We start from the raw sequence: 57671 nt of genomic DNA on the forward strand, positions 1-57671 counted from the left end.
GGTTCTTTGCGAGCGGGAAGAGCGTTGAACGATCTTTCGAAATGCCTTCTGCCTTTATTGCAACTAAATATTATTATGACGCAAGATGGATTCAGCAAAATTGCGCAGAGAGCATCATGGCTTCGAATCAACGGCCGTCCGGGTGGGGAACGTTGGGACCTTCGCAGCTAGTGTCTGCTCAGCCAATCCCATATGTAGCTTGCAAGTAGCGATGTGACGATGCCGACGAGAAACCCACATATGCGCTCAAACCAGACCTTATGGCGGCTGGCCAGCGCGATCGCGTTGAGTTTTCTCTGAAGCTCTTTGGTGTCAACGCCTTTGAGTGCTTGCAAGTCTCCGAGCTGCGTTTGTAGTCGCTCGTATGCGCTAAACTTTTCTCGATAGTCCTTCTCAATCGTCATCAAACTCGACAGGCCTTGTTCGAGCGCGGTCTTTGCCCTTTCCAAACCCTTGAGTTGCCCACCGTAGTATACGGTGGCGTTTAGGATTTGCCCTTGCGCATAAAACACCAGTCCAATAACTCCCAAGAAGAAGGGTGGCCCCAGTGTGACAGAAAGGAAAACGACTAGACCCAGCCATGTGTCCAGCCTCCTATCGTCCCAAACCTTCATCAAGTCGTCAGGGACGTGCGCGTAAAGCAAAAGGAGCACCGATCCCGGTGCTAAGAGAAAAAACACAATGGCCGCGCAAAGGCACAACCACGAGCTAAGCGGCCTGGGTTTGCCCGCCTTCTTGTCGTCTTCCATGTTTCCCCCGCCCCGAGTCTGCCCGACAGTAATCTTAAGCTATAGCAAAACAGGGGGGCAGGCGTGACCCGGCTGTGGGGACTTTTGTGGGGACTCCCAGTCCACTGGCGTCCCCTCCTGTCCTGCTAACCCCGCAGAAATCCGTGGTTTTCACGCTCCCAGGGTGCTATAGATCGCCTTGCCAAGGTTGGGGTCGAGGGTTCGAATCCCTTCGCCCGCTCCAATACATCAACTGTCCAGTCCGGAGACATAGGTAACAGAACGTTCCTAAGACATGGGTGACACCCCTGGGCCGAAGGGGTTGTCTGTTGGTTGCAATGTTCTCTGTTCCAAGTCGATGTATCCGAGATCGTAATGCATGAAGGAGACGAGCCAGATTCCCTCGTCGACCTCCTTGATTCCGAGCCTCTGTCCTATGTCTCAGAACGGTCAAACCCTCTTACTGTATCCCAAGCTGCTTCCCCACCTGTGCTGCACGGGGAAGCAACAGGGAAGCACAAGACGGTGCAATTCGTCGAACGCGAGTCCGTAGCAACGCAGCTCCCGGCATATCGCGCTAGCTCCTCGATGATCAGGCAGAACGAGCCCTAGCCGAAGGGTATGCTTGCCCATCGGTTGTCCATCCGCTCAAGCACGGAAGGACAGGCTATTGCAGAGATCTCAGCAAGATTTTCTGACGACTGGAGACGATATCGCGATCCATATAGCATTGGCGGAGATGCCTGTTCCCCGTGGCTAATTTGATCTCCGTCCTGCCGTGGAGAATCCTATAGTTATCGACAATGTACGTCTCTCCAGCCCTGAGCTTGAATCGAACGGTTAGACGGTCGGACCACAGTAGTTCCGCGAACTCTCTCCGAGCCCTATAGTAGGCCGCCAACTCCGCGGGCCGCTTCGCGACTACTTGATCGGCGCGATTGTGAAATCGAACGCGCACAAGTCGCCCATTTACGTCATGTTCGATCAATGTCCCATGGTGTTCGAGAATTGCGTCATTGTCGGCATAGCGAAACGTTACCAGTGCCCGAGACAGGGTGTCGTATGCTGCTGGATCGTGAACGGCCAGCTTCGCCGCAGCATTGAAGCCATCAACGATAATGGACTCGCCACCCTCTGCACTGTTCTCAAGGCAATGAAGGAAAATGTATCCCGGGCCAGGCAACCGGTATGGGTTGTCAACATGCGGCTCAAGGGCCCTACCCGTCATGCTAAGGCAATAGCCATTCGCAATGCTCTTCACATCAGCAATTCGGCCCCAATTCGTCTCTCGTATCGGCCCGAAGAGCGCTGCAAATGCAGCGAGCTCATTTTCATGAGAGCCCATTCCGCGCACTAGCGCAAAGCCAAGAGTAGCCAGCGAGTCAAGGAGCTCAAGAAGGTGGAACGGTGAACTCTTGAGTTCGTCATACTGATGCCAGGGTAGAGCGTTCAAGCTCGCATCCCACAGCACCTTCTCGCCAACTAAGTCGTCGGGTAGCGGACAATCAACACAGTGTCGCAGATCATCGAAGTCATATCGGCAAGAGTGTCCGTCCGAAAAGTCGATTGAAACACCGTCGTTGCCGTCGAGTTTTGCTCTTGCGATGGATAAATTGAGTGGGAGAAAGGCGACCTCTTGAACGCGGTGACCGGTTGCGGGGTCCTTATTGGAAGCGTCAAAACTCCTTTCTCTCAACCACAGCGGATGGAAAACAAACGATTTTCCATCAGACCAGACGACTTCCAGACCATCATCACGGATCTTGATCATCGCTCGCCCCTCACCGTCGCAATGACTCTATTATTCCGGTCTCAGTAATGAAGTGCAGTCGACAAAATGCCAATTGTCGTCGATAATCTGACAAGCGACACAGCGTGACCGATGAAGCAGTCAACGCGGAACAGGAAATATCGGGAAAGCCAGTATGACCCCTTCAGGGGATCAGCGATCGCAAGCGGACTGATGTAGTTGGAGTGGCGCTAGATTATCGTGGCGGCACCAAACTCGATTGGCACACACACTCACGCGGTCAATTCATCTATGCAACGGCGGGAGCTATGTTTGTCCGCACACGCGACGAGTTCTTCGTTGTGCCGTCTCGCATGGCCGTATGGATGCCACCTGGTGTCGAACACTGGATCGGAATGCAGGGTGCTACGTCAATGCGCACCGTTTATTTCGCTCGAGAACGTTCTCCGCGCCCACCCAGCCAGTGCAACGTGGTAGCAGTTTCACCGTTGCTCCGTGAGCTCATCCTGGCATTTATCGATCGTCAGTCTGCAGCTGTTTTCGGCGAACTGCAGTTGCTCGCCGATCTACTGTGGCGAGAGATTGCTGGGGCAACCGCAGAACCACTACTGCTTCCTGTGCCCTCTGACAAAAGAGTGCGGCCTATCTTACGAATGGCAATGGCCGGATCGTTAGGTAGTAAGACCCTGCTCAAAGCGGTAGAGAGCGTGCCGGCGAGTGCTAGGACTGTCGAGCGGATTTTTGAGCGGGAGACGGGACTGACGCTGGGCAGATGGTGGAGGCAGGCCAAGCTTCTGAACTCTATTTCGGAGCTTGTACAAGGCAAGTCCATAACAGAGGTCGCCTTGAACGCAGGATATTCTACGGCGAGCGCTTACACCTACATGTTCAGGCGGACGCTGGGTACCGCACCAACGCGCTACCTGCTGCTGCGAGGAGAGGCTGCAGAACGTTAGCAGTAACGCCGCCGCTCGATATTGCCTGCGCATCCTCTCAGCTGCTTCGATAACCTCAGTAGAGAGGGCTTTCACGCCGAGCGGCGGTTCCAGCGAGTATTCGCGATCGATGGTTGCGGGGACCCGCAGCAGGCGATTTGCTGCTCCTGATTACGCCGGGTTCCCGGATCGCAGCGTAAAAGCAAGTTTAGAGTCCTATGTAATTGCCAAGATTGGGGTCGACGGGTTCGAATCCCTTGCCCGCTCCAGTATATCGATACCTACCATGTCCAAAACTTCTTCCCGCCGTGCTGCACTGCACGGGGAAGCGCAAGGGAGCGCAATTTGGCGAATTTGAACGCAAGAAATTTTGAAGATGGCATGTCCCATCCGCCATGAAGACCGCTCTCGAGGCTGAGAAGTGCCAGAAACGGTCGTGTGTTCTGGAGGCAGCGAAGGTCGCGCTCCGACCCACATTGCGGACATTCGGGAACTGCAGCAAGCTGGCACCATGAGCGCGCTATATGACACCATCGGGATCAACTACGTGGAACTTCGTAAGCCTGATCCCCGGATCGCGAAGACCATTGAGCAGGCTCTTGGGGCTGCCAAGGTGGTACTCAACGTCGGCGCCGGTACCGGCTCCTACGAACCAGCTGATCGACAGCTGATTGCTGTCGAGCCGTCGCCCGAAATGATACGCAAGCGTAGTCCCTCTGCGGCTAGGGCGATCCGAGCCTCTGCTGACGAACTCCCCTTCGAGGACGGCAGCTTTGAAGCCTCGATGGCGATCCTGACCGTGCACCACTGGCCTGACAAGGAGGCAGGCTTGCGCGAAATGCGCCGCGTCACTCGCGGCCCCATCGTGCTGCTGACTTTCGACCCGTCGCACCGGCCCTGGTTGACCGACTATCTTCCGCAGCTCGCGACGCTGGACGAGGCGCAGATGCCACAGATGTCCGACTACGAGCGGTGGTTGGGCAATGTGCGGATTTCGCCAATGTTGGTGCCGCACGATTGTACAGACGGTTTCCTGTATGCCTATTGGCGAAGGCCCTCAGCATATCTGGATGCACGCATCCGGTCAGGCAGCTCTTCCTTCTGGGCGATCAGGGATGCCGAGGCAGGTTTGAGCAAACTGGCACGAGACCTTGAGACAGGCGAATGGCAACGTCGCTATTCCGAGCTACTAGCTCTTGAGGAATATGACGCAGGCTATCGGCTGGTCATATCGCCTTGACTGTCAGCCGCGCCGAGCCGCGTCGATCGCGGCGACGTCGATCTTCTTCATATCCATCATCGCCTCAAACGCGCGTTTTGCTTCATCGCCGCCGGCAGCCATCGCCTCCATCAGCACGCGCGGCGTGATTTGCCACGAAACGCCCCATTTGTCCTTGCACCAACCGCACGCGCTTTCCTGGCCGCCATTGCCGACGATGGCGTTCCAGTAGCGATCGGTTTCTTGCTGATCGTCAGTGGAGATCTGGAACGAGAAGGCTTCGCTATGTTTGAAGGTGGGCCCGCCATTCAGGCCGAGACAGGGGATGCCGGCGACGGTGAATTCGACCATCAGCACGTCGCCCGCCTTGCCGGACGGGTAGTCGCCGGGAGCACGGTGGACAGCATTCACCGAGCTGTTGGGAAAAGTCTCGGCGTAGAAGCGGGCTGCAGCCTCGGCGTCCTTGTCGTACCATACGCAGATCGTGTTCTTGGCAATTGCCATTTCCTGTCCTCTTACTTTCGAAGCCAATTCCCACCTAGTTTCCCACGCACTCGGGGGCGCTTCACAGTCCGCATCAACGGTGCGCCACGAACATAGAATGCGTCGTGCCGTCTGACGTTCCGCAGCAACACCTGAAAGACTGTAGCGGTATCAGGGCTGCCACTTTACGACCAGATGCCGGCAGGTCAAGAACCGACCCGTCGTCCACGCGCAATCAAGCCCCGCTTCGCCGCCGCCACGACCCCTTGCGTCAGCGCATCGAGCAGCCGCGCGCCGACGCGGGCGTACTGCCAGTAGAGTGCGACATCCACGTGCTTGCCGGGCGAGAGGTCGACCAGGCGCTCGTCTGCCAGGATGTCCTTCACCAGGCACAAGGGGTTCATGCCCCAGCCCAGCCCGGCCAGCGTTGCATCGAGGAAGGCGCGCGTTGCCGGGATCCAGTGGCACGGGCCGTCGAGGCGCACGCCTTTGATTTCGAGCGCCCATTTGGCCTGCAGGTGATCGCGGCGGTCGAAGATCAGCACCGGCGCCTGGGCGAGCGATTTCTTATCCACGCCATGCGGGAACCAGGTGCGCGCGAATGCGGGGCTGGCGGTGGCGACATAGCGCAGGCTGCCGAGCGATAGCTTCCGACATCCCTGCACGGCCGAGGCATTGTCGGTGACTGCTGCCAGGACCTCTCCGCTGCGCAGGCGGTCGGTGGTGAACTCCTCGCGGTCGAGCACGAGATCGACGAGCGCGCCGGTCCGCGCCGTGAAGGCGGCGAGCGCCGGCACGAACCAGGTGCCGAGGCTGTCGCGATTGACGGCAATGCGCACGGTCGGCGGAGCTTTGGCGTCCGCTTCGCCGAACAGCGCCGGCAGATCCGCCACCATCTCGCCTTCCAGCAGGCGCACGCGTTCGACATGGGCGCAGATGCGGGCACCGGCCGCCGTCGCGGTGCAGGGCTGGCCGCGTACGATCAGGACAGAACCGAGACGCTCCTCGAGCGCCCGCACGCGCTGGGAGATCGCCGACGCGGTGACGCCGAGCGCGATGGCGGCGCGGTCGAAGCTGCCTTCCCGCACCACGGCCGCAACCGCCGCGAGGGAGCCGTAATCGAGCATGTTTAGCTCAGCTTAGTTGGCTTAAGACAATTAAGTTAGACTACGTCCGAATTCCGTCCAATAGAAGAACCCATCGCATTCGAAAAGGACGGAACAAATGGACTCCGTGGCTCAGCGTCGCGATGCACGGGGCGGCGCGCCGCTATTCCCCATCGGCGCGCTGATCGGCGCGATGGTTTCCATCCAATATGGTGCGACCTTGGCCAAGGGCTTGTTCGCGGAGTTCGGCGCCGAAGGCACCACGTTCCTGCGCCTGGTCGCGGGCGCACTCATCCTGGGTATCCTGCTGCGACCGTGGCGCGCACGGCCGTCGCGGCACATTCTCGTCCCGCTCTCTCTCTATGGCGTGACGCTCGCCGCCATGAACCTGCTGTTCTACATGGCGCTGGAGACGATCCCGCTCGGCATCGCGTCGGCGCTACAGTTTGTTGGGCCGCTGCTGCTCGCAACACTCACCTCGCGACGGAGGATCGACTTCGTTTGGATCGCCTTGGCGGCCCTCGGCATCGTGCTGATGGTTCCGCCTGTCCGCGTGGAGCAAGCGCTCGATCCCGAAGGCGTCATCCTGGCGCTCGCGGCAGGCGCATGCTGGGCGTTCTACATCGTCTACGGGCAGAAGGCCGGAAGGGAGTTGGGGACGCAGACTACTGCGATCGGCATGACGATCGCGGCGATACTTCTTTTGCCGATCGGTTTCGCCCGGCCGAGTGCGGCGCTGCTCGAGCCATCCGTCCTGGTCAGCGCGGTGCTCATCGGCATCTTCTCCAGCGCCCTGCCCTTCTCGCTGGAGATGATGGCGCTGACACGATTGCCGGCAAGGGCCTATGGAACGCTGACCAGCATGGAACCGGTGATCGGCGCGGTTCTAGGCCTCATGCTGCTGCACGAGGCGCTGACGTTGTGGCAGTGGGTCGGCATACTCGGCATCGTCGCTGCGGTCTGTGGGACCGCGATGACGACGCGAACGACATGATGCATCTCTACGCCTCGACGAAGCGCAAGCCGATCACCGCGACGATGATGAGGGCGATGCACGCGATCCGGAACCACGTCACCGGATCGCCGAACAGCACCATGCCGAGCACGGTGATGCCGACAGAGCCGATGCCGGTCCAGGCCGCATAGGCCGTGCCGGCAGGCAGGTCCTTCATCGCATGCGTCAGCAGGTAGACGCTGCCCAGCGCCGTGATGATGCCGAGGATGCTGGGCACCGGTTTGGTCCAGCCATCCGCATATTTCAGCGACAATCCCATCAGGATCTCGACCACGCTGGCGGCGAGCAGGATCAGCCAGGCCATTGCAAAGCACCTCGTGCACCTTACCTGAATTGACTGGAACGTATGTTTTGAGCTCAACTCCCACAATTACGCACCTGCGGGTAACCATGACGGCTTCGTTGAAATCGGATGAGGCGTTCGGCACGGCGCCGAGCGGCAACGTGTTCGACGCGAACTGCTCGGCGCGCCATGCGCTGGAGCTGATCTCGGGCAAGTGGGCGATGCTGATTCTGCCGGCTCTGCGCGAGGGATCGATGCGCAACGCCGAGCTTCTGCGCAAGATCGGCGGCATCTCGCAGAAGGTCTTGACAGAGACGTTGCGAGACCTGGAGCGCAATGGCCTCGTGATTCGCGAAGATCGCCGCACCATGCCGCTGCACGTGGACTACCGCTTGAGCGCGCTTGGCCGGTCGCTGAGCGATGCGCTGATCGTGCTCGACCGCTGGGCGGAGCGGAACTTCCCTGCGCTGGACGCGGCGCGCGAGCGCTATGATCAGGCACACCAGACAGTGAACGGCAGATGAGCGAGACCTTCGATCTGGACTCCTACTTTGCGCGCATCCGCTATGACGGGCCGCGTACGCCGAGCCTGGATACGTTGCGCGCGATCCAGCTGCTGCATCCGCAGGCGATCGCGTTTGAGAACCTCAATCCGCTGCTGGGCATGCCTGTTGCGCTCGACCTGGAGTCTTTGCAGCAGAAGTTGATCCGCTCGCGGCGCGGCGGCTATTGCTTCGAGCACAATGGCGTGTTGCTCCATGCCCTGCGCGCGCTGGGCTTTCGCGTCACCGGACTTGCTGCGCGGGTGGTGTGGAACCAGCCGAACGACATGATGCCGCCGCGCAGCCACATGGTGCTGCGGGTCGTGTTGGAGGAAGGCATCTATCTCGCCGACGTCGGATTCGGCATGAGCCCCACCGCGCCGCTGCGCCTCGAGCCTGAGATCGAGCAGCAGACGCCCCACGAACCGTTTCGCCTGCTGCAGGGCGACGGCCACTTCACCTTGCAATGCAAGCTGAAGGACGAGTGGACCTCGTTCTATCGCTTCGATCTGCAAGAGCAGGCGCTGATCGACTATCAGGTCGCCAACTACTACGTCTCGACCTGGCCGACATCGCATTTCGTGCAATCGCTGATCGCCGCGCGCGCGACGCCGGAGGGGCGCTATGGCTTGCGCAACAACCGCCTGTCGCTGCATCGGATGGGAGGCGAGAGCGAGCAACGCATCCTGAACAGCGCGGAGGAGGTCTGCGCCGCCCTGCATGACGTGTTCGGAATCGTGGTGCCGGATGAACGCGCCTTCGCCGCCGCGCTGGCGCGGCTCAACTGGCCGGACTTCTCCGCCAATTGAGCCGCATCCCTACTTGGCCGCGCTTTGCTCCGGCTGCTCGACCGACACGATCGTCATCTCGTGGCTGCTGCCGTCCCGCGCTGTCCAGGTGATGGATTCCCCCTCGGCCAAGCCGATCAACGCAGCGCCGACGGGTGTCAGGACGGAGACTTTGCCCGCCGCGATGTCCGCCTCCTGTGGAAACACGAGCGTCACACGCTTGCGGTCCTGATCGGAACTGAATTCAACAGCCGATCCCATCCGCACTACATCAGGCGGTACCGATTCATCCGCGACGACCTTTGCACGGTCCAGCTCCGACAGCAGCTCCTCCGCCGTATCGGGCACCGTCTCCAGGGCGGCCGTCGCCAGGCTTGTCAGGCGCGCGTGATCCGTATCGCTGACCACGATCTCCGGCAGCCGATAATCCCCGCCATTTTGCGATTGCTTTTCCATGCTTCTCTCCTTCGCGTGCACCGCTGCGCCTCGAGGCCGAGCGGACGATCGCGTTATTATTGTGACTGCGCCAATGCCATCGCGCCCCAAGCCACCTTGAGCGTGCAGACGATGCTATGACTGGATGGCCCCCGGGCTCGGGGGCGCACGAAAGCCGAGCCGGGGGCTTAGAGGCCCACCATCAGGGTTTCCCTGCAGCAGCGCAGGTTGCATGTGCTCGGACTGTTCATAAAGCCAACATGGGCCCTGTGGCCGGATTGTCAAGCGGAACCGGCCGCGAATCGCTGCCGGGTCCTGCCGTTCACAGGCGCGTCACAGGCCGACGCCCCTCATGCCCTCTTCGGTGTAGCGGGCGCCCGCGACCTCGCTGGGGGCGAAGATCCGGTCGAGCTCCGCGATGTCCGTCGGATTCAGCTTGATCTCCGCCGCGGCGACATTCTCCCCGAGGTAGGTGCGCCGCTTGGTGCCGGGGATCGGCACCACATGCGGGTGCTTGTTGAGCAGCCAGGCAAGCGCGATCTGCGCCGGCTTCGCCCGATGCTCCGCCGCGAATTCTCCAAGCGCTGCGACGAGGATATTGTTGCGCTGCAGCGCTTCCGCCTGGAAGCGCGGATTGGCGCGCCGGAAATCGGTATCGGGTAGATCCTCCGTCGTGCCGACCGTGCCGGTCAGAAACGCACGACCCAAGGGCGAATAGGCGACGAAGGTGACGCCGAGCTCCGCGCAAGCCTGCAGCAATCCCTGCTCGGCATCACGGCTCCACAGTGAATACTCGCTCTGCACGGCCGCGATCGGATGCACATTGTGCGCCTTGCGCAAGGTCTCTACCGAGACTTCGGAGAGGCCGAGCGCCTTCACCTTGCCTTGCTTGACCAGTTCCGCCATGGCCCCGACCGATTCCTCGACCGACACATCCGGATTGCGGCGATGCATATAGTAGAGCTCGATATGGTCCGTCCCCAGCCGCTTGAGCGAAGCATTGCAGGCGGAGCGGATGTAGTCCGGCGAATTGTCCACGCGCCGTTCGTAGGCGCCGGGCTTGCGCACGATGCCGAACTTGGTGGCGAGGATCACCTTGTCGCGCTTGCCGTTCAGAAAGCGGCCGACCAATTCCTCATTGTGGCCATGGCCATAGGTATCGGCGGTGTCGAAGAAATCGATCCCGGACGCGACCGCCGCCTCCAGCGTTGCCATCGATTCCGTGTCATTGGGCGTCCCATAGAACTCCGACATGCCCATGCAACCGAGGCCCAGTGCTGATACGGAAAGGCCGCTGCGGCCGAGAGGGCGGTGCTGCATGGCGAGCTCCTGAAGTGTGGTGTGGCAAACTCTTGAGGTAGGAGGCGGGACCGGCACGTGCAACCCTTCATCGGTGCGTCAATCACAATGTCACCCTCATCGGGACCAGAGTAGGCACTCTTCCTTGTCGCGGTTTCGACGTGGTTCGGCGACCTTGGCGCAGGCTGTGACTGGACGCGGGCCGAGGGACGCGTCAATCTTCGGCGCAGGTGCGCTCGGAAGGAGGCTGCAGTCATGACCGTCGTCCTTTGCTTCGGCGATTCCAACACACACGGCTCAATTCCGATGCATCACCGCGACGACATCCGGCGCTTCGGGCCGGATGAACGCTGGCCCGGCGTGCTGCGCAAAGAGCTTGCCGCCGACTTTACGGTGATCGAGGAAGGATTGCCGGGGCGCACCACCCTGCACGACGATCCGATCGAAGGCGTCTACAAGAACGGCCTCTGGTATCTGCGCGCGTGCCTGGAAAGCCATCGGCCGATCGACATCATGACCCTGATGCTCGGCACCAACGACCTCAAATCGCGCTTTGCGGTGCAGCCACTCGATATCGCCGAGTCCGTCGGCATCCTGCTCGACACGATCGCCAAGTCCGGCGCCGGGCCGAACAACACGGCGCCACGGGTCCTGCTGATCGCGCCGCCGCCCCTCGCCAAGCTCACCTTCCTCGGCGACATGTTCTTGGGCGGCAGCGAAAAATCCCAGCGCCTCGGCGCCGCCTATCGCCCCCAAGCGGAGAAATACGGTGCCGCGTTCCTGGATGCCGGCACCGTCATCCGCACCAGCGACACCGACGGCGTGCATTTCGAAGCGGGCGAGCATGAGAAGCTCGGCAAAGCAGTGGCCGCCGCGATCCGCACGATGACTGCATGATCTCCCTCGTCATCTTCGACTGCGATGGTGTCCTGATCGACAGCGAGATCATCAGCGCGACCACGCTGGTGGAGGCGCTGACCGAGCACGGCATCGCGATCGAGATGGGCCATGTGCTGGAGCATTTCATCGGACACCCGTATGCGGTGGTGGCGGGCAAGATCGCGACCATGGCCGGCGCGCCGCTCCCCGCGTCGTTCGAGAGCGCCTACCGCATCCGCTTGGCGCAGCGTTTCGAAGCGGAGTTGCGCCCTACGCCCGGAGTCCGCGACGTGCTGGACCAACTCGCGGTTCCTTATTGCGCAGCCACCAGCTCGAGCCCGGAGCGCGCGCATCATTCGCTGCGCGCGGCAGGCCTGGCCGAGCGATTTCGCGATCGGGTGTTCACCGTCTCCATGGTCGATCGGCCGAAGCCCGCACCGGATCTGTTCCTGCATGCAGCCGCCGTGATGGATGTCGACCCCAAGCACTGCCTGGTGGTCGAGGACAGCGACCTCGGCATCGCTGCAGCGCAGGCCGCCGGCATGATCGCGTGGCAGTTCACCGGAGGGAGCCATTACGCTGCCTGCCACCGCATGCCGGCGCCGGACATCAAGCCCGACCGCTCCCTCCGCGATATGAGGGACTTCTTCGCCGGCGCACCGCACTTGAGGCGCTGACACGCTTCGGACTAAGGTTTGCGCCCACGAGGGGGCGCATGGCGAAGAAACCGGACAGCGAAACCAGCAGGCTCGACGAAGCGGCGCGGGCGGGCTGGCTCTATTACATTGCCGGCAACACGCAGGACGAGATCGCGGTCAAGCTCGGGGTGTCGCGCCAGACGGCGCAGCGCCTGGTCTCGCTCGCTGTCAGCCAGCGGCTCATCAAGGTGCGGCTGGACCATCCGATCGCCAAGTGCCTCGACCTGTCGCAGCGCCTCATCGACAAATATGCGCTGCAGCTGTGCGAAGTGGTGCCCGCCGATCCGACCTCGCCCTCAACGACCCTCGGCGTGGCCGAGGCGATGGCGGCGGAGTTGGAGCGACGGCTCGCATCACAGCACCCGATCGTCGTTGCCATGGGATCGGGGCGTACCCTGCGCGCCGCGGTCGAGCAACTGCCGCCGATGGAATGCCCGCAGCACAAGATCGTCTCACTGGTCGGCAACATCGCGCCGGACGGCTCCGCGTCCTTCTACGATGTCATCATGCGCATCGCCGATGCGGTGAAGGCGCCGCACTATCCCATGCCCCTGCCGGTCATTGCTTCGACCATTCATGAAAAAGCTTTGTTCCTGTCGCAGAAATCAGTGATGAGCGTGGTCGATCTGGCCCAGCAGGCCGACGTTACCTTCGTCGGCGTCGGGCAGATGGGCGACAGCGCGCCTCTGGTGCAGGATGGCTTCGTCACCGCGGCGGAGATGCGGGCGCTCGTGAAGGCGGGTGCGGTGGGCGAGATCGTCGGCTGGGCTTTCGATGCCAAAGGCAGGCTGATCGAGGGCCTCACCAATGACCGCGTGGCGAGCGTGCCGCTGGATCAGCCGGCCGCGCGCCTCGTCATCGCCGTTGCCATGGGCGTCTTCAAGGCCAAGGCGCTGAAGGCGGCGCTCGCCGGGAAATTCATCACGGGCCTCATCACCAACGAAGTTACGGCTGAGCTCTTGCTCTAGAGCTGAGCCTTTTCCCACAAAATTTTCCATTATAGCGCAATAGTTTACGTGCCAGCGCTGCGCCGCAGCACGGAATCCGCCTTGACTCGAGCCACCTGCAGTTCGAGTATATGCCCGTTCAATTAGCAAATGCTCAGCATAAGAGCTGGATGGGAGGAACCATGAAACTGATGCTTCGCGCCCTCTCCGGCGCGTGCGTGCTGGCCGCTCTGGCATTTCCGGCGGCGGCAGACACCAAGCTCACCATCGCCACGGTCAATAACGGCGACATGATCCGGATGCAGAGGCTGGCGGATGATTTCACATCGAAGAATCCGGACATCAGCCTTGAATGGGTGACGCTCGAAGAGAACGTGCTGCGCCAGAAGGTGACGACCGACATTGCCACCAAGGGCGGGCAGTTCGACGTTCTCACCATCGGCACGTACGAAGTGCCGATCTGGGCCAAGAAGGGCTGGCTGGTGCCGCTCGACAATCTCGGCGCCGCGTACGACGTCGATGACCTGTTGCCCGCGATTCGTTCCGGCCTCTCGCTCGACGGCACGCTCTACGCCGCGCCGTTCTATGGCGAGAGCTCGATGGTGATGTATCGCAAGGACCTGTTCGAGAAGGCCGGCCTTACGATGCCGGATGCGCCGAGTTGGGACTTCATTGCGGAAGCGGCGCGCAAGATCACCGATCCGTCGGGCGGAGTCTACGGCATCTGCCTGCGCGGCAAGGCTGGTTGGGGCGAGAACATGGCGTTCCTCACCGCCACTGCCAATTCCTTCGGCGCACGCTGGTTCGACGAGAACTGGAAACCGCAGTTCGATCAGCCGGAATGGAAGAACACACTCGCGTTCTACACCCAGCTGATGAAGGACGCCGGCCCTCCGGGCGCCTCCTCCAACGGCTTCAACGAGAATCTCGCTTTGTTCAATTCCGGCAGGTGCGGCATGTGGATCGATGCCACGGTCGCGGCCTCCTTCGTCACCAACCCGAAGGAATCGAAGGTCGCGGACAAGGTGGGCTTCGCCCTTGCGCCGGACAACGGGCTTGGCAAGCGCGGCAACTGGCTGTGGGCCTGGTCGCTCGCGGTGCCGGCGGGCTCGCAGAAGACCGACGCGGCGCAGAAGTTCATCGCCTGGGCGACTGGCAAGGACTACCTGAAGCTGGTCGCGGAGAAGGAAGGCTGGGCCAACGTGCCGCCGGGCACGCGCACCTCGCTCTACGAGAACCCGGACTACCAGAAGGCGGCACCCTTCGCGAAGATGACGCTGGATTCCATCAACTCCGCCGATCCGACCAAGCCGACGGTGAAGCCGGTGCCCTATGTCGGCGTGCAGTTCGTGGCGATCCCTGAGTTCCAGGGTCTCGGCACACAGGTAGGCCAGCTGTTCTCCGCAGCCTTGTCCGGCGACACGACAGTCGATCAGGCGCTGCAGAGCGCGCAGGCGATCGCCACGCGCGAGATGACCAAGGCAGGCTACATCAAATAAGCCACTGCCTCCCATCTCCCCTTGCTGCCCGGCTCCGCGCAGGGCCGGGCGGCACCTTCTCTTCGGAGCCTGATTGGCTCGCGCCCAGTACCGTCATGGTTGTGCGTGGGCACGACCATCCACGAGTACCCGGCGAGGCTGCACGAAGCGTTCGAATATGCGTCGGATAAGTTCATCACTCGCTGACAAACTCGTGGATGGTCGGACCAAGTCCGACCATGACGAAAGAGTGAGCGTGTAGAGCGAGGCGCAGCAACCATGGCCACACGTCAGACACGCATCCTTGCCCATGCGGCGACCGCGCCATCCACCCTGGTGCTGTTCCTGTGGATGATCGTGCCGCTCGCCATGACCATCTATTTCTCGCTGTTGCGCTATTCGCTGCTCGATCCCGGCAACGAGAGCTTCATCGGCCTCGTCAATTACGAATATTTCCTGAGCGATCCCGCGTTCTTCGCCGCACTCTTCAACACGCTGAAGCTGGTTGGCGGCGTGCTCCTGATCTCGGTGGTCGGCGGGATATTGCTGGCGCTGCTGCTGGACCAGCCCTGCTGGGGCCGCGGCATCGTGCGGCTGATGGTGATCGCGCCGTTCTTCGTGATGCCGACAGTCAGTGCCCTCATCTGGAAGAACCTGCTGATGCATCCCGTTCAGGGGCTGTTCGCCTGGATCGCCAACCTGCTCGGCCTGCAGCCGATCGACTGGTTTGCTCAAGCGCCGCTGACCGCCATCACCCTGATCGTCGCCTGGCAATGGCTGCCCTTCGCGACGCTCATTCTGCTGACCGCCATCCAGTCGCTGGATGAGGAGCAGAAGGAAGCGGCGGAGATGGACGGCACGCCGCCGCTCTCGTTCTTCTTCTATATCGTGCTGCCGCACCTGGCGCGGCCGATCACGGTCGTGATCCTGATCGAGACCATCTTTCTTCTGAACGTCTTCGCCGAGATCCTGGTCACCACCGGCGGCGGACCCGGCAACCTCACCACCAACATTCCGTTCCTGGTCTATGCCCAGGCGCTGCTGCAGTTCGATGTCGGCGGCGCATCGGCCGGCGGCATCATCGCGGTCATCCTCGCCAACATCGTCGCCATTTTCCTGGTGCGGATGATCGGCCGCAATCTGGAGGCCTGACGATGGCACGCGCCCATTCGCTCCGCCGCAGAACAATCACCACCGCCGCCTGCTGGCTCGTCGGCCTCGTCATCTTCTTCCCGATCCTGTGGATGGCGGTCACCAGCTTCAAGACCGAGCTGGAGGCGGTCGAGATCCCGCCCAAGTTCCTGTTCTTCGATTGGACGACAGAGAATTACGGCGTCGTGCAGGAGCGCTCCAACTATCTGCTGTTCGCGACCAACTCCATCCTGCTGTCGCTCGGGTCGACGCTGGTCGGGCTGCTGTTCGCGATTCCTGCCGCCTGGGCCATGGCGTTCGCACCCGGCAAGCGCACCAAGGACCTGCTGCTGTGGATGCTGTCCACCAAGATGATGCCCCCGGTCGGCGCGCTGATCCCGATCTACCTGCTGTTCCGCGACCTTCATCTGCTCAACACGCGTGGCGGCATGATCGCGGTGCTGTTCCTGCTCAACCTGCCCATCATCATCTGGATGCTGTTCACCTACTTCAAGGAGATCCCCGGCGAGATCCTGGAAGCGGCGCGCATGGATGGCGCGACCTTGTGGCGCGAGATCGTGTATGTGCTGGCGCCGATGGCCGTGCCCGGCATCGCCTCGACCGTGCTGCTCAACGTCATCCTGGCCTGGAACGAGGCGTTCTGGACCTTGAACCTCACCACCACGGACGCCGCGCCACTCACCGTCTTCATCGCGTCTTATTCAAGTCCTGAAGGCTTGTTCTGGGCCAAGCTTTCGGCCGCCTCGACGCTTGCCATCGCGCCGATCCTGGTGCTGGGCTGGTTCTCGCAAAAGCAGCTGGTGCGCGGCCTCACCTTCGGTGCCGTCAAATGATCAGGGGATCGTTCCATGGGTAGGATCCATCTCAAAGGCGTGCGCAAGGCGTTCGGCGACGTCATCGTCATCCCGTCCATCGACCTCGACATCGCGGATGGCGAGTTCGTGGTGTTCGTCGGCCCGTCCGGCTGCGGCAAGTCCACGTTGCTGCGCCTGATCGCGGGACTCGAAGACGTCACCAGCGGCCGCGTCGACATCGATGGCGTCGACATGACGAATGTGCCGCCGGCAAAGCGCGGCCTCTCCATGGTCTTCCAATCCTATGCGCTCTATCCGCACATGAGCGTACGGAGCAACATCGCCTTCGGCCTCAAGATGGCGGGCGAATCGCCTGAGATCATCAAGCAGAAGGTCGAGAAGGCGGCGGCCACCCTCAATCTCTCCTCCTATCTCGACCGCAAGCCGCGCCAGCTCTCCGGCGGGCAGCGCCAGCGCGTCGCCATCGGCCGTGCCATCGTGCGCGAGCCCAAGGCATTCCTATTCGATGAGCCGCTCTCCAACCTCGACGCGGCGCTGCGCGTGCAGATGCGCTTGGAGATTACGCAGCTGCACCAGCAGCTTGCGACCACCATGATCTATGTGACGCACGATCAGGTGGAAGCGATGACCATGGCCGACAAGATCGTGGTCTTGAACGCCGGCAATATCGAGCAGGTCGGCGCGCCGCTGGAGCTCTACAACACCCCCGCCAACCTGTTCGTCGCGGGCTTCATCGGCTCGCCCAAGATGAACCTGCTGAATGGCGCGATCGCGGCGAAGTTCGGCGCCGGCACCATCGGCATCCGGCCGGAGCACATCGCCACCGCGCGCGATCGCGGCGAATGGCAAGGCGTGGTGCGGGTGGCGGAGCATCTCGGCTCCGATACGTTCCTGCATGTCGATGCCGAGACGATCGGCCGTATCACAGCCCGCGCGCCGGGCGAGCTGGCGCTGGCGGCCGGCGACAAAGTCGGCCTGACGCCGCGGCCGGACCGCATCCATCGCTTCGATTCCGACGGTCGGGCGATGCGCGCCTGATTTCAACGGAGTGGAACGCCAGCATGTATCTCGAGAAGTATAAGTTGAAAGGCCGCGTCGCGGTCGTGACGGGCGGCGGGCAGGCCATCGGCCTTGCCTGCGTCGAAGCCCTGGCCGAAGCCGGCGCCAAGGTCGTGATCGCCGACTATAACGCGAAGATCGCCGAGGACGGCCGCGATGCAATGAAGCGCAAGGGCTATGACTGCGACGTCGCGGTCGTCGACGTGACGGACTCGAAAGGCATCGAGGCGTTGGCCGACAAGCTCGGCAGGACGCACGGTACCGTCGACATCCTGGTCAACAATGCCGGCATCGCGCGTTCCGAAACGCCGGCGGAGCAAGTCGAGGACGAGCACTGGCTGAACGTGCTCGACGTGAACTTGAACGGCACCTTCTGGTGCTGCCGCTCCTTCGGCAAGCGCATGCTCGTCGCCGGCAAGGGCTCGATCGTCAATGTCGGCTCCATGTCCGGCTTCATCGTCAATCGCCCGCAAGCGCAGAGCTACTACAATGCGTCGAAAGCGGCGGTGCATCACCTGACCAGGTCGCTCGCCGCCGAGTGGGGCGGGCGCGGTGTGCGCGTCAACGCCGTCGCGCCGACCTACATCAACACGCCGCTCAACGCCTTCGTGAAATCGAAGCCAGAGATGTACGAGGCCTGGATCGGCGGCACGCCCATGGGCCGCATGGGTGAAGTGGACGAAATCGCCTCCGCCGTCCTCTTCCTCGCCAGCGACGCCGCCAGCTTGATGACCGGCTCGATCGTGCTGGTGGATGGCGGGTATACTTGTTGGTAGCGCCGAAGCAGATTGCCTGACGAACTGTGGCAGAATGGCCACAGACGTTAAACATTTTCTCGTCCCTTAACCATTTGCCGCATGCAAATTCGCCTGATCGCTCAGAGTATTACACGCGACAATAAGCTTTCGCCGGATAGAGACCCCAGCCCTTGAGCCGAAATTTAGTCTTTGACTCAAGATGTAGATAAGTCTGTGGATCGACTCAGAAATATTACGGGAATCAAATGCTTATGCGGTGATCTTGCTATTTTGCTTTGACTTTTAGGTTAATTGCACGCATCGTTAACCGCGAAGTAACGCTCCGGGGTGTTCTGATTCCAGGTTGGAGCAGCAGGTTCAACAAGGGCGGTTGGACGGCGATCGGCGGGCGAGTTTCGGGGTTGTCCGCCGCGAGTTTTTCAGTGCCGCACGCGCGCCTTTGAGCGAACCTGACATCCCTCGGAATTCGTGACCGAGCGGTCGCATTGGGGAGTCGCTCGATGGCTGCAGAAGCCATGGAAGTGCAGCAGCTCCTGCAGTTGGCGCGGGAGAAATCGGAGCAGGCGCGGTCGCATCTCTTCGAGGTGATGGGCGACCTGTTCCAAGAGCAGGCCGCGGTCCTGAGCGCGCAAGAACGCGCGCTGATGGTCGACATCCTCGAAAAGCTGGTCCGCGAAGTCTCCCACGACATCCGCCTCAAGCTCTCCCATCGGCTCGCCGATCTGCCCGGAACGCCGCGCGAGCTCGCCATCCTGCTGGCCAACGATGAGATCGACATCGCCTCGCCCATCCTGATGCGCTCCCGCGCGCTGCAGGACGCGGATCTGATCGAGATCATCCATCACCGCTCGCGCCAGCACATCCTGGCCGTCGCCATGCGGCGCGATCTCTCCATGTCGGTCAGCGACGTGCTGGTCGAGACCGGCCACAGCGACGTGATCATGGCCCTGCTCAACAACCAGGAAGCCACGATCTCGGAAAAGACCATGGCCTATCTTGTCGACCAGTCGAAGCATATCGACGAGTTCCAGGAGCCTCTGGTCCATCGCCGCGACCTGCCGCGCGATCTGGCGGTCAAGATGTGCTACTGGGTCTCCGCCGCGATCCGCCAATTCATCGTGGAGAAGTTCCAGGTCGACGCAAACGAGCTCGACGACACGATCGAGCCCATACTCCAAGAACAGGTGGAAGCGACCAAGGCCGAAACGCCGTCGCCCGAAGCGCTGACGCCAGCCGAAGAGGCCGCGCGCGCGATCAAGGAAAGCGGCAAGCTGACCGCGCGGCTGATGATCCAGACCCTGCGCCGCGGCGAAGTGCCGATGTTCGAAGCCATGTTCGCGCAGGCCTCGGAGCTGCGCCTCGGCCTGGTGCATCGGCTGCTGTATGAAGTGGGCGGCAACGGCATCGCGGTGATCGCGCGCGCCTTGCGCCTGTCGCGCGAGGAATTCGCCACCATCTATCTGCTGACGCGCCGCGCGCGCCCGGGCCTGGGTGGCGGCGCGGTCGACTTGGGCCGGGCGCTGGGCTTCTACGACAAGGTCGCGACCGACGCGGCTATGAAGGTTCTGGAGCGCTGGCGGCGCGATCCACAATATCTCTATGCCATCAAGACTATCGAGCAAGGCGGAAGCCGGCCAGGCGGGGGCGCCGATTTCTTGGGCCCGACTTCCGAAGGGGACGGGACGCAATGATGCAGGCATCGATGATCGTCAGCGACTGGCAACCGGAGATCGGCCGGTCGCCGACACCGGAGCAGTTACGCGACATATTCCAGAAGGAGCTGATGGATCTCGGTCCGGCCTTGTTCCTCGCGGACAAGACCGGGGCGATCCGGTGGTGCAACTCAGGCTATCGGCGCGTTGCCGAGGTGCAGACGGAAGATGGCCGCATCGGCGACCTGCTGCCGTTGCGCCAGGTGGCGGAGGAGATCGAATACAGCCGCAGCACCGTCTATCGCGAGGACCGCTACATTATCGGCCAGACCACGCAGATCCTGAAGTCGCGCATGGTGCCGGTGTTCGACAATGACGGCGCCTTGAACGGCTTCGGCGGCATCCTGCAGATGTTCGCCGACCATGGCATCGGGACCGAAGACATCGCCCAGATGCTCGACCGCTACATGGACTTCCTGCGCCTGACCGCCGACTGGGTGTGGGAATCCGACGCCAACCTCAACTTCACCATGGTCTCGCAGCGCATCACCAATGCGCTCGACCGCCCGCCGCAGGACTATATCGGCAAGAACCTCCTGAACATGATGGTGACGGACACGCTGCGCCAGGTGGCCAAGCGCCGATTCGAGCGCATGTCGCCGTTCCGCGACGTGCCGTTCGACGCGATCGACGGCGAAGGCAAACGGCGACTATTCATGCTGTCGGCCGTGCCGGTGTTCGACCGGGCGAACGGCACGCTCAAGGGCTATCGCGGCGCCGCGACCGACATCACCGAATTGACCAAGCGCGAGGAAAGCCTGCGCATGGCGAAGGAGCAGGCGGACGTCGCCAGCCGTGCCAAGACCCATTTCCTTGCCAACATGAGTCACGAGCTGCGCACGCCCTTGAACGCCATCATCGGCTTCGCCGACGTGATGCGCATGGAAATGATCGGGCCGGTCAGCAACCCGCAATACAAGTCCTACATCCGCGACATCCACGGCAGCGCGCTGCACCTGCTCGGCATCATCAACGACATCCTTGATGTCTCGCGTATCGAGGCGGGCAAGGTGACGTTGCATGAGAGCGTGGTCAGCGTGGACGAAATCGTGGAGTCGGTGGTGCGCCTGGTAAAGGAACGCGTGACCGACAGCCAGCTCTCTCTCGATCTCGACGTCGCGGCCAAGCTGCCGCGCGTCCACGCCGACAAGCAGAAGCTGAAACAGATCCTGATCAATCTCATCGGCAACGCCATCAAGTTCACGCCCAAGCACGGCCGCATTACCGTCGGCGCGCGCCTCTCTGCCCATGGCGAACTGGAGCTCAGCGTGGCCGACAACGGCATCGGTATCAGCCAAGAGAACATCGACCGGGTGCTGGAGCCGTTCGTGCAGGTCGATTCCGCTCTGCACCGCAAGTTCGACGGTGCCGGCCTCGGCCTGCCGCTGTCCCGCGGCCTCGCGCGCCTGCATGGCGGCGAGCTTCGCCTCGAAAGCGCGCCGGGCAAAGGCACGCGCGCCATCATCACGCTACCGGCCTCGCGCCTGCTCGACGGCAAGCACCTGGCGGCGGTGCGGTAGCAGGAGCCAGATATCAGATGTCGGATGTCAGATGGCGCGTCTCGCATTTTCCTGAAATCTGACACCTGATCTCTGATCACGCTGCCGCTGAGCGCTGCACCAGGCGTTCCGCCGGGAAGGCGACCGTCACCTTCGTTCCGACGCAGAGCTCGCTTTCGATCTCGAGGCGGCCGCCATGCAGTTCCGCCAGTTTCTTGGTGAGAGGCAGGCCGAGACCGGTGCCTTCGTATTTGCGGTTGAGGTCGCTGTCTAGCTGGCCGAAGCGCTCCAGCGCCCGCGGGATGTCCTCTTTCGCCATGCCGATGCCGGTGTCGGCCACTTGGACCACGAACTCTTTCTCGTCGCAGAACGCGATCAGCCGCACGCGCCCGCCACGCGGCGTGAACTTGACAGCGTTCGACAGCAGATTGAGCAGGATCTGGCGCACACGGCGCTCGTCGGCACGCAGAATGGGCAGCTCGTGGGCGATTTCTTGTTCGATGATCACCCCGCCGCCATTGGCCTGGGCTTCGATCATGCGCAGCGAGGTCGACAGGGTATCTCGGATGTCGATCTGATCCTCCTGCAGCGTCAAATGGCCCGCGTCGATCTTGGAGAAATCTAGAACGTCATTGACCAGGGCCAGCAGGTGCTTGCCGCTGCGGTGGACGTCATTGACATAGCCCTTGTAGCGCGCATCGCCGATCGGGCCGAACAGCTCGCCCTTCAGCAGTTCCGAGAATCCGATGATGGCGTTGAGCGGCGTGCGCAGCTCGTGGCTCATGGTCGCGAGGAACTGCGACTTGGATTGGCTGGCCTCCGCCGCGGCGTTGAGTGCCTGGGTGAGGTTCTCAGTCGTTGCCTGCAGCTCGCGCTTGGTGGCTTCGAGCTCCAGCACGTAGGCGCGCAAGCGTTCCGCCTCCTGCGCGGCGCGACTCGCCAGGTGATGATCGGTGATCGCGGCCACCAGGCCGAGGATGACAATCATCGACATGACTGCGGCGATCGCAATCGCCAGACGTTCCGGAGCCATGACCGAGCCCAGCGGCAGCAGCATGACCGGGTCCGGCGTCAGGGTCAGCGCCGACATGCCTGTGAAGTGAAGACCGGCGATCGCCAAGCACATCAGACTGGTGCCATTGATCAAACTACGCCAGCCGTTACCCCGCGCGAAGACATGAATCGCCACTGCGCCCATCGCGGTGCCGATCAGGAGCGACGCCACGACGTAGGCGGGATCCCAGTCACGGGTCGCCTGAACCTGCGACGCTGCCATGCCAGTAAAATGCATCGCGCCGATAGCTGCGCCGAACACCGCGCCGCCAAGGGCGGGCGCTTTGCGATACAGCACGATAGCGAAGCCGACGAACGTCACGACGATGGCGATGACAATCGAGAGAATAGTGAGGCCGATATCGTACGTCAGCCGCAGGGACTGCTCATAAGCCAGCATCGCCACGAAGTGCGTGCTCCACACCGCAGCGCCGGCAACCACCGACGAGGCCACCAGCCAGCGCCGATGGATCGCGCCGGTCTTCTCGTCACGCGCACGCGCCAGCAGGCTGAGTGCGGTAAGGGACCCGAACGCGCAGACCACGGCAGCGAGCAGAACGAGCGTGATGCTGTGCTGCTCCGTGATGCAGCTCAAGATTTTGATCATGAAACGATTCAGCCTCATTCGAATGAAAGAAGCGTAAATATGGCTATTTCATTCGGATGTACCTGCCGAGATTCGGTGCTCTCTGACACCAGAATGTAAGGGCAAGACGGCTCCGTATCGCGAGAGTTGCTTCGGCTTCTTGCGCTCCGGCATTTGTCTAAAATTGTCGGCTCCTCGAGTCAGCGTCCGCGCTGCGGTTCCTTCAGCCCCGCCTCCAGCCCGTTGAGCGTCCGCGGATACATCTGGCGCATGAGACGTGCGGAGGTCGTGCCTTCCCACGCGCACGGATCGCGCGGGTTGATCCAGATCGCGCTTCTGAATCGTTTGAGCAGCCGGGTCAGCGCTTGATGTAGTTGGCGATGTCGTGGACCTTGGCATCGCCCAGCTGCCCGTCGCAGCGGCAGGCCGAGTGACTGTGCCCCCCTCTGCGCCAGCACCGCCTCTCCGGTGTCCGGCTCGCCCTTCATCAGCAGCAGCCGTTCCAGGGCGATCGCGGCATGGACTGCGATCTCCAGATCGCGGGTCGCGATGTAGCCGTCTGTGGAAGCACAGCGAAGGCGTTGGGCTGCGCGGCGCCCTCATCACGTGGGCGGCGAACCATAGCAGCGCCTTCGGCTTGATCCAAACCGCCGCCCCGGGCCAAATAGCCGGATGACCGAATCCAATCCGGCCCGCGTGGCGCGCTTCAAGATCGGCGACGTGGTGCGCCACAGGATCTATCCGTTCCGGGGCGTGGTCTACGACGTGGATCCGGTCTTCAACAACACCGAGGAATGGCTGGCCTCGATTCCCGAGGAGATCCGGCCGCACAGGGACCAGCCCTTTTATCACCTGCTGGCCGAGAACGACCGCACCACCTATGTTGCCTATGTCTCGGAGCAGAACCTGCTGCCGGACGACACGGGTAAACCCTGTCGCCACCCGATGGTGCCGGAGATGTTCGAGGGGCCGATCGCGGGTGTCTACCGGCTGAAATCCATCAAGCCCAACTGAGCCGGCTATCTCCTACATTCCCGCTTGACTTGGCCCAAGTTTCGGAACATAAAAAGAACAAAGAGCGATCAAACAGGAGACACGGCCATGCTCAACTATGCCTCTCATGTCCTGGAAGGCGCCGCCTTTGCCGCCATCATGCTGCTGATTGCAATCTCGCCGGGCCTTCTGGCCAGCTGAGGCTTTCCATGTTCCTGATCGACCGCCCCGCCCTCTCGCCCAACCTGCGTGCGGACCTTGCGCCGCGGCAGCTGTTCGGCAGCACGGGTGATGTCGTTCGTGCGGCCCTGGTGGCGCGTCCTCCAGTGACGGACCCAGCGGCACCAATCCAGCGTCACCCCAACCGCCAATTCGACTTCACCGTCACGGCGCCGACGTGGCGGCGCAAAGCGGTCTAGCGGCAACCGACACCACCCATCACGTGTTGTTATCCGGCGGTGGACCGCAGGCGTTGTCCCGTGTCTCTGCGGGCCTGTGAATCAGGTTCGCGGCGGGTGCGGCCGAGCAGCGTCAGAGGAGCACGGTCGTCCGGTCTGCCTGCAAGTGCGCTCCCTATCCCATCGACTCGCGTTCAGAGCAAGGGAGTGTTCGCGTGCCGCTGTCCACCATCCGGGACTTTTTGCGTCGTGAGTCGGCGGGCGGCTTCGCTCTGCTCGGCGCGGCTTTGCTGGCGCTTGCACTCACCAACTCGCCGCTGGCCGGCCTCTATCACGATTTCTTCGCGCTGCATCTGACCGTCAAGCTGGGCGATGTCGGGTTCGACAAGTCGCTCAACTACTGGATCAACGACGGTCTGATGGCGATCTTCTTTTTCCTGGTCGGACTCGAGATCAAGCGCGAGCTCATCGAGGGTGAGTTGTCGAGCCCGACGCAGGCAGCGCTGCCCGCGATTGCTGCGATCGGCGGCATGGTGGCGCCCGCCGCGATATATGTCCTGGTCAACGCCGGCACGCCGGCGACGCTCGACGGCTGGGCCATTCCGGCGGCCACCGACATTGCCTTCGCGATGGGAGTACTCGGCCTGCTCAGCAACCGCGTGCCCGACAGCCTGAAGATATTTCTGCTGGCTCTTGCCATCATCGATGATCTCGGCGCCATCATCATCATCGCCATCTTCTATACCGCGGATTTGTCGTTGCAGGCGCTTGGCCTGGCCTCGATTGGCGTCACGCTCCTTTTCGTTATGAACCGCCTGAACGTGCAGAGTCTCGCCGCCTATGTGCTGGTTGGATTCTATGTCTGGAGCTGCGTGCTGCAATCGGGGGTACATGCGACGCTAGCCGGTACTGTCGTCGCCCTATTCGTGCCGCTGCGCGTACCGCGTGACGAAGATGAAGACTCCCTGCTAAAGCGCTGTATCGACGGCCTGCATCCGTGGGTAGCCTTCGGGATCGTACCGGTGTTCGCGTTTGCCAATGCCGGCGTGTCCCTGGACGGCGTCACTTGGGAAACGATCGTGGCGCCTGTCACGTTGGGCGTGGCGCTTGGACTCTTCATCGGCAAGCAGGCCGGCGTGATGGCTGCAATCGCGTTGGCGCACGTCACGCGGGTGGCGCACCTGCCGCAGGGCACGACCTGGAGGGAGGCTTACGGTGTCGCGGTCCTGACCGGCATCGGCTTCACGATGAGTCTCTTCATCGGCGGGCTTGCGTTTCGCAAGCTGGATCACATCGTGGAGATGCGCCTCGGCGTGATCGCCGGCTCGATCCTCTCGGCGGCCGCAGGACTGCTTGTGCTGATGTGGGCGACGCGGCACCGAACGGCGGAGGCAGCGACTCAATAGCGCCGCGCCGCCTTGCGGAAGGCCTCGATCGGGACGGCGGCGCCGAAACTGCGCCCGTCTTCCAGTGTCACGATGGCGCTCTGCAAGCCGATAATCTCCGCCCCGGCGGGCGTCACCAGCAGCAGCGGCGCGCCGGACGTGCCGTAAGTCGCATCGCAGTCATGCAGCAACAGATGCCCGTTTTCCACCTTGGCGATCAGCTGGCAGCCATGATGCTGGGTCAGGATCTCCGCATAGTCGCCGTTATAGCCGGCGATTGTCAGTTCGCCGTCCTCCACGGCCCTTTTCATCTGCTCGAATGACAAGCTGCTGAGCTCCACCGGCTGTATGGCGAGGCTGCGTTCCAGCTCCACGAGGGCCCAGTCATTGCCGATGTTCGATTCGTCCTTCGCATCCCCGGGCTTCCATTTGGGCGAGATGGTGAAGTCCCGCCCCTTGGCGTGGGCCCGATACGCACCGCGGTGATAGCCGGCGACGAAATGCACCTCCATCGGGATGGTCCAGCGCTGGTCCCTGAAATTGTAGAGGCAGTGCGCCGCCGTCAGGACCAGGTTCGGCGCGATCAGGGCGCCGGTGCAATGGCCGCCGATTTCGCGGTTGATGCGGCCGAGCGCAATCCACGGCCACGTCTCATTGTCGATGGGCGTGCGGTCGTCCGCGCCTTCGATGCCGATGATCGTGCTCTTGGCCTCGTCGGCCCGCACGATGCCGGCCAGCAGCATCAGCGCAAGAACCGCCAGCGCAAATCCGACCGCCAGCGCCTGGATGCCGGTCCGGCTGGAGCGCCGGCGCCGCTGCTGCCGGCGCATCATCCGGTCCTGGGCCCGGCGCTGCGGCCCGCGGCTGTCGGCGCCGGCCAGAACGACGCCATAGAACTTCTTTCCGCCGAGGGAGGCGGGCAGGCTGAAGCGCCAATCTACGCTGTGTTGGCGGGGGGCCGCAGCGGCGGCGGCGCGTTTGATATCGTCCAGTTGCGCAGGGGAGAGGCCGGATTTCGTTTCCGGCGAGAGCCGCGCAAGAAACAGATCGCCCCACAATTCTGCATCCCGCCGGTCCGCGGGCGCGGCGCCGTTCCCGGTGTTGCCGCGCGTGGTCTTTCCGCCTGTCGCCATGCTCTCAGCAGTCCTTTGCACGGTGCCCCCACCGGCCGTTCGAGGCTAGCCGGTCGATTGTTAAGGAAGCGTGACCAACCCGTTGGTTTAACGCCGTTTTCGCCGTAGTCGCCTGGAATCCTCAGTTCTGTTGCGCTAGACTCGCCTTGCCCTCCCAGCACCGCTGCCGCTAGAGCACGGCCAAGTATTCCAAGATCAGGACAATCATGAAATCCGAAACCCTCAAGCAGCAACTGATGGACCAGGTTCTCCGCTTCGTCGGCGGCCGGATCGAGCGCGGCCGCGCGTCCCAGGTCGAATCCTTCGTCCGTCAGTTCTACGCCAATGTGCCCGTCGCCGACATCGCACAGGATCCGCCGGAAGATCTGTTCTGCGCCGCGCTCTCGCTGTGGCAATTCGCCCATAAGCGCAAGCCGGGCGTGGCGAAGGTGCGCGTCTTCAATCCGCACCAGGACGAGCATGGCTGGCGCTCCAGCCACACCATTGTCGAGATCGTGAACGACGACATGTCATTCCTGGTGGATTCGGTGACCGCCGAACTGGCGCGGCAGAATCTGGACGTTCACCTGGTCGTGCATCCGATCATGCGGATCGGCCGTGATTCCTCCGGGCAGATGGTCGAGATCGGCAAGAAGGACGCCCAGGGCGTCGGTTCGGCCGAATCCGTCATGCAGATTCGCGCGACGCAGGTCGCGCAGCCGGAGAAGCTGGCGCAGATCACACGCGGCATCGAATCAGTGCTCAAGGACGTGCGCGTCGCCGTCACTGATTGGCGCGAGATGCGCGAGCGCCTGCGCGAGACGATCGAGGCGATCGACCGCAAGAAGCTGCCGGTCGACGAGGACGAGCGGGCGGAGGTGTCGCGTTTCCTCAAATGGATCGTGGACGACCACTTCACTTTCCTCGGCTATCGCGAATACGCGATGACGGGTACCGGCGAGAAGGCATCGTACCAGATCGTCGACAGCCGGTCGCTCGGCATCCTCAAGGACTCCGATGTTCGGATTTTCGGCGGCATGCGGAACAAGGAAAGCATGCCGACCCAGGTGCGCTCCTATCTGCGCCAGCCCAAGCTGCTGCTGATCACCAAGGCCAATACCCGCGCCACCGTGCATCGCGACGTGCCGATGGATGTGTTCGGCGTGAAGACGTTCGACGCCAAGGGCAACGTGACCGGCGAGCGGTTGTTCGCCGGCCTCTTCACATCGGCTGCCTACAGCCGTTCGCCGCGCGAGATTCCGATGCTGGATCGCAAGATCGAGACCATCATCGAGCGTGCCGGCTTCTTGCCCGACAGCCATGACGGCAAGGCCCTGGCGCACATCCTGGAGACCTATCCACGCGACGAACTGCTCCAGGCCAGCGAAGACGAGCTGCTGGAGACCGCCGTCGGCATCCTCAACCTGCAGGAGCGCCAGCGCGTCGCCTTGTTCGTGCGGCGTGACCCCTATGAGCGATTCGTCACTGCGCTCATCTTCCTGCCAAAGGATACGATGAACACCGCGCTGCGCCTGCAGATGCAGGAGGTGGTGAGCAAGTCGTTCAACGGCACGCTCTCCGCCTACTACGTGCACCTGGGCGACAGTGCGCTGGCGCGCCTGCAGCTCATCATCGCGACCACGCCTGGCCAGGTACCGATGGCCGATCTCAAGGAGCTGGAGACGAAGCTCGCCGACGTGGCGCGCTCCTGGGCAGACCACTTGCGCGATGCGCTGGTCGAGGCCAAGGGCGAGGCTGCGGGCACGGACCTGCTACGGCGCTATCGCGATGCCTTTCCGGCCGGCTATGAGGATCATTTCAACGCTCATGCCGCGGTCCACGACATCGATCGCGTCGAGGAAGCGCGCTACCAGGCGGTTCCCGCCATCAATCTCTATCGTCCGATCGAGGCAGCGCCCAACGAGCTGCGCCTGAAGCTCTACCAGGTGAAGGACAAGATCGCGCTGTCGACCGTGCTGCCATCGCTGGAGAATTTCGGCCTCAAGGTCATCAGCGAGATCCCGTTCGAGATCAACGCCCTGGGCGAGGACAAGACAGTCTGGATCCACGATTTCACCATGTGCACAGCGGACGGCGCCGAGGTCGACGTGCCGCAGATCCGCGACAAGTTCCACGAAGCCTATGCGCGGATCTGGGCTGGCGAAGCGGAGGATGACGGGTTCAACCGGCTGGTCCTCACCGCCGGCATCGGCTGGCGCAACATCGCGCTGCTGCGCGCCTATTGCAAATATCTGCGTCAGGCGGCGATCGCCTTCAGCCAGTCCTACATGGAACAGACGCTCAACGCCAACGCGGTCATCACGCGCGACATCATGCATCTGTTCTATGCCATGTTCGATCCGAGCTATTCGGGCGACCGGGCCAAGGGGACGCAAGCCATCGTCGATCGCATCCTGAAGGCGCTGGACCTGGTCTCCAATCTCGACGAGGACCGCATCCTGCGCCGGTTCCTGAATGCCGTGCAGTGCACCTTGCGCACCAACTTCTTCCAGCGTGGTGCGGATGGGAAGGACAAGGACTACATCTCCTTCAAGCTGGATTCCCTCAAGCTCGATGAGCTGCCGCTGCCCCGACCGATGGTCGAAGTGTTCGTCTACTCGCCGCGCGCGGAAGCCATCCATCTGCGCGGCGGCAAGGTGGCGCGCGGCGGCATCCGCTGGTCGGACCGGCGCGAGGATTTCCGCACCGAAGTGCTGGGGCTCATGAAGGCCCAGATGGTGAAGAACTCCGTCATCGTGCCGGTGGGATCCAAAGGCGGCTTCGTGGTCAAGCGCCTGCCCCAGACCAGCGATCGCGAGGTGCTGATGGCCGAGGTCGTGCATTGCTACAAGACCCTGATGCGCGGCCTGCTCGACATCACCGACAATCTGGTGAGCGGCAAGATCGTGCCCCCCAAGGAGGTCGTGCGGCGCGATGACGATGATCCCTATCTCGTGGTCGCGGCCGACAAGGGCACCGCGACTTTCTCCGACATCGCGAACGGCGTGTCGCGCGAGTACGGCTTCTGGCTGGATGACGCGTTCGCCTCCGGCGGGTCGGCCGGCTACGACCACAAGAAAATGGGCATCACCGCGCGCGGCGCCTGGGAGTGCGTGAAGCGGCATTTCCGCGAGCTCGGCACCGATATCCAGACGCAAGAGTTCACCTGCATCGGCGTCGGCGACATGTCGGGCGACGTGTTCGGCAACGGCCTGCTGTTATCCAAGCACACCAAGCTGCTGGCCGCCTTCAACCACATGCACATTTTCCTCGACCCCGACCCAGACCTGGCGGCGAGCCATGCGGAGCGCCAGCGTCTGTTCGATCTGCCGCGCTCCACCTGGAGCGACTACAATCCGGCCCTGATTTCCAAGGGCGGCGGTATCTATGAGCGCAGAGCCAAGTCGATCGCGCTGTCGCCCGAAGTGCGCGCCCGGTTCGGCATCACCAAGGACCATGCGACGCCGGCGGAGCTCATCAAGATCCTACTGAAGTCCGACGTGGACCTGCTGTTCTTCGGCGGCATCGGTACCTATGTGCGGGCGAGCGACGAGACCAACACCGAAGTCGGGGACCGCGCCAATGACGCGCTGCGCATCACCGGCGAGGAGCTGCGGGCCAAGGTGATCGGCGAAGGCGCCAATCTCGGCGCCACCCAGCGCGGCCGCATCGAAGCGGCCCTGAAGGGCGTAAAGATCAACACCGACGCGCTCGACAATTCCGCCGGCGTTGACACCTCCGACCACGAGGTCAACATCAAGATCCTGCTCAACGAGGCAGTGCAGGCCGGCGATCTCACCATGAAGCAGCGCGACAAGCTGCTGGCCCAGATGACCGACGATGTGGCGGAACTCGTGCTCCGCGACAACTACCTGCAGTCCCAGGCGCTGAGCATAGCGGAGGCGCAGAGCTTCACGCTGCTGGATCAGCAGAACCGCTTCATGCGAGCGTTGGAGCGTTCGGGGCGGCTCGATCGCGTGATCGAGTTCCTGCCGGACGATGAGGCCGTGCGGCAGCGGCTTAACAAGCGAGTCGGACTGACGAGGCCCGAGATGGCTGTCCTGCTCGCCTACGCCAAGAACTCGATCTACGACGAGCTGCTGCCCTCCGACCTGCCGGATGACCCGCAGCTCGAGGACGATCTCGTCAAGTATTTCCCTACCGCCTTGCAGCAATCCTACAAGGAGCAGATCGGCCGGCACCGGCTGCGGCGCGAGATCATCGCGACCGTCGTCACCAACTCCGTCATCAACCGGATGGGCGCCACCTTCATCCACGTCTTGCGGGAGCGCACCGGCCAGCCCGCCGCCGCGATCACGCGCGCTTATGCCATCACGCGCGCCGCCTATCGGCTGCGCGAGCTGTGGAGCGGCATCCAGGATCTCGACAACAAGATTCCGGCCAAGCTGCAGGTTGAGATGCTCATCGACATCAACAGCCTGGCCGAGCAGGCGACCCAGTGGTTCCTGCGCAACTGCCAGCATCCGCTGGATATCGCCGCCAATGTCGCCGCCACCAGCCCGGGTCTGATCGCGCTGGAGAATGCGTTATTGAGCTTGCTGGCGGAGGACGATCGCGCGTTCGTGGAGAGGCGCTCGGCGCATTTCACCGAGCTGGGCGTGCCCCAGGCCCTGGCACAACGCATCGCCCAAGCGCCGGCGCTGGTCTCATCGCTCGATATCGTCCGCATCGGGACCGAGCTCAAGCTGAAGGTCGAGGATGCGGCGCGCACCTACTATGCCGTGGGTGAGGCCTTCCATCTCGACTGGCTGCGCGAGGGCGCGCGCGCCCTCATCGGCGACAGCCATTGGGATCGGCTGGCGGTGTTCGCGATCATCGAGGATTTCTATGGCCATCAGCGCGACCTGACGATCAGCATCCTGTCGCAGGCCAAGGGTGTCATCGGTTCCGAAGCCATCGCTGCCTGGCGTGAGACACGCGGCGCCTCCTTGGCCCGCGCCGACGGCCTGTTCAGCGATCTGCGCCAGGTCGGCAAGCTGGAACTCGCCATGCTCGCCGTCGCCAACCGCACGCTGCGGAGTTTGATCGGATAACTCAACGCTGTTATGCGCTGAGCCTCGACAGACTCCCTTTCTTCCCTCGTGGTTCAGGGGCATATCGCATATGGCTCTTGAAGCACGAACTGCAGTTCCCTCCCCCGAGATGGGGGAGGGAGAAATGTGACGTGCATCAGCGATCAGGCCAGCGCGATGGTTTCATCCTCGATGAGGAACATGGCGCCGCTGCCGCTGCCTTCGCCGCCGCTGCCCTCGCCGCCGTCTTCGCCGCCTTCATCCCTGCCAAAGTCGGGCAGGTCCCGCTGCGGGCGATCGCGGTCCTGCCCGCCATGGCTCGGCTCGCGCCGCTTCGGGCCCGGATTGGCCGCAGCAGAGGAGAACGAGCCGAGATCGCCGCAGATCGCATCATCGTCCGCGCCCGCAACCAGGATGCTCTGACCCGCGACGCAGACGACGGACTTGCCCGCGCCGTTCGGCTGGGCCTCCACGGCGCCGGACAGGATGTCGATGATCGTCGCGTCGTCGTCGTCGACATGGACAAGAAACTCGGTGCCGCGCACGCCGATGGTGGCGACCGGCGTTCTTAGCTTCACGCCCTGGTCCGGCTGGCCGTTGGAGGTGAAGTGGAACAGGCCATCATTCAGGTTGATGAGACCCTTGCTTGCTGCGCCATCAAACACGTAGTCCGACAAGACGAGCTCGCTCTCGGCCTCCATGTTGAGTTCCGAGCCGTCGACGAACTTCACGCGGATAGAAGAGTCATCATCGGTGCGCAGCGCCTCATCCTGTACGAGCTCGTCTGCGCGGTTGGCGGTGCGTTCCTTCGCGCCGGGAGGGGTGCGATAGCCTTCGTTCACCACGTCGGCGACGGTGGCGATGCCCGTGGCCTCGGCCGACCCGCCGAATGCAGCCACCGCGGCAATCACATAACAAAGCTGATAAGCCAGACGCCCTTTCACGGAACCCTCCACTCGCAAACATGGCTTGGTCAACGCCGCCCATGAGCCGCGTTGTCCGGGCACAATTGCCCCCAAAATCGTCGGTTGAATCGCTTCAAGGCTTCCGAAGCGACGAGACGGGGAGGATATGGGGTGAAAGAAAGGCCAAAAGCTGTGAAGGCCGTCACAGGACGACGTTTTCCGCAACCATACTTAGCGACGCGGAAGCACAATGGGCGGAGATCACTCCGCCCATTGCCTTAAAACGTGTTGGCCCAAGCTTAGAGCCGCAGCTTACTTGCTGGTCACAGCACCGCCGCTATCGGCAGTCACACGGTTCGGGCTCGGGTTGTGGATCCGGATCGCGACCGAAGTCCGGCAGCTCCCTCTCCTTCTCGTCCTTCTCCTTGTCGCCGCCCTTCTGACCACCCTTGGGTCCGTCATTCTGGCCTGGGCCGGCAGCAGTGGAGAACGACCCGATGTCGCCACAAATCGCGTCGTCATCCGGGCTCGCGATCAGAATGCTCTGGCCTTCAAAGCACGTGATCTCCTTGCCGGTGCCGTGCGGCTGTGCCGACACGGCACCCGATAGAATGTCGATAATCGTCGCGTCGTCGCCGTCGACATGGACCAGGAACTCGGTGCCGCGCACGCCGATGGTCGCGACCGGCGTTCTCAGCTTCACGCCCTGATCGGGCTTGCCGTTCGACGTGAAATGGAACAGGCCGTTGTTGAGATTGATCAGGCCGCTGGCAGCCGCCCCATCGAAGACATAATCGGACAGCACCATCTCGCTCGATTCTTCGACGCTCAGCTGCGAGCCGTCGACGAACCGCACCTGGATGGCCGACTCTTCTTTCGTGCGCAGCCCTTCGTTTTGCACCAGTTCGTCGGCAGCCTTGGCGGTGATCTCGCTGGCGCCCGGCGGAATCCGGTAGCCCTCGTTCACCACGTCCACCACGGTCGCAATGCCGGCGGCATGCGCCGCGTGCGGCAAGGCCCACAATGCCGCGACGGCATAACAGGCCTGGTACGCTAGTCTCTTCTTCACGTCTTCCTCCAGTTACAACAAACACATGAGACCACGGACGGGCCCTCGGCTTCGTTTCGTGAAGCCAAGGCCCCGATGTGGCCATTGCCCTGATTCGGTTAGCTAGGCCGAACGCTCCATCCAGCCGTGCATCATCCGGAAATCACGATGATGATGGATCTGTCCGCTCACTATCTCCAGTCAACTAGCCCAATTGGAACGGCTCTTCGTCCATGAGCATGGCCCCGCGAGACCCATAATCTGGATTGTCTGGGTTATCCGGATTGTCTGGGTTATCCGGATTGTCTGGATTATCCGGATTGTCGCCGACATCGCCGCCGCCCTCATCCGGTGGCGATGGTGGATCCTTCGGCGTATTATCCTTCTCCTTGTCGCCACCTCTCTGACCACCCTTCGGGCCGTCGTTCTGGCCGGGGCCGGCAGCCGTGGAGAAAGAACCGATGTCGCCGCAGATTGCGTCTTCATCCGGGCTGGCGACGAGGATGCTCTGGCCTTCGACGCAGGTTATCTCCTTGCCCGTGCCGTGTGGCTGTGCCGACACGGCGCCCGACAGGATGTCGATGATGGTGGCGTCATCGCCATCGACATGGACCAGGAACTCCGTGCCACGGACTCCGATGGTCGCAACCGGCGTCCGCAACTTCACGCCCTGATCGCTGGCCGCGCCGGATCTGAAATGAAACAGCCCGTTGTTGAGATTGATCAGGCCAGCCGTCGCCGCCCCGTCGAACACGTAATCGGACAGCACCATCTCGCTGGATTGCTCGACGCTCAGCTGCGAGCCGTCGACGAACTGCACCTGGATGATCGATTCTTCCTCGGTGCGCAGGGCTTCATTCTGCACCAGCTCGTCCGCCGTCTTGGCCGTGATCTCGTTGGCGCCGGGCGGGGTCCGGTAGCCTTCGTTCACCACGTCCAGGACGGTCGCTATGCCGGCAGCGTTGGCAGCCTGCGGCAAGGCCCACAAGGCGGCGATCGCATAGCAGACCTGGTACGCCAGTTTCCGTTTCATAACTCCCTCCAAATCGCAAACACCCTTCGTCACGCCATGGCTGGCGCTTGCACGCCGGCCCGTCCCAACACTCCGCCGTTCCTTCGGCGGATTCCGGCCGTTGCGCGCTGGTGATCTGGTACGCCTGTCCCCACTTGCGATCGTACTCGAGCGCCGCATGAGCCTCGGCTCACGCGCCGCGTGGAAGATGGTCTGTCCCTGACCGAATTCCGACCGACTCAAGGCCGCTGAAGCGGCTGAGAATCGGATTTGGGCGATTTCACGATTGTTCGGATGTTCCCCGGACGCTGCCTTGCCCCCTATCAGACCTGGCGGCACGTCATCCCTGGCATTGTCACGCCCCGACCTGCTGACAAGCCATGTTCACATGGTCGCCCTCTGTCAGACATCGGCCTGGTAAGCGCGATTGTCTTTCCTCGGGTGCCCGAAGGTCAATAGGATTGTAGTAAAGTTCGACACAACCGCAGGTGTAGATCCGGTTGGTTAACGGCCCAATCTCCCCCTGAAATTACCGTCCTTTTCACGATCCGAATATGGATCGCTCAACCACTTAGCGGACGTGACGCATGGCACAGCGGCGTTGCCGCGCCAAGAGCCTCCGACGCTGGCCCTATTTTTTCCCGCCGCCTGGATTGTCGCTCCCGCCGTTATTGCCACCGTGGTTGCCGTTCCCATTCCCGTGGCCCTTGCCCGGGTTCGAGCCGTCCTTGTGGCCCGAACGATTGCTCTTGCCTTCGCCGCCGCCCGGATCGCCGCCACCGCCGGGATCACCTCCGCCGTTGCCGGGATCACCGCCGCCGTTGCCTGGATTACCGCCGCCCCCGCTGGGACCGGCGGGGCCACTTCCGCCCGATCGATCGTGATCGTTATTCTCGTGCGAATTCGCCGCCTGCTGCGGCGGGGCAGCAGCGGTCGTGAAGGACCCGAGATCGCCGCAGACGGCGTCCGATTTCGCGCTTGCCACCAGGACGCTCTGGCCACCTTCGCAGGTGATCGCCTTCCCGCCGCCTGATGGTGTGACTTCGACTGCACCTTCGAGGATGTCGACGATGGTCGTGTCGTCCGCCACCGTCACCAGGAACTGGGTGCCGCGGATGCCGATGGTCGCCACTGGTGTCTGCAGGACCAGCCCTTCGTCCGCCACGTTGTTGGAGTTGAAATGGAACAACCCGCTGTTGAGCGCGATGACGCCGGTGGCGCTGGCCGCCGCGGGATCGAAAACATAGTCCGACAACACGACCTCGCTCAGCGCTTCCACGTTGAGCTCGGAGCCGTCGATGAACCGCACCGCAATCCTGGAATCACGTGCGGTGCGCAACGCTTCTTCCGAGACAAGCTCGTCCGACGGCGCAACGCGGCGCTCCTGGTCGCCCGGCGGCTGCCGGTACCCGTTGTTAACGACGTCCGTCACTGTGGCGATACCTACCGCGAACGCTGGCGTGGTCGCCAGGGCCCCAAGGATCGCGCATACGCATACTCGACAAGCCATGCGGAGCATGGTTGGCCCCCTGCCGATAATGGTGCGATGCAGTATCATCTGCGCTCGGCTGTCGCAGGGGTCAATACAATTGTCGTAAAATACTCTAGAAAAGTGCGGAGGGTCACACACAAGGTGAACGGGCGTTCATCTTGGTTGCTTAACGGAGAGCGACAGAGGCGCTTTCCCGATTTTGGGGAGTTGGCGGAGGGCGATGGATAAGTGGCTGCAACCCGCTTTGGCGTCGCTGGTGCTTGCGATCGCGCTTGTCCTGCGCTGGACCGACCCGCCCACGCTTTCGGATCTGCGCACGCTGGTGTTCGACCAGTATCAGCGCGTAGCGCCGCGTGAATACAAGCCGGTGCCGGTGAAGATCGTCGATATCGATGATGAGTCGCTGGCGCGCGCCGGCCAGTGGCCTTGGCCACGCAGCACCGTCGCGCAACTACTCGCGAAACTGCGAGAAAGCGGCGCCGCCGTTGTCGCCATGGATATCCTGTTCGCCGAGCCGGATCGGACGGCGCCGGCACGCGTGCTGCCGGGCTGGGGCGTGCTGTCGAATGACGACCTGGCGCTGGCCTTGACCCAACGCGTGCAGGACCCGGACGAAGCCTTGGCCGAGGAATTGGCGAAAGGCCGCGTCGTGCTGGGCGTCGTGCTGTTCAACAAGGATTCGAAGCCGCGCGTCACCAAGAAGGGCGGCTACGCCAATCTTGGTGTCAATCCGCGCGAGAACGTGTTCGCTTTCGCAGGCGCGCTGCCGGCGATCCCTATTCTACGCGATGCGGCCGCAGGCAATGGAGCGATCAATCCGCTCCTCGATCGAGACGCCGTCGTGCGACGCGTGCCGATGATCCTCAACGGCGGCGGCGATCTCTATCCGAGCCTGGTCGCCGAGGCCTTGCGCGTTGCGGTCGGTGCCAGCACCTATATTGTGAAATCCACCGGCTCACAAAGCTATACCTTTGGGGGCTTCACGAGCGTCTTGCGGCGCGAGACCGGCGTCGGCGAGGTCGGCATCGGACCCGTGCGCATCCGCACCGATCCCTCTGCAGCCATGTGGCTGTACGATACCGGGCACCGGAAGGAGCGGTTCATTCCCGCCTGGAAAGTGCTGGCGGGCCAAGCCGGCGACCTCAACGGCACCATCGTGTTCATCGGCACCAGCGCGCCCGGCCTACTCGATCTGCGTTCCACTCCGATCGGCACCGCTGTTCCCGGCGTGGAGGTCCATGCTCAGATCGTCGAGCAGATCCTGACCGGCGACATCATCGAGCGGCCACTGTGGGCCGACGATTTGGAGTTCTTTACGCTGCTGGTCCTCGGCAGCGCTATGGCGCTGCTGTTACCACGGATGGGCGCGATCGGATGCGCTATTCTCGGCGGCACAAGCATGATCGCCGCGTTCGCGTTCGGCTGGTGGGCGTTTTGGGACCTCGGCTGGCTGATTGATCCGGTCTATCCGTCCATGGCAGCGCTCGCCGTGTTCACGACCGGCATCCTGCTCTCATTCCGGCGTTCGGACGTCGAGCGGAAGCGCGTGCGGGACACCTTCAGCCATTATCTCGCACCGGCCATGGTGAAGCGCCTGGTCGCAAACCCCGGCCTCGTGCGCCTTGGTGGCGAGGTACGCGACATGACCATCATGTTCCTGGACATCCGCGACTTCACCACCATCTCCGAACGGATGGAAGCGACCGCGCTGACAACGCTGCTCAACGACTTCCTGACGCCGATGTCGGAAGCGGTGATGGAGAACGGCGGTACGATCGACAAATATATCGGCGATTCCATCATGGCGTTCTGGAACGCGCCGCTGGACGACCCTGATCACGCGAAGAACGCCTGCCGGGCCACGCTGGAAATGCGCCGGCGGCTGTCGACCCTCAACAAGGTGCTGGCGGAGCGCGCACAGGCCGCAGGCCAACCCTATACGCCGATCATGATCGGTATCGGTCTCAACTCGGGCGACGCGCTGGTCGGCAATCTCGGCGCCCGGTCACGCGTCAACTACTCGGTCATCGGCGATAACGTGAATCTCGCGTCGCGCATCGAAGGGGTGAGCAAGAATTTCGGCCTGGACATCCTGATCGGCGAGCACACGAGGGAGGCCGCGCCCGAATTCGCGGCCATCCCCATCGGGGACATCTTCGTCAAAGGCAAGACGCTGCCCGCCCGGCTGTTCGCCCTGATCGGCGGGCCGGAGGTCGCCCAAGCGCCACAGGCGGAAGAGCTGCTGACCGAGATCGCCAAGGCCGCGCACAGTTTCAAGGGCGGCAACCTAGCCGCCGCCAACGCTGCGCTTGCCGCTGCACGCGCCCTCGGGCAGGGGCTCGGCCTCGAGCCGCTATTCGATCACATGAGCAACATGCTCGTCGCGGCTGAAGGCAAGGCGAAGGCCGCGGCCGCGCAGTAGCGGCTAACTTTTCTTCCGAGCCTTGTATCGCGCCATGTTCTCTTCGTTCGGCGGATAGAGGCCGGGTAGCGCTTTGCCGGCTTTCACTTCGTCCATGAGCCAAGCTTCGAGTTCTTCCTGCTCGGTGCCGAGGCGTGCGACCTCGTCGGCGAGCGCGGCGGGAACCAGCACCGCACCATCGCCATCCGCGACCACCACGTCGTTCGGGTAGACCGCGACGCCGCCACAGCCGATCGGCTCCTGCCAGCCGACGAAGGTGAGGCCGGCGACCGAAGGCGGCGCCGCCGCGCCAGTGCACCAGACGGGCAGTCCGGTGCCGAGCACGCCTTCCTTGTCACGCATGACGCCATCGGTCACCAGGCCCGCAACGCCGCGCACGGCCATGCGCTGCGCCAGGATGTCGCCGAAGACGCCCGCCTCGGTCACGCCCATCGCGTCGATCACGGCGATGCAGCCTTCCGGCATGTCCTCGATCGCGGCGCGCGTCGAGCGCGGAGACGACCAGGACGCCGGCGTCGCGAGATCCTCGCGCGCGGGCACAAAGCGCAAGGTGAACGCGCGCCCCGCGATGCGCGGTTGCCCGGACGTCAAGGGCTGCGGCCCTTTCATCCAGGTGCGGCGGATACCTTTCTTCAGCAGCACTGTGGTGATGGTGGCCGTTGTGATCTGACGCAGCGCGGCGAGGAGTGCGGTATCGGACATGTCATTCTCGATGGAAGGCTAGAAGGATGTCTGCCAATGCGCGGGGAGGCCAACCCACGCGCAGCGCTCTTCATTCGCAACGGTGAACGATGGCGCCGGAAATGGCACATCCTGAAAACATCCGCCGGCGATGCCGGTCTGTCCGGGGAAGTGGATCGAGTGCCAGAACAAGGTGGTACCGCACTGGGCGCAGAACCACCTCTCCTGCTCATTCCGGATGCGATAAGCCTTCAGCTCGCCCGATTTCCGGAGCACCTGCACGTTCCCGAAGTAGGTCGACCAGCCGAATGCGCTGCCGGTGCGCCGCTTGCAGTTGCTGCAATGGCAGACCGCATTGATCGCGGGCTCGCCTTTAACCTCGATCGAGCAGTGCGCGCAGCAGCACCTCGCGGTGCGGGTCATTGGGTTATGTCCGTTTGCACCGCTAACCCCGATTCATCCTATTCTCCACCAGGCTCTGCACTACGCTGGGATCGGCCAAGGTCGAGGTGTCGCCGAGGTTGCTGTAGTCGTTCTCCGCGATCTTGCGCAGGATGCGGCGCATGATCTTGCCGGAGCGGGTCTTGGGCAGGCCCGGCGCCCATTGCAGCAGGTCGGGCTGCGCGATCGGGCCGATCTCCTTGCGCACCCACTGCACCAGCTCCTTGCGCAGATCCTCGCTCGGCTCCACGCCGATCTTCAGCGTGACATAGGCGTAGATGCCCTGGCCCTTGATGTCGTGCGGATAGCCGACGACGGCAGACTCCGCGACCTTTGGATGGGCAACAAGCGCGGATTCCACTTCCGCCGTTCCCATGCGGTGGCCGGAGACGTTGAGCACGTCATCGACGCGGCCTGTGATCCAGTAATAGCCGTCGCTATCGCGCCGGCAGCCGTCGCCGGTGAAGTACTTGCCGGGATAGGTGCGGAAGTAGGTCTCGGCAAAGCGCTTGTGATCGCCATAGACGGTGCGCATCTGGCCCGGCCAGGAATCGGCGATGCAGAGATTGCCCTGGCATTCGCCCTGCAGCACCTTGCCGTCGGCATCGACGATCTCTGGAATGATCCCGAACAGCGGCTTGGTGGCTGATCCGGGCTTGAGCGCCGTCGCGCCCGGCAGCGGCGAAATGAGGATGCCGCCGGTCTCGGTCTGCCACCACGTGTCGACAATCGGGCAGCGATGCTTGCCGACGACGCGATGGTACCACAGCCAGGCTTCGGGATTGATCGGCTCGCCTACGGAGCCGAGCAGGCGCAGCGAATCGAGCTTGCACTTCTGCACCGGCGCCTCACCCTCGCGCATCAAGGCGCGGATCGCGGTCGGCGCGGTATAGAAGATATTGACCTTGTGCTTGTCGCACACCTGCCAGAAGCGCGAGGCGTCCGGATAGTTCGGCACGCCTTCGAACATCAGCGAGATCGCGCCGTTGGCGAGGGGGCCATAGACGATGTAGCTGTGCCCCGTGACCCAACCGACATCCGCCGTGCACCAGTAGATATCGCCCTCGTGATAGTCGAACACCTGCTCGTGCGTGAGCGCGGCATAGACCAGATAGCCACCGGTGGTATGCAGCACGCCCTTGGGCTTTCCGGTCGAGCCCGAGGTATAGAGGATGAAGAGGGGATCTTCCGCATTCATCTCCTCCGGCGCGCACTGGGCGCTGACCTTCGGCGATTCCTCGTGCCACCAGTGATCGCGACCTTCGGCCCACTCGATCTTGCCGCCGGTGCGGCGCACCACCAGGCATTTCTTGATCGAGGGGCAGTTCTTGAGCGCCGCGTCGACGTTGGCCTTCAGCGGGATCTTCTTGCCGCCGCGCAAGCCTTCATCAGCCGTGATGACGATGTTGGAGTCGCAATCCTGGATGCGTCCGGCCAGGCTGTCGGGCGAGAAGCCGCCGAACACCACCGAATGGATGGCGCCGACGCGCGCGCAAGCCAGCATGGCATAGGCCGCCTCGGGGATCATCGGCATATAGATGGTGATACGGTCGCCGCGCTTGGCGCCCAGAGCCTTGAGCACATTCGCCATGCGGCACACCTGCTCATGCGCCTCGTTGTAGGTGATGTGTTTGCTTTCGCTGGGATCATCGCCTTCCCAGATGATCGCGGTCTGATCGCCACGCTTGGCGAGGTGACGATCGAGGCAATTGGCGGAGGCGTTCAGGATGCCATCATAGTACCAGCGGATGCGGATATCGCCGGTGTAATCGACATCCTTCACCTTGGTGTAGGGACGCATCCAGTCGACGCGCTTACCGATCTCGCCCCAGAAGCCTTCGGGGTCGGTGACGGAGCGGCGATACATCTCCTCATAGGTCTTGGCGTCGATCAGCGCGCGCTTCGCGGCGTCGGCGGGGACGGGAAACACTTGTGGCTCTGACATCGCTCGCACTCCCCTGACAGTCTTCTTGGCGCCGCACTTTAGGGCTTGGCGCCACAGGTTTTTCCTTAGACCAAAGTCGTAACAAGGCGGGGATGAAAGGGCAAGATGGGGAGAGCCAAGTGCGCTGCTAAGGGCTTGGCAGCATTGATCTTCGCGATCGCCTGGAATCTCCCTCCCCCGAGCCCGGTGGAGGGTTGGGGTGGGGGCGTCTCGGTGTCGCAGGTGAGTTCGCCCTTGTCGATACTCATCCGGCTTCGAGAACAACCCCCACCTAACCTCCCCTAAACTTGGGGAGGAACTTCATTCTAGGCGGCCTCTTCCCGCGTTTCCCCGAGGGCGAACCAGTCGACCTTGCGGGTGGCGATCATGACAGAGAGGAGCGCCAACAGCAGACCGATCGCGCCGCTGAGCAGCGCGAAGCTTTCCATTTGCAGCAGCACATACATGTAGCCATGCACCAGTGCCAGGACAGCGCCCGTGACCCAGCCCATCAAGCGCCGGATGGTGGCGCCGGCATACCAGGCGACGATCGTGATATCGACCACACTGGCGATCACGTAGGAGAGCGCGAAATCCATCTGCTCCGCCAGCGAAAGCAGCAGCAGGTAGAACAGCGTGATCGAGGCACCGATCAGCAGATATTGCACCAGGTGCACGCGATCCTGCTTCAGCAGGCCGACGACGAAGATGGTGCCGAAGGTGAGCCCGATGACCAGGATGCCGTATTTGACGATCCGATCGGTCTGCTGGTGCACGTCGCCCGGCTCGGCGAGCGCGACGCCCACGGTTGTGGTGCGCTCGGGCTCCAGCTTGAACTGGTGGGTGAGCCAGGAGAGCGGCGAGCCGGTGGCGATGTGGGAGACCGACCAGGACGCGGTGAACCCATCGGCGCGGATCTCCCGCTTGGCCGGTAGCGGCGTTCCGATGAAGTTCGGATGCGGCCAGTCGCTGGTGATCGTGACCTCGCTCTGCCGACCGAGCGGCTGGAACGAGAGATGATCGCGCCCGTTCAACGTCAGCTTCGCAGCGAACTCGAACGGCGGTGGGTTGGTGCCAACGGTCTGCAGCGGCAACGATGCGCGGATGCCGTCCGCGAACGGATGATAGGGCAGCACGCCAGCTTCAATCTGACGGTCGCTGCCGGCGGCGTCCAGCGACGCCGCATTGATGGCGCGCACGCCGGCGAGACCAAACACGAGGCTCGCCTGGTCCCAGCCGATCTGAGTGGGCGTGACGCCGAGCTGCCCGAAATCGGGCACGGCAAAGCGGCCGGAGATCGCGACATCGGCACCATAGACCAGCATCTCGTAGATGCTCTTGTAGCGCTTCTGCACGCCGGTCGACGCGTCGATGCGCAATTCTTCGGGCGTGAAGACGGCGTAGCGCGTTTCGAAGATGGTCTTGGGATCGCCGTCGGCGTTCGTCTGCACGCGCGAGATTTCATAGGGCACGACCAGCAGCGGCCCGCTGATGGTCTGCGGCGGTCCCCATTGCGCACCGATCTCCTCGGCGACCTGCGCCTTGGTCGCCGCGCGCTCCTCGACCACGCCTTCGACCATGCCAAGCGGCACGAGCATGATCAGCACCAGCACAGCGAAATAGACGACCCGCTTACCCGCCTCCCACCCGCCGCCAAACCGGCGGCGTGCGTGGCGGGCCATGGATTGGATGGTGGGCGTACTCGGGCCTGGATCGGCAAGATCGGACATGGCTCTCCCCTGTCAGTGCGACGCGACAGGGTGCGTTCATGTCAGCCCGAAACGGCAGCGTAAGGGCAGGATTGGGGCGTTGTGGGGGCGCCTATCCCTTCACCCCGCCCATCGAGCACACGTATTTCCACTGCTCCGGCGTCACCGGCTGCACGGAGAGGCGCGAGGCGCGGACCAGCGTCATGTCCTTGAGCTTCGGATCTTTCTTGATGTCGGCCAGAGTGACGGGAGTCTTGAGGGGCCCGACCGGCTTGATGTCGACCATGCCGAAGCGTTCGGTCTCGTCGGTCGGATCGGGATAGTAGGTCTTGCAGACCTCCGCGATGCCGACCACCGCCGGCCCCTCGCCGGAGTGATAGAAGAAGACGCGGTCGCCGATCTTCATTGCCTTCATGTTGGCGCTGGCCTGGAAGTTGCGCACGCCGTTCCAGCTGGTCTTCTTGTCCTTCACCAGCTGGCCCCAGGAATAGGAGGACGGTTCGGATTTCATCAGCCAGTAGTTCATGGGTCCCCTCTTGAGGCTATGGGAAGACTTTGCGGAAGGGCGTGATGGTGACGCTCTCGAACAGGCCCGCCTTGGCATAGGGATCGTTGACGGCAAAATCCTCGGCCGCTTTCCGGTCCCCAAACTCCATCACCAGCAGCGAGCCCACCATGCCTTGCCCATCATCGCTCAGCAACGGACCGGTGCAGACATGCTGCCCGGCGAATTGCTTCAGATACTCGACATGCGCCGACCGGTTGTCGAGCCGCGTCTGCAGATGGTTCGGCTTGTCCTTGCAATAGATGGCGTAGAGCATCGGTGCCTCATTTTGTCATCATGCTTTCACCCCCGCGCCGGCCAGCTTAGGCGCGGTTTCGTCGAGCGGCCAGCGCGGACGCGGTGCGAAATCGAGTGGGCTTTCCTCGCCCAAACGGAAGCGCTCCAGCCCGGCCCAGGCGATCATCGCGGCGTTGTCGGTGCAGAGGCGCAGCGGCGGCGCGACGAATCCCAACCGGGCATCGCGCGCACAGGATTCCAGTTCCGCACGCAGCACGCTGTTCGCGGCAACGCCGCCCGCTACCACCAGCGCGCTCAAGGTCGGATGGCTGGCGCGTGCCGCCACGATGGCGCGGCGGGTACGATCGACCAGGCTTTCCACCGCCGCGATCTGGAATCCGGCGGCAAGGTTGGCGCGCGCGTCGTCATCCAGCGCGCCCAGCTCTTCCATCTTGTGGCGCAGCGCGGTCTTCAATCCCGAGAAGGAGAAGTTGAGCTCCGCCCGTCCCTTCATCGGTCGCGGCAGATCCATCACCGGCTGCGTCGCCGCGCGCGCGGCGCGTTCGATCGAGGGCCCGCCGGGATAGCCAAGGCCCAAAAGCTTCGCCGCCTTGTCGAAAGCTTCGCCGGCCGCGTCATCGATGGTGGCGCCGAGGCGGCGATAGCGGCCGACACCTTCCACGACCAGCAGCTGGCAATGGCCGCCGGAAACCAGCAGCAGCAGATAGGGAAACGGCGTGTCGTCGGTGAGGCGCGCGGTCAGGGCGTGGCCTTCCAGGTGATTGACCGCAATGAAAGGCTTGTCATGCACCAGGGCGATCGCCTTGGCGGTCATCACGCCGACGATCACGCCGCCGATCAGGCCCGGCCCGCCGGTCGCCGCTACCGCGTCCACCTCGACAAAGCCGATGCCGGCCTCGCGCATGGCCTGGCCGACCAGCTTGTCCAGCCGGTCAAGGTGCGCGCGCGCCGCCACTTCCGGCACCACGCCGCCATAGGGCCGGTGATCCTCCAGCTGCGCCGCCACCAGGTCGGCGAGGATGTGCCGATCCTCCGTCACCAGAGCAGCGGCGGTCTCATCACAGCTTGACTCAATGCCCAATACGATCATGACACACGGATCATAGGCCGCGCGGTTGCATTCCCGGAAGGCGGCCTTTATGCAAGTCTTATGGCGTCATCAGCCTCAGATAGCAACCAAGCCATCCTGCGCATCGGCACGCGCGGCTCGCCGCTCGCCCTGGCCCAAGCGGATGAAACACGCACACGCCTGATCGCCGCCCATCCGCACCTCGCCTCCCCCGGTGCGATCGAGATCCGGATCATCAAGACCACGGGCGACAAGGAGCAGAACCGCCTGCTGAACGAGATCGGCGGCAAGGGCCTGTTCACCAAGGAGATCGAAGAGGCATTGCTGGCCGGTGACGTGGATATCGCCGTCCATTCCATGAAGGACATGCCGACCTTCCTGCCCGAAGGCCTCGTCATCAGCTGCCTGCTGCCGCGCGAAGACCCGCGCGATGTGCTGATCACGACGGCTGGCACATCCATCGCGACCCTGCCGCAGGGGGCAGTGGTCGGCAGTGCGAGCCTGCGGCGGGCAGCACAGATCAAGGCGCTGCGGCCCGATCTTTCGATCGTGCCTTTGCGCGGCAATGTGGAGACGCGCATCGCGAAGGTGCAGCGTGGCGATGCGACCGCAACGCTGCTCGCGCTCGCCGGCCTCAAGCGCCTGCACAAAGCAAACATCGCCACCGCGATTCTGTCCACAGACGAAATCCTGCCCGCGGTTGCGCAAGGCGCGATCGGCATCGAGAGCCGCGCCGGTGACGATCGCGTGAACGAACTGCTGGCGCCGCTCAATGATCCGCAGACGGAAATGCGCGTGACGACGGAGCGCGCCTGCCTCGCCGTGCTCGAAGGGTCCTGCCGAACCCCGATCGCCGCGTTGGCGGAACTCCAGGGCGACCGGCTGCGTTTACGCGCTTTGGTCGCCTTGCCTGATGGATCGAAGGTCTATCGGCAGGACGCGACTGCCGCCGCGTCGGACGCCAGGAAACTGGGCGAACAAATCGGCCGCAAACTGAAGGAATTGGCAGGCCCCGATTTCTTGCCGTGATATTCTGGGCGCGATCGCCGCCTTTCCTCCGCTATAGTGTGACCGATGCGCATTCTGATTACCCGCCCGATCGAAGATGCCAAGCCGCTCGCAGACGCTCTTGAGGAGCGCCATGTTGAAGTCCTGATCGAGCCGTTGCTCGAGATCCAGCATCTGGAAGATGCCGAGATCAATCTCCAAGGTGTCCAGGCGCTGCTCTTCACCAGTGCGAACGGCGTGCGTGCCTTTGCCGCCTTGTGCCCGCGCCGCGACCTCAAGGCCTTCACGGTCGGCGACGGGTCGGCCGAAGCCGCGCGCCAGGCCGGATTTGGCAATGTCGAAAGCGCCAAGGGCGATGTGGAAGCGCTCGCCGCGCTGGTAGTAGATCGGCTGAAGGCGGAAGACGGGCCTCTGTTTCATGCAGCGGGGACGGTGACGGCCGGCGATCTCAAGACCCGCCTGGAAGGGCTCGGTTACCAGGTGCGCCGGGCGCAGCTCTACGAAGCGAAGATCGCCAGCGCGCTGTCGACGGAGACCCGCGCCAATTTGACGCTGGGCGGGATCGACGCGGTGCTCCTGTTCTCGCCGCGCACCGCGTCGACCTTTGCAGATCTGTGGCGGGCCGCCGGGTCGCCGTCCTTGGCCGGCATCCATGCGCTTTGTCTCAGCGCGGCGGTGGCACGAGAGATCGGGAACCTCGGCTGGGCGGGGGTGGAAATCGCCGACCGCCCGGACTTGCCTTCGATGCTGGCCCTGGTGGATGCTGCCCGCAGCAAAGGAGCCGAAATGGCCGAGCCATCCCAGCGCCCCGAAGAGGGCGCGCCCTCTGCCGACGGGGCGGCAGACAGTGCGGCGGGAGCAGATACCGCCGCAGCCCGAGCTGCGAGCACGACCGAGGCGAGGAGTGCCCGCCGGCCGCGCACCGGCGGTTCCATTCTGCTTTATCTGGTGCTGATGCTGATCGCGGCAGCGGCGGTCGTGATCACGGCGCCACTCTGGCAGCCGCAGGTTGGCGCGCTCGTGGGATTGCAGCCGCCCTCCGCACCCGCTGTGGACGACCGGATCGCAACGCTGCAGCGCGACGTCCAGGCTCTATCCGAGCAGGTCCAGGCCGCGATCGACGAAAACGCCCTGCAGCAGGCGATCGAGCCGATCAACACCGACCTCAACGCCGTGAAGCAGGAGGTGGCCACCCTCAAGTCCGAGCTGGAAAGACTGCGCAATGCGCCGGGCGGAACCTCCACCTTGTCCGAAGGACCGAGCGTGAATCTGGCGCCGATCGAGGAACGGCTTAGCAAGCTGGAAAGCGCGCTCTCGGATGCGACCAGGCGCATCAACGAGGTCGCCAGCGCACAAGGAACGGCGCCATCGGACTCGGCGGCCGGCGCTCCGATACCAGAGCCTGATCCGCGCATCGATCGCCTGGTTTCGGAGAACGATGCGCTGAAGCAGCAGATCGCCTCGCTGACGGAGCGCCTGGACCAGATGGCGGATCTCGATGCCAAGGTCGGCGAGCTGGTACCGCGTGTGGACGAGCTCGGGCCGCGCCTCGATGCGCTGGATGAGCAGATCGCAAGCCTGCCCAAGAGCAACGAGCAGCAGCGCGCCGTCGCCTTGATTGTCGCGGTCGGCGAGTTGCGCAGCGCGCTCGCCAGCGACAAGAGCTTTGCCGCCGAGCTGGCAACGCTCAATGACCTGACTCTGAACGATGAGGAGCTGCGCCCGCGCCTGAAGCCGATCGTCGATAGCCTGACGCCGATGGCGGAGGCAGGCGTGCCGACCCTCTCGCAATTGGCGGCGGGGTTCCCCGCGACCGAGATCGCGCGAGCCGGCGAAGCGGAGCTGGCAGGCCAGGTGACGGATGACAATTGGCTGAAGCGCTTCTGGCGCGGGCTGGGCCACAGCATCTCGGAGGTCATTACGGTTCGACCGACCGGGCCGGATGTCGAAGGCGACGACACGCTGGCGCAACTGGCGCGCGCGGAAGCGAAGCTGAGCGAAGGCGATCTCGCCGCCGCGGTCTCGGAAGTGCGCGCCATGACCGGCCTAGCCGCGGAGGCCGCCGCGGAATGGCTCGCCCAAGCCGAAGCGCGCCTCACCATCGAAGCGGCAGCAGCACAGCTGGCGGACATCTCGACCCGGGAACTGGCGCCGCGGACCACGGCAGAGGCGGCGCCAGCAAGCGGTGACGTCGAGGGGGCGGGGAACTGACGTGAAGCTCTCGCGCCTGCTCTTCATCTATTTCCCGCTGCTGGCGGGCCTGCTCATTGTCGCGCTCTACTTCGCGTACAACCCGGGCGGCGTGACGCTGAACTGGTTGGGCTACCGGATCGACATGCATATCGGCGCGGCCCTGTTCCTGATCGCGCTCGCGTTCCTGATCCTCCAGTTCCTGGCCTGGCTGCTCGGCGCCATTTTGCGCACGCCGCAAACCCTCTCGATGATGCGCTCCAATTCGCGCAAGGCGAAAGGATATCGTGCCTTGACGCGCGGATTGACCGCGGTCGCGGCAGGCGATCCCACCGAGGCGCGGCGGCAGGCCAAGATCGCACATGATCTGCTGGGCGAGCCGCCTTTGACCCTGCTGCTCGCTGCACAGGCGGCCCAACTCACCGGCGATGAGACCAGTGCCGAGCGCTATTTCGATCGCCTGACGCAGGCGCCGGAGACCGCGTTGCTGGGCTTGCGCGGCCTGACCATGGGTGCGTTGAAGCGCGACGATGAGGCAGCGGCGCTCTCGTATGCCGAAAAGGCGAGCGCGGTGGCGCCGCAGGCCGCCTGGGCCGCCGAGACCGCGCACAATCTGCAGGTCAAGAGCAGCAAGATCGAAGCCGCCACGCACAGCCTGAACCAGCTCGCCCGCGCGGGTGGCATGGCGCCCAAGGCCGCGCAGCGCCGCCGCGCCGCTTTGCTGACCGAGCAGGCGCGCCGCATCCTGGCGGGCGAAGGCGGCGATGCGAATCGCGCGCTCGCCTTGGCGCGCGAAGCTGTGAAGCTGACCCGCGACAAACCGGGCGAATTCGTGCCCGCGCGTCTCATCCTCTGCCGATCGCTGCTGCGCCAAGGCAAGGCGCGCGAGGCCGCCAAGCTGATCGAGCAGGTGTGGGATGACGCGCCCCATGCCGCGCTCGGCCGCGTGTATCTGGAAGCGGTGGGTGGCGACACCCCGCTCGACCGGGCCCAGCGCGTACAAAAGCTGGTGAAGCAGAACCCGGACCACGCCGAGAGCCATCGCATCGGCGCGGATGCAGCCCTGACAGCGCGGGTGTGGGGCGACGCGCGCCGGCATCTGGAGCGGTTGGTGGAGCTGGAGCAGGCGGGTGATGGCGTCAGTGCCGACACCTGCCGCCGCATGGCCCGGTTGGAGGCCGGCGAACATGGCGCGGGCTCCAGCGGCGAGCGGCAATGGCTGGACATGGCCGCAGAGGCGCGCGGCGGCGCCGATTGGGTGTGCGAGTCCTGCGGGACGCTTGGCGCCGGCGGGCCGGAGGCCATGGGCTGGCAGCTCTGCTGTCCGCGCTGCGATGCAATCGACAGCTTGGTCTGGCGGCCAGCCGCCCCACGGCAGGGCGCGGCCCTGGGCGGCATGATCCTGGACCAGCTCCCCGCCGCAGAGGCACCCGCGCCGGCGCTAACGCCAGCGGTCGCCGCCCCTCCGTCGGTGGCGGTCACGGCGGCTGGGCAGGTTCCGGCGGGGCCGATCCCTCATGGCAGTTTCGCCGCCGCGGAAACCCCGCCGGCACCAGCGGGCCAGGGGAAACCAGAGAAGCCGGCCCCTCTCGGCGCGTCGGTTGACGCGGCGCGCCTCGTGAACTAGTGTCCCGCCGCGTTCGGGCCGGTTAACCATTTCGCAAAGTCGACCTGACACGGTCCCACCTGGAATGCCGTAGTAGCTCAGCGGTAGAGCATCCGCTTCGTAAGCGGGTGGTCGGGGGTTCAAATCCCTCCTACGGCACCATTCCCGTCCCGACCTCGGCTTAGTCAACATCCTCGTTCCACCACTCCTTGTCGACCATGGATCGTTCGGCGATCGGGTTCCATTTCCGATCTTCGATCTTCACGCTGTGGTGAAAGCCTGTCGGAAGGTCCGGCGTTACGCCGCGAAACTGAGAGCGTGCCAGGGCATCGAGAATGAGGCGCAGCGGATAGCGCTTGCTATCGTAGCCAGGCTCGATCCCCGGAGCCGAGACGGCAAAGAAAGCCGCTAGCCCGTCCACTAGGTCGCGATCGGTGAAGCGCCCGTCGTTCTCGATCACAGGATCGAATTGCACAATGCGCGACCCGTGATCGGCATGAATGATGATAACGGTCTTGCCCGCAGCAGGAGACGCGGCGATGGCTGAGAGCATCTCCTCGACCTTGTGCGTCACACACTCTACCTGATCGAAATAAGCGTCGTAGCGAGCCTGCCATGACACTCTGCTTGCCCGGCCACGCCATTCCGACTGCCGCAGCATGCGGCAGGCCTTGTCATAGATGTAAGGGTAGTGGGGAACGAGGACGTGCGCGAAGATCGCCTGGCCCGGCGTCAGCGCACGTGTCTGCCCGATCACCCACTCGAATGTCGCCATGCCGTTCAGGCTGCTAGTGCTGGTCTCCTGCAGCTGCTGCACGAAAGGCAGGTCCAGGCCGACGCGCCGGACGTAGAACACCGCAAGATCGTAGACCCCCAAGGCGCTCCGCGCGAGAGCCGAGAGCGCGGCAAACCGGAAGGCCAGAATGTAGGCCTTGTCCGAGACCGGCAACTGGTCGCCCACGTCGATCAGGCCGCCGGCCGCGCGCGTCATGCACGTCTCGACTGCTGGATGGTTGCAATAGTCGATCCAGTCGGATTGCGCGACGGTGATACGCAACCCCATCCACTGAAGGACATCGAAATAGCGATTCTGTTCCACCGTGGTCCCCCAGCGCCCACCCTGCTTCCAAGGAAGCGCCGGCTCAAGGCCGAGGATCCGCGGAATGGAATTCACCGTATGCAGGCTCTCGCTATACGCCCCAGCGAGGAGACGGAAGCCATGCCGCAGATAGAACGTCCGTAGCTGTTCGCGCGCCTCCGGCCCACGCGGCACGAAATCCGGAATGGCCTCGAGGCCAATATGCTCGTCCAGGATTAGGTGAACGACCGCGATATCGGACTTCTTCGTAGCCATGGCTCCCGTCTGGACGGCGCTGCCGGCAGCTGCTGGATGTCCACCCGCCGTTCCCGTTGCGGCGGTCCATAGCTCCGAAATGACGACCACGCCGAACCACAAGATCAGTGCCTGCCGAGCGAACCGCGCCAGCAACGCCGAAGCCAACACGCCGACTGTCAAGAATGCGCCACCGAAGTTCAACTGAATCGCGAGCACGACCAGCAGTACCGGTACGACGAGCTGGGCGAACACGCCCAGGGTGGCAGCAACTAGTCCGACGACAGCCGAAACCGCCAGGACGCCGGCAAACACCAGTTGGACTTCAGCGCTGCCGACAGGGTATCCATAGTAGTTGAGGAAGTTCAGGAACGATCCGGTCAACATCACCGCAGTGGCTGCCGCGCCAAGCGTGAAGGCGCGCGCCCGGCTTTCGGATGGATCGACGATCTTCATCCAGATCGGTCGCGGCTTTGGCTTAGCGGCGGCTTGATCGATCGCCATCGTCCCCCCTCCCAGACTGTTCTTCAGCTGCGATCGAACCAGACCAGCAGCCGGCCGCCTTGCCCCAACCGCTCCTGGCGCACGATGCGTGCCCGTCGCGCGACATGGGCGACGAAGTGCTCGTGGTCATAATCGGCGAAGATGTCTTCGCGCAGAGCCAGCAGCTGCTGGACCATGGGATCGCTCTTGTCCGGACATTCGATCACGCCCATGGGTGCCAATCCCACGATCCAGTCCACCACGGCATCCAGCGGAATGTTGCGCGAAATCGCGAGGTGATGAACCAGCGCCAGTGCGATGATCGCGTCGGCGTTCAGCCGCTCGCTCAGCCCAAGCCGTTCCGACTGACCCCAACCCTGGTTCGGGCTCGGGTTCGCTGCGTCCAGCCACAGCGGCAGGAAATCGAGCTTCTTCGCCTCGGCGCGAGCGGCCGCCAGGTTGAGCGCGCCATGATCGAAGTCGAACCCGATGACCCGCCCGGCGCCGGCCTCGAGAGCGGCGTCGGAATAGTCGCCGGTATTGCAGCCGAGATCGACCAGCATCCGCGGGCGCACCTTCGCCACCATCTCGCTCACGAACCGTCGCTTGGCATCCGCCTCCGCCGCCCCGTAGCTGTTGGACTGGGCATAGTCGGACCACACCGTCGCGCCGCTGAGGACCTTCATCGCGATGATCGCGCGCCGCAGCCCTTGCAGCATGCCGACGAAAGCAACCTTCGACACCGATACTGATCGCAGTCTTCCGATCGTCGCGGCGCGCCGGCCTGAGGCGCGGCGCTGCAGCGCGGCCTGCATCACCACATGGGTGAGGACGGTCCACGAGAGCTTGCTGCGGAACGGGAGTAGCGGCGCCAGCACTTCCGGTTCGATCCCCTCGAGCGAACCGCGAAACAGAGTGTTCGGCGCGATCTTGAGCAGCGTGTGGCACAGCAGCGGATTGAGGAACTGCATGCAGAACTGCCGGTGCCCCGTCCACACGGCGCCGTCGCGGTAGGGGCGCAGAGAGAGATGGTCGATGAAGATTGGCGAAGAGCCCTGGAACTGGACGTTGTATGCCGACGCGTCCGACAGGTCGAACCCCCGCTCCAGCGCCGCGAGATGGAGATCGAGATGCAGGAGCGCTGCCTTCCGATGCAGGGCGAAGCTCCATTCATAGGGGTACGATATGAACGGCAGCCGCGCGCTTGCGAGGACGTGCGCCGCTCCCGTCATCGATTGGAGTGCCGGTACCTCCATCTCTTCGAACGGCAGGAGATAGCCCCGCTCGGCAAGGTCCTTGAACAGCCCGGACTCGCGCGCGGCCCGATAGACTTCCGATGCATTGCCCGGCATCACGGTCCGCAGGATGCGATCACCAGACCGATAGACCGCGCCACTCGGGTCGCGGAACGAGCCCGGATCGCGCAGCGGTGCGTTCATTGGTTCTTCGGATCGCTATTGCGGTTCCCGAAGGTGCGCCGCAGCACATCCTTGAGGCGCGTCCAATACATGCGCGCAAACGCCATCGAGCCGATGATGCCGGCGATCAGGGATTGCAGGATGATGCTGCCCGTCCCCGGATCGAGATAGGCGAAGGCGCTGTCGTAGCTCGCCGACAGGATGAGAGCGGCACCTCCGCCAACTGCAAGCGGCTTGAGCAGTACACGCATCAAGTCCCGATACCCGGCCATGGAAATCCCCTCCTGGAAGCGGCTCGTTCGAGAATTCGAACCTAATAGTGTAGGACCGAGCGTTAACCAAAGGTGAATGCGATGGGCTAGTATGCAATCATTTCGCGACTCGATCAATCTCGCTGCCGGGATGCGCGTGAAGTTCGCGCTTATGCGGCTCTCCGCTTGCGCGCGGGACGGTCCGCACAATAGCGCCGGTGCAGGATGGCGATGATCGCGGCCGCTTCCTTGCTGGCCAGCGAATAGAGGATCGTGGTCCCCTCTCGCCGCGCGGCGACCAGCTGCAGCGCCTTCAGCTTCGCGAGATGCTGCGAGACGTTGGGCTGTGAGGCACCGAGTAGATCCGCCAGCTCGCCGACCGAACGCGCCCCTTCACCGAGCGCGCACAGGATCGCCAAGCGGTTCTCGTTCGCCATGGTGCGCAGGAATTGCGCGGCTTCCGCCGCGCTGACGCCCAAGGCGGCCATCGATGTTTTGGAGTTCATACTTGCTTATATAAGCATATTATTATATATGTCAAATTGATCTCTTGTTGGAAATGCGTCACCTCGCCCATGAAGAAATCCTGCAGAGGTGTCAAAGATTTTCTGGTCACACGGAAATATCTGGCGCTCGACTCAATCCTCCGGTACTAGAAGCCCTGGGGCGAGCAATTGCGCAGAGGGAAGATCATGACCGCGCCGACCGTCCTGAGCTTCTTCGACACGGCGACCAAGAGCTACAGCCATATCGTGACCGATGCGGACTCCGGCGTTTGCGCCGTCATCGATTCGGTCCTGGATTTCGACATCAAGTCGGGTCGCACTGGCACTGCCGGCGCCGGTCGGCTGATCGAGACGGTGAAACAGCGCAACTGGCGCACCGAATGGGTGCTGGAAACCCATGCCCACGCGGACCACTTGACCGCGGCGCCTTATATCAAGGCGAAGCTGGGCGGAAAGATCGCCATCGGCGCGCAAATCCCGGTCGTGCAGCAGGCCTTCAGCAGAATCTACAATCTGGGCGGCGATTTCCCAGTTGACGGATGTCAATTCGATCGGCTGTTCGCTGATGGCGAAGAATTCAGGATCGGCGGCCTGACGGCCCGGGTGATGGCAACGCCCGGTCACACACCAGCCTGCATTACTTATGTGATTGGCGACGCCGCCTTCATCGGCGACACGTTGTTCGCGCCGGACTACGGCACGGCGCGCTGCGATTTTCCTGGCGGCGATGCGCGCACGCTCTATCGCTCGATCCAACGCATCCTCGCACTGCCGCCAGACACAAGACTCTATCAATGCCACGATTATCCGCCGGACGGACGCGAGCCGCAGCCTCACGCGACGGTGGCCGAGCAGCGTGCGAAGAACGTGCATCTCACCGGGAGGAGCGAGGATGAGTTCGTCGCACTGCGCGAAGGGCGCGACAAGACCTTGGAGATGCCGCCCCTGATGCTGCCTGCGGTTCAGGTGAACATCCGTGCCGGCGCGATGCCGCCGCCGGAACCGAACGGCATCTCCTATCTCAAGATCCCGGTGAACCGGTTCTAAAGCGGCAGCGTCGCATCGGGCAAAGCGGCTGCGATGGGAAAGAGATGTAGCCGATCGCGGCCTAGCAGCGCCAGCCGCGCCTCCGCATCCAGCAAGCGCCGGATCGCAACCTCCCGCACATTGAGACCGCCGGCATAGGCGCCGAAGGCCGGCAGCAGCAGCCGATGGCGCCCGATCGCGAAGCAGCGCCGGCGGAACGAGCGTCCCCGCGTCGAAACAGACGCGACCGGATGGTAGTGGCCGATGATTTCGCCGCCCTCGCCTTGCCGCTCATGGTGCGCATCGTGGCGGAAGACGAGCGGCCCGATCGCGATTTCCACCGCGCCGCGCCCGCCCAGTTGCTTGGGCGGCTTGGGGTCGTGATTGCCGTGGATCCAGATCCAGTCGGTACGGTCGCTGAGCCTGCGGATCCGGTCCGCAACCTCGCCGTCGAGCCGCGTCGCGCCGGCGCGGTCATGGAACGAATCGCCGAGCGCGACGACGCACTGCGGCTGGTAGTGCGCGACCAGCCGCTCCAGGCGCGCGACCGTCTGCGCGCTGTCATAGGGCGGCAACAGGCGCCCAGCGCTCCTGGCATAAGAGCTGCCCTTTTCCAGATGCAGATCCGCCGCCACCAGCAGCTGCTCCTCCGGCCAATACAGAACGCCCTCGAGATCGAGTTGCAGCGCGATGCCGTGCCAGGTGATGGTGATGGAGTGCTTCACGCCACCTCACACATCCCGTCGTCACCGGGCCGCAGCGAAGCTGCGAGACCCGGTGATCCAAAATCCGGCGCGTCGCACGCACACTTGGATCGCCGGGTCTTCGCCCGGCGATGACGGAAGAAGAGGAACACAGGAATCACAACATCGCCTCCTGCCCGGGTTCGCCGCTGGTCGCTTCCTCTATCAGATCGGCGGCGGCTTCTTCCAGCAGCGCGTCCATCGCTTCGTTGCCCACTTCGGTGCTGCCGAGCGTGACAAGGACCGGAACGGCCAGCGGTGTCACGCGATCCAGGCGCCGAACGTCGATCCGGCCCTGCACACGCTTCAGAAAATCGCCGAGGCGCTGCACGTCGGCGAGATTCCATGCTGCATCCTGACGCGTCGCGTGCAGCAGGATGTGGTCCGGCTCGTGCTTGCGCAGGACGTCGTAGATGAGATCGGCATTGAAGGTGATCTGCCGGCGCGACTTTTCCTCGCCCGGATGGCGCCGCTCGATCAGGCCGGCGATCACGGCGACGTTGCGGAAGGAGCGCCGCAGCATCGAGGAATCCTCCAACCATTCCTCGAGATCGTCGCCCAGCATGTCTTCCGCAAAGAGGCGTTCGACCTGCTCCTGCGTCGGCGCGCCCAGCGCCCAGGTCGCGAGCACGTAATCGGTGGCGACGAAGCCGAGCGGCTTCAGCCCGGCGCGCTCCATGCGCCGCGTCAGCAGCATGCCGAGCGTCTGGTGCGCAATCCGACCCTCGAAGCAATAGGCGACCAGGAACTCCTTGTTGCCGCGCGGGAAGCTCTCGATCAGCAGGCGCGAGCGCGTCGGCAGCACCGAGCGCCAGCGTTGCAGCCTGAGCCATTCCTGCACGTCATCAGGCAGATCCCGCTGCTGCCGCCGATCCTCTAGGATCGCCCGCACGCGCTCGGCAAGATCCGTCGTCAAGGGCAGCCGGCCGCCGCCATAAACCGGCACCTTGGGCTCGCCGCTCTTCGCCAGCGAACAGACGACCGACATCTCGCGGATGCCTTCGAAGCGCAGCAGGCGTCCGGCGAACATGAAGGTGTCGCCGGGCAGCAGGCCCTGCACGAACCATTCCTCTACTTCGCCCAGCGCCTGGCCGCGGCCGAGGCGCACTTTCAGCATCGGCGATTCGACGATGGTGCCGACATTCATGCGATATTGCCGCACCACGGTCATGTTGGCGGCGCGCCAGCCGCCATCGGGCATCTGGCGCAGGCGCTTCCAGCGGTCATAAGCCTTCAGCGCATAGCCGCCATCGCGCACGAAGGCGAAGACGCGATCGAACTCCTCGCGCGGCAGCGATGCATACGACGCCGCTGTCGTGACTTCCAGATAGAGCGCATCCGGATTCACCGACCCGGCGCAGGCGAGGCACAGGATGTGCTGTGCCAGCACGTCGAGGCAGTACGGCCGCGGCGGATATTCATCGAGATCCTTCTCCAGCGCCGCTTCGATCGCCGCTTTGCA

50 protein-coding genes and 1 tRNA gene (1 of these 51 only partly in view) are annotated in these 57671 nt (G+C 63.5%); 25 read left to right on the forward strand and 26 right to left on the reverse strand.

Going from position 1 to position 57671, the window contains the following annotated elements; translation table 11 throughout:
* Positions 1-167: 167 nt before the first annotated feature.
* Together DTX69_RS17945 and DTX69_RS17950 are read right to left on the reverse strand one after the other, a co-directional pair.
* Positions 168-749 (reverse strand): hypothetical protein, encoded by a 582-nt coding sequence (locus DTX69_RS17945; protein WP_119302933.1) that lies wholly within the window; start codon positions 747-749, stop codon positions 168-170.
* A gap of 646 nt (positions 750-1395) precedes the next feature.
* A complete protein-coding gene (locus DTX69_RS17950; protein ID WP_119302934.1) occupies positions 1396-2499 on the reverse strand; it encodes a TauD/TfdA family dioxygenase in 1104 nt (367 codons plus the stop codon).
* Between the two features lie 203 nt (positions 2500-2702).
* On the opposite strand from DTX69_RS17950, the gene DTX69_RS31040 reads away from it, so the two are divergent.
* Together DTX69_RS31040 and DTX69_RS17960 are read left to right on the forward strand one after the other, a co-directional pair.
* Positions 2703-3434, forward strand: coding sequence for an AraC family transcriptional regulator (locus DTX69_RS31040; RefSeq protein WP_119302935.1), 732 nt, complete (start codon positions 2703-2705; stop codon positions 3432-3434).
* Positions 3435-3924: 490 nt separating this feature from the next.
* Positions 3925-4653: a class I SAM-dependent methyltransferase gene (locus DTX69_RS17960; protein WP_119302936.1), complete on the forward strand. Its 729-nt coding sequence runs from the start codon at positions 3925-3927 to the stop codon at positions 4651-4653.
* 3 nt (positions 4654-4656) lie between these two features.
* Here DTX69_RS17960 and DTX69_RS17965 read toward each other — a convergent pair whose 3' ends face one another.
* Positions 4657-5136, reverse strand: coding sequence for a VOC family protein (locus tag DTX69_RS17965; RefSeq protein WP_119302937.1), 480 nt, complete (start codon positions 5134-5136; stop codon positions 4657-4659).
* A gap of 185 nt (positions 5137-5321) precedes the next feature.
* Positions 5322-6242, reverse strand: a complete 921-nt coding sequence (locus DTX69_RS17970; protein ID WP_119302938.1) for a LysR family transcriptional regulator ArgP — start codon at positions 6240-6242, stop codon at positions 5322-5324.
* 97 nt (positions 6243-6339) lie between these two features.
* On the opposite strand from DTX69_RS17970, the gene DTX69_RS17975 reads away from it, so the two are divergent.
* On the forward strand, positions 6340-7215 hold the full coding sequence (locus DTX69_RS17975; protein ID WP_119302939.1) for an EamA family transporter: 876 nt from the start codon (positions 6340-6342) through the stop codon (positions 7213-7215).
* A gap of 7 nt (positions 7216-7222) precedes the next feature.
* Here the strand turns inward: DTX69_RS17975 and DTX69_RS17980 are convergent, their stop codons facing one another.
* A complete protein-coding gene (locus tag DTX69_RS17980) occupies positions 7223-7540 on the reverse strand; it encodes a DMT family transporter (protein ID WP_119302940.1) in 318 nt (105 codons plus the stop codon).
* Positions 7541-7626: 86 nt separating this feature from the next.
* On the opposite strand from DTX69_RS17980, the gene DTX69_RS17985 reads away from it, so the two are divergent.
* Positions 7627-8043: a winged helix-turn-helix transcriptional regulator gene (locus DTX69_RS17985; RefSeq protein WP_119302941.1), complete on the forward strand. Its 417-nt coding sequence runs from the start codon at positions 7627-7629 to the stop codon at positions 8041-8043.
* Positions 8040-8870 (forward strand): arylamine N-acetyltransferase family protein, encoded by an 831-nt coding sequence (locus DTX69_RS17990; RefSeq protein WP_119302942.1) that lies wholly within the window; start codon positions 8040-8042, stop codon positions 8868-8870. The genes DTX69_RS17985 and DTX69_RS17990 overlap by 4 nt, the downstream gene beginning before the upstream one ends.
* A 9-nt stretch (positions 8871-8879) precedes the next feature.
* On the opposite strand, the gene rnk is transcribed toward DTX69_RS17990, so the two are convergent.
* Positions 8880-9305 carry a nucleoside diphosphate kinase regulator gene (rnk, locus tag DTX69_RS17995; RefSeq protein ID WP_119303102.1) on the reverse strand — a complete coding sequence of 142 codons (426 nt, stop codon included), beginning with the start codon at positions 9303-9305 and terminating at the stop codon, positions 8880-8882.
* Positions 9306-9617: 312 nt separating this feature from the next.
* Entirely contained in the window at positions 9618-10604 is a 987-nt protein-coding gene (locus DTX69_RS18000) for an aldo/keto reductase (RefSeq protein WP_119302943.1), read from the reverse strand.
* 234 nt (positions 10605-10838) lie between these two features.
* Here DTX69_RS18000 and DTX69_RS18005 point away from each other — a divergent pair, with 234 nt between their 5' ends.
* The 10 genes from DTX69_RS18005 to DTX69_RS18050 all read left to right on the forward strand — a co-directional run bounded on the left by DTX69_RS18005 (position 10839) and on the right by DTX69_RS18050 (position 21601).
* A complete protein-coding gene (locus DTX69_RS18005; RefSeq protein ID WP_119302944.1) occupies positions 10839-11480 on the forward strand; it encodes an SGNH/GDSL hydrolase family protein in 642 nt (213 codons plus the stop codon).
* Positions 11477-12139, forward strand: coding sequence for an HAD family hydrolase (locus DTX69_RS18010; protein ID WP_119302945.1), 663 nt, complete (start codon positions 11477-11479; stop codon positions 12137-12139). Before DTX69_RS18005 ends, DTX69_RS18010 begins: the two co-directional genes overlap by 4 nt.
* Positions 12140-12177: 38 nt before the next feature.
* Positions 12178-13128 carry a sugar-binding transcriptional regulator gene (locus DTX69_RS18015; RefSeq protein WP_119302946.1) on the forward strand — a complete coding sequence of 317 codons (951 nt, stop codon included), beginning with the start codon at positions 12178-12180 and terminating at the stop codon, positions 13126-13128.
* 161 nt (positions 13129-13289) lie between these two features.
* A complete protein-coding gene (locus DTX69_RS18020) occupies positions 13290-14606 on the forward strand; it encodes an ABC transporter substrate-binding protein (RefSeq protein ID WP_407643989.1) in 1317 nt (438 codons plus the stop codon).
* A 258-nt stretch (positions 14607-14864) separates the two neighbouring features.
* Positions 14865-15737 (forward strand): carbohydrate ABC transporter permease, encoded by an 873-nt coding sequence (locus DTX69_RS18025; protein ID WP_119302947.1) that lies wholly within the window; start codon positions 14865-14867, stop codon positions 15735-15737.
* Positions 15738-15739: 2 nt separating this feature from the next.
* Complete coding sequence (locus tag DTX69_RS18030) at positions 15740-16570, forward strand: carbohydrate ABC transporter permease (protein WP_119302948.1); 831 nt, start codon at positions 15740-15742, stop codon at positions 16568-16570.
* A gap of 15 nt (positions 16571-16585) precedes the next feature.
* The gene (locus DTX69_RS18035) at positions 16586-17590 is read left to right on the forward strand and encodes an ABC transporter ATP-binding protein (protein ID WP_119302949.1); all 1005 of its coding nucleotides are present in this window, start codon (positions 16586-16588) and stop codon (positions 17588-17590) included.
* 23 nt (positions 17591-17613) lie between these two features.
* On the forward strand, positions 17614-18387 hold the full coding sequence (locus tag DTX69_RS18040) for an SDR family NAD(P)-dependent oxidoreductase (protein ID WP_119302950.1): 774 nt from the start codon (positions 17614-17616) through the stop codon (positions 18385-18387).
* A gap of 482 nt (positions 18388-18869) precedes the next feature.
* On the forward strand, positions 18870-20060 hold the full coding sequence (locus DTX69_RS18045; protein ID WP_119302951.1) for a DUF2336 domain-containing protein: 1191 nt from the start codon (positions 18870-18872) through the stop codon (positions 20058-20060).
* Positions 20057-21601 (forward strand): PAS domain-containing sensor histidine kinase, encoded by a 1545-nt coding sequence (locus DTX69_RS18050; RefSeq protein ID WP_119302952.1) that lies wholly within the window; start codon positions 20057-20059, stop codon positions 21599-21601. The genes DTX69_RS18045 and DTX69_RS18050 overlap by 4 nt, the downstream gene beginning before the upstream one ends.
* Before the next feature lie 76 nt (positions 21602-21677).
* Here DTX69_RS18050 and DTX69_RS18055 read toward each other — a convergent pair whose 3' ends face one another.
* Entirely contained in the window at positions 21678-23240 is a 1563-nt protein-coding gene (locus DTX69_RS18055) for a sensor histidine kinase (RefSeq protein WP_162917325.1), read from the reverse strand.
* 651 nt (positions 23241-23891) lie between these two features.
* On the opposite strand from DTX69_RS18055, the gene hspQ reads away from it, so the two are divergent.
* The 3 genes from hspQ (at position 23892) to nhaA (ending at position 26016) form a co-directional block, all read left to right on the forward strand.
* The gene (gene hspQ, locus DTX69_RS18065) at positions 23892-24233 is read left to right on the forward strand and encodes a heat shock protein HspQ (RefSeq protein ID WP_119302955.1); all 342 of its coding nucleotides are present in this window, start codon (positions 23892-23894) and stop codon (positions 24231-24233) included.
* A gap of 188 nt (positions 24234-24421) precedes the next feature.
* Positions 24422-24631, forward strand: coding sequence for a hypothetical protein (locus DTX69_RS18070; RefSeq protein WP_119302956.1), 210 nt, complete (start codon positions 24422-24424; stop codon positions 24629-24631).
* A gap of 194 nt (positions 24632-24825) precedes the next feature.
* Positions 24826-26016 carry a Na+/H+ antiporter NhaA gene (gene nhaA / locus DTX69_RS18075; protein ID WP_119302957.1) on the forward strand — a complete coding sequence of 397 codons (1191 nt, stop codon included), beginning with the start codon at positions 24826-24828 and terminating at the stop codon, positions 26014-26016.
* Here the strand turns inward: nhaA and DTX69_RS18080 are convergent.
* Positions 26010-27128, reverse strand: coding sequence for a trypsin-like serine peptidase (locus DTX69_RS18080; protein ID WP_119302958.1), 1119 nt, complete (start codon positions 27126-27128; stop codon positions 26010-26012). The genes nhaA and DTX69_RS18080 overlap by 7 nt on opposite strands.
* A 206-nt stretch (positions 27129-27334) precedes the next feature.
* On the opposite strand from DTX69_RS18080, the gene DTX69_RS18085 reads away from it, so the two are divergent.
* The gene (locus tag DTX69_RS18085; RefSeq protein WP_119302959.1) at positions 27335-32161 is read left to right on the forward strand and encodes an NAD-glutamate dehydrogenase; all 4827 of its coding nucleotides are present in this window, start codon (positions 27335-27337) and stop codon (positions 32159-32161) included.
* Positions 32162-32304: 143 nt separating this feature from the next.
* Here the strand turns inward: DTX69_RS18085 and DTX69_RS18090 are convergent, their stop codons facing one another.
* The 4 genes from DTX69_RS18090 to DTX69_RS18105 form a co-directional block, all read right to left on the reverse strand.
* Positions 32305-33084 carry a FecR family protein gene (locus DTX69_RS18090; RefSeq protein WP_162917326.1) on the reverse strand — a complete coding sequence of 260 codons (780 nt, stop codon included), beginning with the start codon at positions 33082-33084 and terminating at the stop codon, positions 32305-32307.
* A 298-nt stretch (positions 33085-33382) separates the two neighbouring features.
* Complete coding sequence (locus tag DTX69_RS18095; protein WP_162917327.1) at positions 33383-34114, reverse strand: FecR family protein; 732 nt, start codon at positions 34112-34114, stop codon at positions 33383-33385.
* A 184-nt stretch (positions 34115-34298) separates the two neighbouring features.
* Positions 34299-35126 (reverse strand): FecR family protein, encoded by an 828-nt coding sequence (locus DTX69_RS18100; protein ID WP_162917328.1) that lies wholly within the window; start codon positions 35124-35126, stop codon positions 34299-34301.
* A gap of 610 nt (positions 35127-35736) precedes the next feature.
* Positions 35737-36537: a FecR family protein gene (locus DTX69_RS18105; protein WP_162917329.1), complete on the reverse strand. Its 801-nt coding sequence runs from the start codon at positions 36535-36537 to the stop codon at positions 35737-35739.
* 280 nt (positions 36538-36817) lie between these two features.
* Between DTX69_RS18105 and DTX69_RS18110 the strand changes: the two genes are divergently transcribed.
* Entirely contained in the window at positions 36818-39019 is a 2202-nt protein-coding gene (locus tag DTX69_RS18110; RefSeq protein WP_119302964.1) for a CHASE2 domain-containing protein, read from the forward strand.
* Positions 39020-39022: 3 nt separating this feature from the next.
* Here DTX69_RS18110 and DTX69_RS18115 read toward each other — a convergent pair whose 3' ends face one another.
* From DTX69_RS18115 to tsaD, 7 genes are all read right to left on the reverse strand, one after another.
* Positions 39023-39721 (reverse strand): ribonuclease activity regulator RraA, encoded by a 699-nt coding sequence (locus DTX69_RS18115; protein WP_119302965.1) that lies wholly within the window; start codon positions 39719-39721, stop codon positions 39023-39025.
* Between the two features lie 18 nt (positions 39722-39739).
* Entirely contained in the window at positions 39740-40123 is a 384-nt protein-coding gene (locus DTX69_RS18120) for a GFA family protein (protein ID WP_119302966.1), read from the reverse strand.
* 22 nt (positions 40124-40145) lie between these two features.
* Positions 40146-42086 carry an acetate--CoA ligase gene (gene acs, locus DTX69_RS18125; RefSeq protein WP_119302967.1) on the reverse strand — a complete coding sequence of 647 codons (1941 nt, stop codon included), beginning with the start codon at positions 42084-42086 and terminating at the stop codon, positions 40146-40148.
* A 305-nt stretch (positions 42087-42391) separates the two neighbouring features.
* Positions 42392-43795, reverse strand: a complete 1404-nt coding sequence (gene creD, locus DTX69_RS18135; protein WP_119302969.1) for a cell envelope integrity protein CreD — start codon at positions 43793-43795, stop codon at positions 42392-42394.
* 91 nt (positions 43796-43886) lie between these two features.
* Entirely contained in the window at positions 43887-44300 is a 414-nt protein-coding gene (locus DTX69_RS18140; RefSeq protein WP_119302970.1) for an EVE domain-containing protein, read from the reverse strand.
* Between the two features lie 16 nt (positions 44301-44316).
* Complete coding sequence (locus DTX69_RS18145) at positions 44317-44595, reverse strand: YciI family protein (protein WP_119302971.1); 279 nt, start codon at positions 44593-44595, stop codon at positions 44317-44319.
* Between the two features lie 18 nt (positions 44596-44613).
* Positions 44614-45666, reverse strand: coding sequence for a tRNA (adenosine(37)-N6)-threonylcarbamoyltransferase complex transferase subunit TsaD (tsaD, locus tag DTX69_RS18150; protein WP_119302972.1), 1053 nt, complete (start codon positions 45664-45666; stop codon positions 44614-44616).
* Between the two features lie 60 nt (positions 45667-45726).
* Between tsaD and hemC the strand changes: the two genes are divergently transcribed.
* From hemC to DTX69_RS18170, 4 genes are all read left to right on the forward strand, one after another.
* Entirely contained in the window at positions 45727-46674 is a 948-nt protein-coding gene (hemC, locus tag DTX69_RS18155; protein WP_119302973.1) for a hydroxymethylbilane synthase, read from the forward strand.
* Positions 46675-46719: 45 nt separating this feature from the next.
* A complete protein-coding gene (locus DTX69_RS18160) occupies positions 46720-48864 on the forward strand; it encodes a uroporphyrinogen-III synthase (RefSeq protein WP_119302974.1) in 2145 nt (714 codons plus the stop codon).
* A 1-nt stretch (position 48865) separates the two neighbouring features.
* A complete protein-coding gene (locus DTX69_RS18165) occupies positions 48866-50470 on the forward strand; it encodes a heme biosynthesis protein HemY (RefSeq protein ID WP_119302975.1) in 1605 nt (534 codons plus the stop codon).
* 66 nt (positions 50471-50536) lie between these two features.
* Positions 50537-50611: transfer RNA gene (locus DTX69_RS18170), tRNA-Thr, on the forward strand.
* A gap of 19 nt (positions 50612-50630) precedes the next feature.
* Here DTX69_RS18170 and DTX69_RS18175 read toward each other — a convergent pair.
* From DTX69_RS18175 to DTX69_RS18190, 4 genes are all read right to left on the reverse strand, one after another.
* The gene (locus tag DTX69_RS18175) at positions 50631-52286 is read right to left on the reverse strand and encodes a hypothetical protein (protein ID WP_119302976.1); all 1656 of its coding nucleotides are present in this window, start codon (positions 52284-52286) and stop codon (positions 50631-50633) included.
* Positions 52287-52309: 23 nt separating this feature from the next.
* Positions 52310-53704: a class I SAM-dependent methyltransferase gene (locus DTX69_RS18180; protein ID WP_119302977.1), complete on the reverse strand. Its 1395-nt coding sequence runs from the start codon at positions 53702-53704 to the stop codon at positions 52310-52312.
* Positions 53701-53955 (reverse strand): hypothetical protein, encoded by a 255-nt coding sequence (locus tag DTX69_RS18185; RefSeq protein WP_119302978.1) that lies wholly within the window; start codon positions 53953-53955, stop codon positions 53701-53703. Before DTX69_RS18185 ends, DTX69_RS18180 begins: the two co-directional genes overlap by 4 nt.
* Before the next feature lie 149 nt (positions 53956-54104).
* On the reverse strand, positions 54105-54440 hold the full coding sequence (locus DTX69_RS18190) for an ArsR/SmtB family transcription factor (protein WP_119302979.1): 336 nt from the start codon (positions 54438-54440) through the stop codon (positions 54105-54107).
* A 186-nt stretch (positions 54441-54626) separates the two neighbouring features.
* Here DTX69_RS18190 and DTX69_RS18195 point away from each other — a divergent pair, with 186 nt between their 5' ends.
* Positions 54627-55487: an MBL fold metallo-hydrolase gene (locus DTX69_RS18195; protein WP_119302980.1), complete on the forward strand. Its 861-nt coding sequence runs from the start codon at positions 54627-54629 to the stop codon at positions 55485-55487.
* Here the strand turns inward: DTX69_RS18195 and pdeM are convergent.
* Together pdeM and DTX69_RS18205 are read right to left on the reverse strand one after the other, a co-directional pair.
* Positions 55484-56191, reverse strand: coding sequence for a ligase-associated DNA damage response endonuclease PdeM (pdeM, locus tag DTX69_RS18200; RefSeq protein ID WP_119302981.1), 708 nt, complete (start codon positions 56189-56191; stop codon positions 55484-55486). The genes DTX69_RS18195 and pdeM overlap by 4 nt on opposite strands.
* 136 nt (positions 56192-56327) lie before the next feature.
* A protein-coding gene (locus DTX69_RS18205) for a ligase-associated DNA damage response DEXH box helicase (RefSeq protein WP_119302982.1) crosses the window boundary here: on the reverse strand, positions 56328-57671 show its 3' portion. The gene runs 1119 nt beyond the window's last position; only the last 1344 of its 2463 coding nucleotides appear in the window; its start codon lies beyond the right edge, outside the window; it ends in the stop codon at positions 56328-56330.

Origin of the sequence: Dongia deserti (assembly GCF_003574735.1) — a bacterium.
Taxonomy (GTDB): domain Bacteria; phylum Pseudomonadota; class Alphaproteobacteria; order Dongiales; family Dongiaceae; genus Dongia_A; species Dongia_A deserti.

What these genes read in the sequence shown, in the direction of transcription:
- DTX69_RS17990 (WP_119302942.1), top strand. Translation starts at nt 8,040, where the DNA reads ATGAGCGAGACCTTCGATCTGGACTCCTACTTTGCGCGCATCCGCTAT.
- DTX69_RS18070 (WP_119302956.1), top strand. Translation starts at nt 24,422, where the DNA reads ATGTTCCTGATCGACCGCCCCGCCCTCTCGCCCAACCTGCGTGCGGAC.
- DTX69_RS18160 (WP_119302974.1), top strand. Translation starts at nt 46,720, where the DNA reads ATGCGCATTCTGATTACCCGCCCGATCGAAGATGCCAAGCCGCTCGCA.
- DTX69_RS18035 (WP_119302949.1), top strand. Translation starts at nt 16,586, where the DNA reads ATGGGTAGGATCCATCTCAAAGGCGTGCGCAAGGCGTTCGGCGACGTC.
- DTX69_RS18145 (WP_119302971.1), bottom strand. Translation starts at nt 44,595, where the DNA reads ATGCTCTACGCCATCTATTGCAAGGACAAGCCGAACCATCTGCAGACG.
- acs (WP_119302967.1), bottom strand. Translation starts at nt 42,086, where the DNA reads ATGTCAGAGCCACAAGTGTTTCCCGTCCCCGCCGACGCCGCGAAGCGC.
- DTX69_RS18025 (WP_119302947.1), top strand. Translation starts at nt 14,865, where the DNA reads ATGGCCACACGTCAGACACGCATCCTTGCCCATGCGGCGACCGCGCCA.
- DTX69_RS18050 (WP_119302952.1), top strand. Translation starts at nt 20,057, where the DNA reads ATGATGCAGGCATCGATGATCGTCAGCGACTGGCAACCGGAGATCGGC.
- DTX69_RS18020 (WP_407643989.1), top strand. Translation starts at nt 13,290, where the DNA reads ATGAAACTGATGCTTCGCGCCCTCTCCGGCGCGTGCGTGCTGGCCGCT.
- DTX69_RS18115 (WP_119302965.1), bottom strand. Translation starts at nt 39,721, where the DNA reads ATGTCCGATACCGCACTCCTCGCCGCGCTGCGTCAGATCACAACGGCC.
- DTX69_RS17980 (WP_119302940.1), bottom strand. Translation starts at nt 7,540, where the DNA reads ATGGCCTGGCTGATCCTGCTCGCCGCCAGCGTGGTCGAGATCCTGATG.
- DTX69_RS17985 (WP_119302941.1), top strand. Translation starts at nt 7,627, where the DNA reads ATGACGGCTTCGTTGAAATCGGATGAGGCGTTCGGCACGGCGCCGAGC.
- DTX69_RS18185 (WP_119302978.1), bottom strand. Translation starts at nt 53,955, where the DNA reads ATGGCCGGGTATCGGGACTTGATGCGTGTACTGCTCAAGCCGCTTGCA.
- DTX69_RS18195 (WP_119302980.1), top strand. Translation starts at nt 54,627, where the DNA reads ATGACCGCGCCGACCGTCCTGAGCTTCTTCGACACGGCGACCAAGAGC.
- DTX69_RS17965 (WP_119302937.1), bottom strand. Translation starts at nt 5,136, where the DNA reads ATGGCAATTGCCAAGAACACGATCTGCGTATGGTACGACAAGGACGCC.
- DTX69_RS18010 (WP_119302945.1), top strand. Translation starts at nt 11,477, where the DNA reads ATGATCTCCCTCGTCATCTTCGACTGCGATGGTGTCCTGATCGACAGC.
- DTX69_RS17960 (WP_119302936.1), top strand. Translation starts at nt 3,925, where the DNA reads ATGAGCGCGCTATATGACACCATCGGGATCAACTACGTGGAACTTCGT.
- DTX69_RS18000 (WP_119302943.1), bottom strand. Translation starts at nt 10,604, where the DNA reads ATGCAGCACCGCCCTCTCGGCCGCAGCGGCCTTTCCGTATCAGCACTG.
- DTX69_RS18175 (WP_119302976.1), bottom strand. Translation starts at nt 52,286, where the DNA reads ATGGCGATCGATCAAGCCGCCGCTAAGCCAAAGCCGCGACCGATCTGG.
- rnk (WP_119303102.1), bottom strand. Translation starts at nt 9,305, where the DNA reads ATGGAAAAGCAATCGCAAAATGGCGGGGATTATCGGCTGCCGGAGATC.
- DTX69_RS17945 (WP_119302933.1), bottom strand. Translation starts at nt 749, where the DNA reads ATGGAAGACGACAAGAAGGCGGGCAAACCCAGGCCGCTTAGCTCGTGG.
- DTX69_RS18190 (WP_119302979.1), bottom strand. Translation starts at nt 54,440, where the DNA reads ATGAACTCCAAAACATCGATGGCCGCCTTGGGCGTCAGCGCGGCGGAA.
- DTX69_RS18045 (WP_119302951.1), top strand. Translation starts at nt 18,870, where the DNA reads ATGGCTGCAGAAGCCATGGAAGTGCAGCAGCTCCTGCAGTTGGCGCGG.
- DTX69_RS17975 (WP_119302939.1), top strand. Translation starts at nt 6,340, where the DNA reads ATGGACTCCGTGGCTCAGCGTCGCGATGCACGGGGCGGCGCGCCGCTA.
- DTX69_RS18040 (WP_119302950.1), top strand. Translation starts at nt 17,614, where the DNA reads ATGTATCTCGAGAAGTATAAGTTGAAAGGCCGCGTCGCGGTCGTGACG.
- DTX69_RS18085 (WP_119302959.1), top strand. Translation starts at nt 27,335, where the DNA reads ATGAAATCCGAAACCCTCAAGCAGCAACTGATGGACCAGGTTCTCCGC.
- hspQ (WP_119302955.1), top strand. Translation starts at nt 23,892, where the DNA reads ATGACCGAATCCAATCCGGCCCGCGTGGCGCGCTTCAAGATCGGCGAC.
- DTX69_RS18015 (WP_119302946.1), top strand. Translation starts at nt 12,178, where the DNA reads ATGGCGAAGAAACCGGACAGCGAAACCAGCAGGCTCGACGAAGCGGCG.
- DTX69_RS18140 (WP_119302970.1), bottom strand. Translation starts at nt 44,300, where the DNA reads ATGAACTACTGGCTGATGAAATCCGAACCGTCCTCCTATTCCTGGGGC.
- DTX69_RS17950 (WP_119302934.1), bottom strand. Translation starts at nt 2,499, where the DNA reads ATGATCAAGATCCGTGATGATGGTCTGGAAGTCGTCTGGTCTGATGGA.
- DTX69_RS18110 (WP_119302964.1), top strand. Translation starts at nt 36,818, where the DNA reads ATGGATAAGTGGCTGCAACCCGCTTTGGCGTCGCTGGTGCTTGCGATC.
- DTX69_RS18055 (WP_162917325.1), bottom strand. Translation starts at nt 23,240, where the DNA reads ATGATCAAAATCTTGAGCTGCATCACGGAGCAGCACAGCATCACGCTC.
- tsaD (WP_119302972.1), bottom strand. Translation starts at nt 45,666, where the DNA reads ATGATCGTATTGGGCATTGAGTCAAGCTGTGATGAGACCGCCGCTGCT.
- DTX69_RS18030 (WP_119302948.1), top strand. Translation starts at nt 15,740, where the DNA reads ATGGCACGCGCCCATTCGCTCCGCCGCAGAACAATCACCACCGCCGCC.
- hemC (WP_119302973.1), top strand. Translation starts at nt 45,727, where the DNA reads ATGGCGTCATCAGCCTCAGATAGCAACCAAGCCATCCTGCGCATCGGC.
- DTX69_RS17970 (WP_119302938.1), bottom strand. Translation starts at nt 6,242, where the DNA reads ATGCTCGATTACGGCTCCCTCGCGGCGGTTGCGGCCGTGGTGCGGGAA.
- DTX69_RS18100 (WP_162917328.1), bottom strand. Translation starts at nt 35,126, where the DNA reads ATGAAACGGAAACTGGCGTACCAGGTCTGCTATGCGATCGCCGCCTTG.
- DTX69_RS18080 (WP_119302958.1), bottom strand. Translation starts at nt 27,128, where the DNA reads ATGGCGACAGGCGGAAAGACCACGCGCGGCAACACCGGGAACGGCGCC.
- DTX69_RS18180 (WP_119302977.1), bottom strand. Translation starts at nt 53,704, where the DNA reads ATGAACGCACCGCTGCGCGATCCGGGCTCGTTCCGCGACCCGAGTGGC.
- DTX69_RS18120 (WP_119302966.1), bottom strand. Translation starts at nt 40,123, where the DNA reads ATGACCCGCACCGCGAGGTGCTGCTGCGCGCACTGCTCGATCGAGGTT.
- creD (WP_119302969.1), bottom strand. Translation starts at nt 43,795, where the DNA reads ATGTCCGATCTTGCCGATCCAGGCCCGAGTACGCCCACCATCCAATCC.
- DTX69_RS18005 (WP_119302944.1), top strand. Translation starts at nt 10,839, where the DNA reads ATGACCGTCGTCCTTTGCTTCGGCGATTCCAACACACACGGCTCAATT.